52 protein-coding genes and 8 pseudogenes (2 of these 60 cut by a window edge) are annotated in these 55,814 nt (G+C 70.3%); 35 read left to right on the top strand and 25 right to left on the bottom strand.

The annotated features are described in order from the left end of the window. A pseudogene (locus ACZ5CZ_RS35280) lies at nt 1-59 on the bottom strand (CBS domain-containing protein) (it extends 624 nt beyond the left edge of the window). A 589-nt stretch (nt 60-648) separates the two neighbouring features. Here ACZ5CZ_RS35280 and ACZ5CZ_RS35275 point away from each other — a divergent pair. From ACZ5CZ_RS35275 to ACZ5CZ_RS35260, 4 genes are read left to right on the top strand one after another with little or no spacing between them, the layout of a single operon-like run. Beyond that, nucleotides 649-2,139 carry an APC family permease gene (locus ACZ5CZ_RS35275; protein WP_468948760.1) on the top strand — a complete coding sequence of 497 codons (1,491 nt, stop codon included), beginning with the start codon at nt 649-651 and terminating at the stop codon, nt 2,137-2,139. A gap of 28 nt (nt 2,140-2,167) precedes the next feature. Beyond that, the gene (locus ACZ5CZ_RS35270) at nt 2,168-3,382 is read left to right on the top strand and encodes an arginine deiminase (protein ID WP_385847727.1); all 1,215 of its coding nucleotides are present in this window, start codon (nt 2,168-2,170) and stop codon (nt 3,380-3,382) included. Between the two features lie 18 nt (nt 3,383-3,400). Then, nucleotides 3,401-4,402, top strand: coding sequence for an ornithine carbamoyltransferase (gene argF / locus ACZ5CZ_RS35265; RefSeq protein ID WP_385847728.1), 1,002 nt, complete (start codon nt 3,401-3,403; stop codon nt 4,400-4,402). Between the two features lie 3 nt (nt 4,403-4,405). Next, nucleotides 4,406-5,329: a carbamate kinase gene (locus tag ACZ5CZ_RS35260; protein ID WP_385847729.1), complete on the top strand. Its 924-nt coding sequence runs from the start codon at nt 4,406-4,408 to the stop codon at nt 5,327-5,329. On the opposite strand, the pseudogene ACZ5CZ_RS35255 reads toward ACZ5CZ_RS35260, so the two are convergent. Next, a pseudogene (locus tag ACZ5CZ_RS35255) lies at nt 5,316-6,216 on the bottom strand (SulP family inorganic anion transporter); the annotation flags it as partial. The gene ACZ5CZ_RS35260 and the pseudogene ACZ5CZ_RS35255 overlap by 14 nt on opposite strands. Nucleotides 6,217-6,850: 634 nt before the next feature. On the opposite strand from ACZ5CZ_RS35255, the gene ACZ5CZ_RS35250 reads away from it, so the two are divergent. From ACZ5CZ_RS35250 to ACZ5CZ_RS35240, 3 genes and pseudogenes are all read left to right on the top strand, one after another. Then, nucleotides 6,851-7,756, top strand: a complete 906-nt coding sequence (locus tag ACZ5CZ_RS35250) for a universal stress protein (RefSeq protein ID WP_468948757.1) — start codon at nt 6,851-6,853, stop codon at nt 7,754-7,756. 39 nt (nt 7,757-7,795) lie between these two features. Beyond that, nucleotides 7,796-8,817, top strand: a pseudogene (locus ACZ5CZ_RS35245) (zinc-dependent alcohol dehydrogenase). A 5-nt stretch (nt 8,818-8,822) separates the two neighbouring features. Continuing rightward, nucleotides 8,823-9,698 carry a universal stress protein gene (locus ACZ5CZ_RS35240; protein ID WP_385847731.1) on the top strand — a complete coding sequence of 292 codons (876 nt, stop codon included), beginning with the start codon at nt 8,823-8,825 and terminating at the stop codon, nt 9,696-9,698. Between the two features lie 17 nt (nt 9,699-9,715). On the opposite strand, the gene ppk2 is transcribed toward ACZ5CZ_RS35240, so the two are convergent. Then, complete coding sequence (gene ppk2, locus ACZ5CZ_RS35235) at nt 9,716-10,519, bottom strand: polyphosphate kinase 2 (protein ID WP_385847732.1); 804 nt, start codon at nt 10,517-10,519, stop codon at nt 9,716-9,718. A gap of 74 nt (nt 10,520-10,593) precedes the next feature. Between ppk2 and gap the strand changes: the two genes are divergently transcribed. Continuing rightward, nucleotides 10,594-11,604, top strand: coding sequence for a type I glyceraldehyde-3-phosphate dehydrogenase (gene gap / locus ACZ5CZ_RS35230; RefSeq protein ID WP_385847733.1), 1,011 nt, complete (start codon nt 10,594-10,596; stop codon nt 11,602-11,604). Between the two features lie 36 nt (nt 11,605-11,640). Here the strand turns inward: gap and ACZ5CZ_RS35225 are convergent, their stop codons facing one another. Beyond that, complete coding sequence (locus ACZ5CZ_RS35225; RefSeq protein WP_468948752.1) at nt 11,641-13,947, bottom strand: SpoIIE family protein phosphatase; 2,307 nt, start codon at nt 13,945-13,947, stop codon at nt 11,641-11,643. Nucleotides 13,948-14,256: 309 nt separating this feature from the next. On the opposite strand from ACZ5CZ_RS35225, the gene ACZ5CZ_RS35220 reads away from it, so the two are divergent. The 7 genes and pseudogenes from ACZ5CZ_RS35220 to ACZ5CZ_RS35190 all read left to right on the top strand — a co-directional run. Continuing rightward, nucleotides 14,257-16,950, top strand: coding sequence for a bifunctional acetate--CoA ligase family protein/GNAT family N-acetyltransferase (locus tag ACZ5CZ_RS35220; protein ID WP_385847735.1), 2,694 nt, complete (start codon nt 14,257-14,259; stop codon nt 16,948-16,950). Nucleotides 16,951-16,973: 23 nt separating this feature from the next. Beyond that, nucleotides 16,974-17,705 (top strand): annotated as a pseudogene (locus tag ACZ5CZ_RS35215) (CBS domain-containing protein). Between the two features lie 16 nt (nt 17,706-17,721). Then, the gene (locus ACZ5CZ_RS35210; RefSeq protein WP_385847736.1) at nt 17,722-18,219 is read left to right on the top strand and encodes a flavodoxin domain-containing protein; all 498 of its coding nucleotides are present in this window, start codon (nt 17,722-17,724) and stop codon (nt 18,217-18,219) included. A gap of 750 nt (nt 18,220-18,969) precedes the next feature. Further along, complete coding sequence (locus ACZ5CZ_RS35205; protein ID WP_468948747.1) at nt 18,970-19,872, top strand: universal stress protein; 903 nt, start codon at nt 18,970-18,972, stop codon at nt 19,870-19,872. A gap of 16 nt (nt 19,873-19,888) precedes the next feature. Then, a complete protein-coding gene (locus ACZ5CZ_RS35200) occupies nt 19,889-20,200 on the top strand; it encodes a PEP/pyruvate-binding domain-containing protein (protein WP_385847737.1) in 312 nt (103 codons plus the stop codon). A 189-nt stretch (nt 20,201-20,389) separates the two neighbouring features. Continuing rightward, entirely contained in the window at nt 20,390-21,802 is a 1,413-nt protein-coding gene (locus ACZ5CZ_RS35195; RefSeq protein WP_387056525.1) for a PEP-utilizing enzyme, read from the top strand. Beyond that, a pseudogene (locus tag ACZ5CZ_RS35190) lies at nt 21,760-22,251 on the top strand (ATP-binding protein); the annotation flags it as partial. The gene ACZ5CZ_RS35195 and the pseudogene ACZ5CZ_RS35190, both read left to right, overlap by 43 nt. A gap of 55 nt (nt 22,252-22,306) precedes the next feature. Here ACZ5CZ_RS35190 and ACZ5CZ_RS35185 read toward each other — a convergent pair. After that, nucleotides 22,307-22,876 (bottom strand): SMI1/KNR4 family protein, encoded by a 570-nt coding sequence (locus ACZ5CZ_RS35185; RefSeq protein WP_385847740.1) that lies wholly within the window; start codon nt 22,874-22,876, stop codon nt 22,307-22,309. A 201-nt stretch (nt 22,877-23,077) separates the two neighbouring features. Here ACZ5CZ_RS35185 and ACZ5CZ_RS35180 point away from each other — a divergent pair. Beyond that, a pseudogene (locus ACZ5CZ_RS35180) lies at nt 23,078-23,689 on the top strand (transposase); the annotation flags it as partial. A 49-nt stretch (nt 23,690-23,738) separates the two neighbouring features. Here ACZ5CZ_RS35180 and ACZ5CZ_RS35175 read toward each other — a convergent pair. After that, nucleotides 23,739-24,308, bottom strand: coding sequence for a histidine phosphatase family protein (locus ACZ5CZ_RS35175; RefSeq protein WP_385847741.1), 570 nt, complete (start codon nt 24,306-24,308; stop codon nt 23,739-23,741). Nucleotides 24,309-24,467: 159 nt separating this feature from the next. Then, on the bottom strand, nt 24,468-25,085 hold the full coding sequence (locus ACZ5CZ_RS35170) for a TetR/AcrR family transcriptional regulator C-terminal domain-containing protein (RefSeq protein WP_385847742.1): 618 nt from the start codon (nt 25,083-25,085) through the stop codon (nt 24,468-24,470). Between the two features lie 66 nt (nt 25,086-25,151). Here ACZ5CZ_RS35170 and ACZ5CZ_RS35165 point away from each other — a divergent pair, with 66 nt between their 5' ends. The 4 genes from ACZ5CZ_RS35165 to ku all read left to right on the top strand — a co-directional run bounded on the left by ACZ5CZ_RS35165 (nt 25,152) and on the right by ku (nt 30,280). Next, nucleotides 25,152-26,414, top strand: coding sequence for a beta-ketoacyl-[acyl-carrier-protein] synthase family protein (locus ACZ5CZ_RS35165; RefSeq protein ID WP_385847743.1), 1,263 nt, complete (start codon nt 25,152-25,154; stop codon nt 26,412-26,414). A gap of 144 nt (nt 26,415-26,558) precedes the next feature. After that, nucleotides 26,559-28,058 (top strand): aldo/keto reductase, encoded by a 1,500-nt coding sequence (locus ACZ5CZ_RS35160; RefSeq protein WP_387056527.1) that lies wholly within the window; start codon nt 26,559-26,561, stop codon nt 28,056-28,058. A 217-nt stretch (nt 28,059-28,275) separates the two neighbouring features. After that, entirely contained in the window at nt 28,276-28,836 is a 561-nt protein-coding gene (locus ACZ5CZ_RS35155; RefSeq protein ID WP_385847744.1) for a DUF6417 family protein, read from the top strand. 355 nt (nt 28,837-29,191) lie between these two features. Further along, entirely contained in the window at nt 29,192-30,280 is a 1,089-nt protein-coding gene (gene ku, locus ACZ5CZ_RS35150; RefSeq protein WP_385847745.1) for a non-homologous end joining protein Ku, read from the top strand. Nucleotides 30,281-30,320: 40 nt separating this feature from the next. On the opposite strand, the gene ACZ5CZ_RS35145 is transcribed toward ku, so the two are convergent. Then, nucleotides 30,321-30,530 carry a DUF6207 family protein gene (locus ACZ5CZ_RS35145; protein WP_385847747.1) on the bottom strand — a complete coding sequence of 70 codons (210 nt, stop codon included), beginning with the start codon at nt 30,528-30,530 and terminating at the stop codon, nt 30,321-30,323. A gap of 515 nt (nt 30,531-31,045) precedes the next feature. Between ACZ5CZ_RS35145 and ACZ5CZ_RS35140 the strand changes: the two genes are divergently transcribed. Continuing rightward, entirely contained in the window at nt 31,046-31,216 is a 171-nt protein-coding gene (locus tag ACZ5CZ_RS35140) for a DUF5670 family protein (RefSeq protein WP_365669126.1), read from the top strand. Between the two features lie 637 nt (nt 31,217-31,853). Next, nucleotides 31,854-32,369, top strand: coding sequence for a DUF4760 domain-containing protein (locus ACZ5CZ_RS35135; RefSeq protein WP_385847749.1), 516 nt, complete (start codon nt 31,854-31,856; stop codon nt 32,367-32,369). Between the two features lie 414 nt (nt 32,370-32,783). Here the strand turns inward: ACZ5CZ_RS35135 and ACZ5CZ_RS35130 are convergent, their stop codons facing one another. Further along, nucleotides 32,784-33,053, bottom strand: coding sequence for a hypothetical protein (locus tag ACZ5CZ_RS35130; protein ID WP_468948737.1), 270 nt, complete (start codon nt 33,051-33,053; stop codon nt 32,784-32,786). Next, the gene (istA, locus tag ACZ5CZ_RS35125) at nt 33,041-33,859 is read right to left on the bottom strand and encodes an IS21 family transposase (RefSeq protein ID WP_468948764.1); all 819 of its coding nucleotides are present in this window, start codon (nt 33,857-33,859) and stop codon (nt 33,041-33,043) included. The genes ACZ5CZ_RS35130 and istA overlap by 13 nt, the downstream gene beginning before the upstream one ends. Before the next feature lie 29 nt (nt 33,860-33,888). Here istA and ACZ5CZ_RS35120 point away from each other — a divergent pair, with 29 nt between their 5' ends. Further along, entirely contained in the window at nt 33,889-35,496 is a 1,608-nt protein-coding gene (locus tag ACZ5CZ_RS35120; protein ID WP_387056524.1) for an ISL3 family transposase, read from the top strand. Nucleotides 35,497-35,655: 159 nt separating this feature from the next. On the opposite strand, the gene ACZ5CZ_RS35115 is transcribed toward ACZ5CZ_RS35120, so the two are convergent. After that, nucleotides 35,656-36,090: a hypothetical protein gene (locus ACZ5CZ_RS35115; RefSeq protein ID WP_385847752.1), complete on the bottom strand. Its 435-nt coding sequence runs from the start codon at nt 36,088-36,090 to the stop codon at nt 35,656-35,658. A 56-nt stretch (nt 36,091-36,146) separates the two neighbouring features. Then, nucleotides 36,147-36,455, bottom strand: a complete 309-nt coding sequence (locus ACZ5CZ_RS35110) for a transposase (RefSeq protein ID WP_387056523.1) — start codon at nt 36,453-36,455, stop codon at nt 36,147-36,149. A gap of 263 nt (nt 36,456-36,718) precedes the next feature. Here ACZ5CZ_RS35110 and ACZ5CZ_RS35105 point away from each other — a divergent pair, with 263 nt between their 5' ends. Continuing rightward, on the top strand, nt 36,719-36,919 hold the full coding sequence (locus tag ACZ5CZ_RS35105; RefSeq protein WP_385847755.1) for a hypothetical protein: 201 nt from the start codon (nt 36,719-36,721) through the stop codon (nt 36,917-36,919). Nucleotides 36,920-37,225: 306 nt separating this feature from the next. Continuing rightward, nucleotides 37,226-37,519, top strand: coding sequence for a hypothetical protein (locus ACZ5CZ_RS35100; RefSeq protein ID WP_468948732.1), 294 nt, complete (start codon nt 37,226-37,228; stop codon nt 37,517-37,519). On the opposite strand, the gene ACZ5CZ_RS35095 is transcribed toward ACZ5CZ_RS35100, so the two are convergent. Continuing rightward, nucleotides 37,505-38,437: an EamA family transporter gene (locus tag ACZ5CZ_RS35095; RefSeq protein ID WP_385847758.1), complete on the bottom strand. Its 933-nt coding sequence runs from the start codon at nt 38,435-38,437 to the stop codon at nt 37,505-37,507. The genes ACZ5CZ_RS35100 and ACZ5CZ_RS35095 overlap by 15 nt on opposite strands. Beyond that, on the bottom strand, nt 38,434-39,756 hold the full coding sequence (locus ACZ5CZ_RS35090) for an MFS transporter (protein ID WP_385847759.1): 1,323 nt from the start codon (nt 39,754-39,756) through the stop codon (nt 38,434-38,436). Before ACZ5CZ_RS35090 ends, ACZ5CZ_RS35095 begins: the two co-directional genes overlap by 4 nt. 165 nt (nt 39,757-39,921) lie before the next feature. Here ACZ5CZ_RS35090 and ACZ5CZ_RS35085 point away from each other — a divergent pair, with 165 nt between their 5' ends. Next, nucleotides 39,922-40,431, top strand: coding sequence for a MarR family winged helix-turn-helix transcriptional regulator (locus ACZ5CZ_RS35085; protein WP_385847761.1), 510 nt, complete (start codon nt 39,922-39,924; stop codon nt 40,429-40,431). Here the strand turns inward: ACZ5CZ_RS35085 and ACZ5CZ_RS35080 are convergent. Next, nucleotides 40,428-41,531, bottom strand: a pseudogene (locus ACZ5CZ_RS35080) (FAD-dependent monooxygenase); the annotation flags it as partial. The gene ACZ5CZ_RS35085 and the pseudogene ACZ5CZ_RS35080 sit on opposite strands and share 4 nt — an antisense overlap. Before the next feature lie 729 nt (nt 41,532-42,260). On the opposite strand from ACZ5CZ_RS35080, the gene ACZ5CZ_RS35075 reads away from it, so the two are divergent. The 3 genes from ACZ5CZ_RS35075 to ACZ5CZ_RS35065 all read left to right on the top strand — a co-directional run bounded on the left by ACZ5CZ_RS35075 (nt 42,261) and on the right by ACZ5CZ_RS35065 (nt 44,193). Beyond that, nucleotides 42,261-42,680: a helix-turn-helix domain-containing protein gene (locus tag ACZ5CZ_RS35075; protein ID WP_468948727.1), complete on the top strand. Its 420-nt coding sequence runs from the start codon at nt 42,261-42,263 to the stop codon at nt 42,678-42,680. Between the two features lie 120 nt (nt 42,681-42,800). Then, nucleotides 42,801-43,172, top strand: coding sequence for a hypothetical protein (locus ACZ5CZ_RS35070; protein ID WP_385847762.1), 372 nt, complete (start codon nt 42,801-42,803; stop codon nt 43,170-43,172). 163 nt (nt 43,173-43,335) lie between these two features. After that, nucleotides 43,336-44,193 (top strand): hypothetical protein, encoded by an 858-nt coding sequence (locus ACZ5CZ_RS35065; protein WP_468948724.1) that lies wholly within the window; start codon nt 43,336-43,338, stop codon nt 44,191-44,193. A gap of 57 nt (nt 44,194-44,250) precedes the next feature. Here ACZ5CZ_RS35065 and ACZ5CZ_RS35060 read toward each other — a convergent pair whose 3' ends face one another. Continuing rightward, nucleotides 44,251-44,439, bottom strand: a complete 189-nt coding sequence (locus tag ACZ5CZ_RS35060; protein WP_385847765.1) for a hypothetical protein — start codon at nt 44,437-44,439, stop codon at nt 44,251-44,253. 88 nt (nt 44,440-44,527) lie between these two features. Beyond that, entirely contained in the window at nt 44,528-44,737 is a 210-nt protein-coding gene (locus ACZ5CZ_RS35055; protein WP_385847766.1) for a DUF6207 family protein, read from the bottom strand. A 222-nt stretch (nt 44,738-44,959) separates the two neighbouring features. On the opposite strand from ACZ5CZ_RS35055, the gene ACZ5CZ_RS35050 reads away from it, so the two are divergent. Continuing rightward, nucleotides 44,960-45,634 carry an HNH endonuclease family protein gene (locus tag ACZ5CZ_RS35050; protein ID WP_385847767.1) on the top strand — a complete coding sequence of 225 codons (675 nt, stop codon included), beginning with the start codon at nt 44,960-44,962 and terminating at the stop codon, nt 45,632-45,634. Between the two features lie 35 nt (nt 45,635-45,669). On the opposite strand, the pseudogene ACZ5CZ_RS35045 reads toward ACZ5CZ_RS35050, so the two are convergent. From ACZ5CZ_RS35045 to ACZ5CZ_RS35020, 6 genes and pseudogenes are all read right to left on the bottom strand, one after another. Beyond that, nucleotides 45,670-45,741 (bottom strand): annotated as a pseudogene (locus ACZ5CZ_RS35045) (DUF6233 domain-containing protein); the annotation flags it as partial. Nucleotides 45,742-46,056: 315 nt separating this feature from the next. Then, the gene (locus ACZ5CZ_RS35040; protein WP_385847768.1) at nt 46,057-46,224 is read right to left on the bottom strand and encodes a hypothetical protein; all 168 of its coding nucleotides are present in this window, start codon (nt 46,222-46,224) and stop codon (nt 46,057-46,059) included. A 148-nt stretch (nt 46,225-46,372) separates the two neighbouring features. Continuing rightward, a complete protein-coding gene (locus ACZ5CZ_RS35035) occupies nt 46,373-47,938 on the bottom strand; it encodes a caspase family protein (RefSeq protein ID WP_385847769.1) in 1,566 nt (521 codons plus the stop codon). Continuing rightward, nucleotides 47,931-48,338 (bottom strand): effector-associated constant component EACC1, encoded by a 408-nt coding sequence (locus ACZ5CZ_RS35030; protein WP_385847770.1) that lies wholly within the window; start codon nt 48,336-48,338, stop codon nt 47,931-47,933. The genes ACZ5CZ_RS35035 and ACZ5CZ_RS35030 overlap by 8 nt, the downstream gene beginning before the upstream one ends. A 70-nt stretch (nt 48,339-48,408) precedes the next feature. Further along, nucleotides 48,409-48,660, bottom strand: a complete 252-nt coding sequence (locus ACZ5CZ_RS35025; protein WP_385847772.1) for a hypothetical protein — start codon at nt 48,658-48,660, stop codon at nt 48,409-48,411. 622 nt (nt 48,661-49,282) lie between these two features. Further along, nucleotides 49,283-49,504, bottom strand: a complete 222-nt coding sequence (locus tag ACZ5CZ_RS35020) for a transposase (protein ID WP_385847773.1) — start codon at nt 49,502-49,504, stop codon at nt 49,283-49,285. A gap of 236 nt (nt 49,505-49,740) precedes the next feature. Between ACZ5CZ_RS35020 and ACZ5CZ_RS35015 the strand changes: the two genes are divergently transcribed. After that, complete coding sequence (locus tag ACZ5CZ_RS35015; protein ID WP_468948716.1) at nt 49,741-50,067, top strand: nucleoside triphosphate pyrophosphohydrolase; 327 nt, start codon at nt 49,741-49,743, stop codon at nt 50,065-50,067. A gap of 134 nt (nt 50,068-50,201) precedes the next feature. On the opposite strand, the gene ACZ5CZ_RS35010 is transcribed toward ACZ5CZ_RS35015, so the two are convergent. Beyond that, a complete protein-coding gene (locus tag ACZ5CZ_RS35010) occupies nt 50,202-51,539 on the bottom strand; it encodes a methyltransferase domain-containing protein (protein WP_468948713.1) in 1,338 nt (445 codons plus the stop codon). A 15-nt stretch (nt 51,540-51,554) separates the two neighbouring features. Beyond that, nucleotides 51,555-52,625 (bottom strand): LysR family transcriptional regulator, encoded by a 1,071-nt coding sequence (locus ACZ5CZ_RS35005; protein WP_468948710.1) that lies wholly within the window; start codon nt 52,623-52,625, stop codon nt 51,555-51,557. Between the two features lie 208 nt (nt 52,626-52,833). Here ACZ5CZ_RS35005 and ACZ5CZ_RS35000 point away from each other — a divergent pair, with 208 nt between their 5' ends. The 4 genes in view from ACZ5CZ_RS35000 to ACZ5CZ_RS34985 are tightly spaced (at most 23 nt apart) and all read left to right on the top strand, a layout consistent with a single transcriptional unit that may run on beyond the window. Next, entirely contained in the window at nt 52,834-53,391 is a 558-nt protein-coding gene (locus ACZ5CZ_RS35000; protein ID WP_385847776.1) for a dCTP deaminase, read from the top strand. Nucleotides 53,392-53,396: 5 nt separating this feature from the next. Then, nucleotides 53,397-54,017 carry a hypothetical protein gene (locus ACZ5CZ_RS34995; RefSeq protein ID WP_468948707.1) on the top strand — a complete coding sequence of 207 codons (621 nt, stop codon included), beginning with the start codon at nt 53,397-53,399 and terminating at the stop codon, nt 54,015-54,017. 23 nt (nt 54,018-54,040) lie between these two features. Further along, a complete protein-coding gene (locus ACZ5CZ_RS34990; RefSeq protein WP_468948704.1) occupies nt 54,041-54,985 on the top strand; it encodes a hypothetical protein in 945 nt (314 codons plus the stop codon). Next, nucleotides 54,982-55,814 carry the 5' portion of a cysteine desulfurase family protein gene (locus ACZ5CZ_RS34985; RefSeq protein ID WP_468948701.1) on the top strand. Its footprint extends 331 nt past the window's final position, so the window shows 833 of its 1,164 coding nt (coding positions 1-833); the start codon lies at nt 54,982-54,984; its stop codon lies beyond the right edge, outside the window. The genes ACZ5CZ_RS34990 and ACZ5CZ_RS34985 overlap by 4 nt, the downstream gene beginning before the upstream one ends.

Below are 55,814 nucleotides of genomic sequence, written 5' to 3'. Positions count from 1 at the left end.
CCGACGGCGGCGACCGTGTGGGACATGTCGTCACTGACGATGTGCGGGGTGCTGGACACTGGGACTCCTTCGTCAGGCCGGGCCGCTCATACGGCGCTTCCGGCGCCGTACGGTGCGTAGAGGTCCAGCACCGGCTCCGGGTAGTACAGGTCGCCGCTGTGGCGCCCAGGTGCCACACGTGCGGCGCGAACAGCTCGGACAGACCAGATGGCAGTGAAGACGGCCGCCGCCCCCGTGTCAGTGAGGGCGGCGGCCGTGGCGCGAGGACCGTGCCTCCCCAACACGAGACTCGCGCGGAAGCCCTCGCGGCTCATGGGGTGTGCGAGCCCCATCTCGAACGAGCCGTAAGGACATGGCACCGTCGGCCGGTTGGCATCGCATTGCGAGCCGGCCCTGGCTCCTGCCCTCGATTGTCGAGCTCGACATGGTGCTGACCACGGGGCTGGGCGGGCCATGCCGTGGACCGAACGGCCTATGTCCTGTGACCAGGAGCACCGGGATGCGGACGAGTTGGGCTGTCCAGGCCCACGGCAGCGGGACCATCGGGGTCGCGCAGGGGCCGTGTGGCCGCTGACCGTGTGCGGTTGAGGGACAGAAAGATCAGTCGCGGATCGACTCACCCACAGCGGTTCTTAAGGAGCCTCAGCCATGCCCAGAACCCCAGGAGGCGGAAAGGGGACAGCGCCCACAGCGGCGCTCGGCCTCCCCGCCGCCTCCGCTCTCGTCATCGGCAGCATCATCGGTACCGGAGTCTTCGCGCTGCCCTCCGCACTTGCCCCGTACGGTCCCATCTCCCTCGTCGCTTTCATCGCCGTCACCCTCGGCGCGCTCGCGCTGGCACTGACCTTCGGGGCGCTGTCCAAGCGCGTTCCGGCGAGCGGTGGTCCGTACGTCTACGCCCGCGAGGCCTTCGGCGAGTTCACCGGGTTCCTCAACGCCTGGTCGTACTGGATCACGGCCTGGGCCGGAAACGCGGCCATCGTCGTGGCATGGGTCGGCTACCTCGAGGTGTTCGTCAACACGGGCCATCGCAAGTGGATTTCGGTGCTTCTCGCGCTGGTCGGGCTGTGGATTCCCGCCGCGGTCAACCTCACCGGCATCCGGAACACGGGCGCCTTCCAGATGATCACGACCGTGCTGAAGTTCGTCCCGCTGATCTTCATGGCCACCGTCGGGCTGCTGTTCATCGACGCGCGCAACTTCGGCCCGTTCAACGCCAGCGGCCAGTCGGCGCTGGGCGCGATCTCGGCTGCCGGCGCCATCGCGCTGTTCAGCTACCTCGGCCTGGAAGCGGCCTCCGTCGTCGCCGGCCGGGTCCGCGACCCGGAGCGCAACGTCCCCCGCGCCACCGTCTACGGCACACTCATCTGCGCCGTCATCTACATCCTGGGCACCCTCGCCGTCTTCGGCACCGTCGCACACGGCAAGCTGGGCGCATCCACCGCTCCCTTCACCGACGCGGCGAACAACATCTTCGGCGGCAGCTGGGCCGGAGACATCGTCGCCGTCGCCGCGATCATCTCCGGCATCGGCGCCCTGAACGGCTGGACCACGCTGTGCGCGGAGATGCCGTACGCGGCCGCTCGCGACGGACTGTTCCCGCAGCCCTTCGCCCGGCTGCGCGGTGAGAGCGGCGTCCCGGCCTTCGGTATCGTCGCCTCGACGGTGCTGGCCTCACTGATCACCGTGTTCAGCTACACGCGCTTCGACGACGTCTTCACCAAGATCGTGCTGCTCAGCGTGCTGACGGCCGTGATCCCCTACCTGTTCTCCGCCGCCGCCCAGCTGTACTGGCTGCTGGTCCGCGGCCGGGACAGCCTCAGCCCCCGCAGGCTCGCCCGTGACATCACCGTCGCCGCGCTCGCCCTCGCGTTCTCGTACTGGTCGATCCAGGGAAGCGGCTACCAGACCGTGTACTACGGCCTGTTCGTTGTGCTGCTCGGTGTCCCCGTCTACGTCTGGCTGAAGCGGGGGCAGGACACCTTCGGCGAGGCCACGGTGCCGAGGACCGCGGCGACCGTGGACCGGTCGGAACGCGCACCCGAGACGCCCCCGCCGGCCCAGCGGCTCTCCCGAGGGCTCCGGACCAGCCGCGTCAGCGGTGCCCGGAAGCGCAACGACTTCCGCCACCACGACTGACCGCCCCCAGCACAGAGGAACCTCCCCGATGAACACCTTCCACGTCGACTCCGAGACCGGCCGTCTGCGCCAGGTGATCCTGCACCGCCCCGGCCTCGAACTCTCCCGCCTCACCCCGCGCAACGTCGACGCCCTGCTCTTCGACGACATCCTGTGGGCCAAGAAGGCCCGCGAGGAGCACGACGCCTTCGCCCAGGTTCTGCGCGACCACGGTGCCCGCGTCCACTACTTCGCCGACCTGCTCGCCCAGACCCTTGACGTCCCCGAGGCGCGTGACTGGCTCCTGGACCGGGTCGTCACTCCCGGCACGGTGGGCCCGGCCCTCATCGACCCGGTGCGCGAACTGTGCGCCGAACTCGACGGGGAGACGCTCGCCGGCTATCTGATCGGCGGGCTCCTCAAGAGCGATCTGCCGCTCGCCACCCCGCACAGCCTGGTGTGGAACACGCTCGGCCCCGACGACTTCGCCCTCGCCCCCCTGCCCAACCACCTCTTCCCGCGGGACAACTCCTGCTGGGTGTACGACCAGGTGTCGGTCAACCCGATGGCCAAGCCGGCCCGGCGACGCGAGAGCCTGCATGCCGAGGCCATCTACCGGTTCCACCCGATGTTCGCCGACGTCGCGCCCGCCCCCTTCCTCGACGGACCCGTCGGCACCCTCGAAGGCGGGGACGTGCACGTCCTCGGCAACGGCGCCGTCATGGTCGGGATGGGGGAGCGCACCACGGCTCAGGCCGTGGAGAACCTGGCCGCCCGGCTCTTCGCGACCGGCACGGCGAGCACGCTGATCGCCGTCCAACTGCCCGCGGCCCGCGCGTACATGCACCTGGACACCGTGCTGACCATGGTCGACCGCGACGCCTTCGTCATCTACCCCGGCCTCGCCGACTCCCTGCGCTCCTGGACGCTGCGGCCCAGCTCCGAGCGCGAGACCGGGTTCGACGTCACCGCGAACTCCGATCTCGCGACCGCGCTCGCCGAGGGCCTCGACCTGGACAAGGTGCGGATGCTCTCGGCTCCCCAGGACATCCGCAACGCCGAGCGTGAGCAGTGGGACGACGGTAGCAACTTCCTCGCCCTCGCACCCGGCGTCGTCGTCGGCTACGAGCGCAACGTCACCACCAACACCTACCTGCGCAAGCAGGGCATCGAGATCGTCACGATCGCAGGCGCCGAACTCGGCCGCGGCCGCGGCGGCCCCCGCTGCATGAGCTGCCCCATCGAGCGCGATCCGGTCGCCTGACCCGGTGAGGACACCCTCATGACCGTCGACCTGCGAGGCCGCTCCTACCTGAGCGAACTCGACTTCACCGCCACCGAGATCCACCACCTCCTCGATCTCGCCCACGACCTCAAGGCGGCCAAGCGCGCCGGCACCGAACAGCCACGGCTGACCGGCAAGCACATCGCCCTGATCTTCGAGAAGACCTCGACCCGCACCCGCTGCGCCTTCGAGGTCGCCGCCGCCGACCAGGGCTCCCGCACCACCTACCTCGGCCCCGGCGACACCCACGTCGGCCACAAGGAGTCGATCGCCGACACCGCCCGCGTCCTCGGCCGCATGTTCGACGGCATCGAGTACCGGGGCTCAGAGCAGTCGATCGTCGCCGAACTCGCCGCCCACGCCGGCGTCCCCGTGTACAACGGGCTGACCGACACGGCCCACCCCACCCAGAGCCTGTGCGACATGCTCACCATGCGGGAGCACAGCACCAAGCCGCTCACGGACGTCAGCTACTGCTACCTGGGCGACGCCCGCAACAACATGGGAAAATCGCTGCTGTCGATGGGCGCGCTGCTCGGCATGGACGTGCGCATCGCCGCGCCCCAGGCGCTGTGGCCGGAAGCCGCGCTGGTCGCCACGTGCCGTGAAGAGGCCCGCCGAAGCGGGGCGCGTATCACGCTGACCGAGGACGTCGAGACCGCCGTGCAGGGTGCCGACTTCCTGCACACGGACGTCTGGGTCTCCATGGGCGAACCGGCCGACACCTGGCGGGAACGGATCGAGCTGCTGCTCCCGTACCACGTCAACGACAAGACGCTCGCCCTCACCGGCAACCCGGACGTGAAGTTCATGCATTGCCTCCCCTCCCTGCACGACCACCGCACCCGGCTCGGTCAGGAGCTGTTCGAGGCCTACGGCCTGGTCGGGCTCGAGGTCACCGACGAGGTCTTCTCCTCACCCGCCTCGATCGTCTTCGACCAGGCGGAGAACCGCCTGCACACCATCAAGGCCGTACTCGTCGCCACTCTGGAGGACTGAACCATGCGTATCGTCGTCGCCCTCGGCGGCAACGCCCTGCTGCACCGCGGGGAACGGCCCGATGCCGCCGTCCAGCAAGCCAACGTCGACCGTGTCGCCTCCGCCTTGGCCCAACTCGCCCACGAGCACGAACTGGTCATCACCCACGGCAACGGCCCGCAGATCGGGCTGCTCGCCATGGAGAGCGAGGCCGACCCCGCACTCAGCGCCCCCTACCCGTTGGACCTGCTCGGTGCCCAGACCGAGGGCATGATCGGCTCCCTGCTCACCCGTGCCCTGCACGACGCTCTGCCCGCACACCGGATCGCCGCCCTCGTCACGCACACCCTCGTGCGGACCGACGATCCCGCCTTCGAACGGCCCACGAAGTTCGTCGGCCAGGTGTACTCCCGCCAGCTGGCCGAGAAGCTGGCCCGCAAGCGGGGCTGGCACATTGCCGGGGACACCACCGGCTGGCGGCGCGTCGTTCCCTCACCCGCACCCGAACGCATCCTGGAGACCGACACCATCCACGAGCTCCTGAACAGCGGGACCCTGGTGATCTGTGCCGGTGGGGGCGGGGTCCCCGTCACCGCCGACCGCGACACCGGCGCACTGTCCGGGGTGGAGGCCGTCATCGACAAGGACCTCACCGCAGCCCTGCTCGCCGAGGACCTCAAGGCCGACTTCCTGCTCATCCTCACCGACGTCCCCTACGTCTACGAGGGCTACGGCACCGGCGACCAGCATCCGCTGCTCGACGCCACCCCCCGGGACCTGCGGCGCGGTGGCTTCCCGGCCGGCTCGATGGGCCCCAAGACCGAGGCGGCTGCCCGGTTCGTCGAGCACACCGGCGGTCTGGCCGCGATCGGTGCCCTGGACGCGGCCTACGAGATCGTCCACGGCAGGTCGGGCACGCTGATCCGGCCGGACCTCACGGTCGGGTGACAGAAGGGGCGGCCGGTCCGCCTCCGTGTCGCGTGTCCAGGACCGGTTCCTGTCGCTCGCCATTCCACTCGCGGTAGGCGGCCACCGCGGTGGCAGCGTGGGGAAGATGAGATCCGTACCCACGGAGTCCGCCAGGCCGCACGCCTTCAAGTCGTCCAGCAGGTTCTGCTTGACCCGGGCCAGGGCGAACACAACGCCGCGGCGGCCGAGTTCACGGCGCAGCTCGTCGACCGCGTCGAGCGCCGTGATGTCGACCTCGGCGTTCGGCTCGGCGTTCAGCACGAACCAGCGGACGGGCACGCTCTGTTGGTCGACGGCGGCCAGGGCCCCGTGCCGGAAGTCCCCCGCACGGGCGAGGAACAGCGAGAGTCGTAGCGGTAGACCAGCAGGCCCGGGATCGTGCGGGCTTGCGGATCGTCATCGATGTCGTGCAGGCCCGCCAACCCGGGCACCAGCCCTTCGACCGCGTCGTGGGGTCGCGCCACCCGCGTCAGCGCTGCGGCCACCACCAGGCCGACCGCCACGATCACCCCGTACAGGATGTCCGGAGCGAGTACGCCGGCCATGCAGCCGAGGGCGAGCAGGAGTTCGCGGTGCGGTAGGAGGCCACTCGCGGAATCGGGTCGGGTCGATCATGCGGACGGCCGCGTACACGACGAGCCCCCCAGCACCGCCGAAGGGGTCCGGCTCAGCAGGGGGCTCACGAACAGCAGGACGGCGAGGACCGCCGCTCCGGACACCAGCGAACAGCCCTGGCTGCGGGCGCCCGTCCGGGTGGCGAGCGCGGTATGGCTGGCGCTGCTGCCGACCGGAAATCCGTGCAGGGCGCCCGCACCGAGGTCGGCCGCGTTCAGGGCCAGGAACTCCTGGTTGGCGTCCGGTCCGGGTTCGTGATTCGGCACGAGATACGCCGCCACCGTCACGCCGGGCAGCAGGTCGCCTCTCAGCCACGAGCGCCCGGTAACCGAGCCGGGCGTCGAGGCCGGGTACCAGCCGACGCCACCACGAAGACCGTCTGCCCGCGCCCCCAGCCATGTGCCGCCCTCCGTGCCTGGGCGGCATCCATGGCTGGGCGATCGTCCATGACACTCGCCCGGTGTTCGACCTGCCCGGTCCGCCACCTCCAGCCAACGGGCGGCGCATGCAGGGACCTTCAGCCCAATGGATGGAGACCTACGGCATCCGGCGTGACGTCAGGCATCGGACGAGAGTGAGAGACGTCAAGGAGAAGACGATTCACACACCCCCGAAGGGATCACCATCATGGCCGTGCACGAGCACCCTCACCGGGGCGCCACCTGGGGCCCGGGCCGGCTGTGGGCGCGGCTGCCGATCGTCCGCGACCACGCCTTGCTGCGCTGACCCGCACGCGGCGGGACGGATCTCGCTCCTGGCGCGTCCCGCCGACCCGGGTGCGGAGCCCGTGGTCCTCGCTGAAGGACCAGCGGCCCCTGCCCCGTCAATCCCCCGAACACGACGCTGGAATCGGGCTCCTCGGTCCCGATTCAGGAGGTGGAGAACATGCCCCGCACCATCATGGTGGGTCTCGACGGCTCGCCCGAGAGCCGCGCCGCCGCGGAATGGGCGGCCCGCGAGGCGAAACTGCGCGGACTGCCGGTGAAGCTCGTCCAGGTATGGGAGCCCGTCCCGCCGCCCATGGCCCAGGCCCCCCTCCTCGGTGCCGAGACGCACCAGCACTGGACCGGGAGAATCCCCCGCGAGTGCGCCGAGGGTCTGCGACTGCGCCACCCCGGAGTCGAGGTGAGTACCGAGCAGCTCACCGGACGCCCCGCCGAAGCCCTGGTCGACGCGGCGAAGGACGCCGACATGCTCGTCCTCGGCTCACGCCGCCTGGGCGGCGTCGGCGGCTTCCTGGTCGGCTCGGTCGGTCTCGCGGTCGTGGCGCACTCCGAGCGGCCCGTCGTCCTGGTCCACGCCGGCGAGCAGGCCGCGGACGAGCACGAGAGGGACCCCGCGGGCATCCCGTCCGCGGCCACGGCGTTCCGTCCCGTCGTCCTCGGGCTCGACGTCGCCGGCCCCGACGAGGCGCTGATCGGCTTCGCCTTCGATGCCGCGGCGCGACGCTCGGTGCCGCTGCGGGTCGTGCACGTCTGGAACCCGCCGCCCTACTACGCCTATGGCATGGCCCTGGAGCCCGCGGTCGAGCGGGAGATGGCGAAGGGCGACGCCACTATCCTGAGCGAGGTGCTGCGCCCCTGGCGGCAGAAGTACCCCGACGTCGAGGTCGTCGAGCAGTCGCAGTACGGCAGCCCCTCGCTCCTCCTGATCGACGCCTCCCACGACGCCTCCCTGGTCGTCGTCGGCCGCCGCATCCGCCACTCCTCCGTAGGCGCCCACATCGGCACCGTCACCCACGCCGTCCTGCACCACTCCACCGCCCCCGTCGCCGTCGTCGCCCACGACTGAGAGACCACCCATGCACCCCGCCAGAGGAGTGAACAGATCATGAAGGCAGCGGTCGTACGAGCCTTCGGTGAGCCCCTGGTCATCGAGGAACGACCCGACCCCGAACCCGGCCCCGGTCAGGTCCGCATCCGCGTGGAGGCCTCCGGGCTGTGCCACACCGACATCCACGCGGCCCACGGCGACTGGCCCGTCAAGCCCACCCCACCCTTCGTCCCCGGCCACGAAGGCGTCGGCCTCGTTGAGAAGCTCGGCGAGGGTGTCACCCACCTGTCCGTCGGGCAACGGGTCGCCGTGCCGTGGCTCGGCAGGGCGTGCGGGCGGTGCGAGCACTGCCTGTCCGGCTGGGAGACGTTGTGCGAGCAGCAGATCAACACCGGGTACGGCTGTGACGGCGGTTACGCCGAGAAGACGCTGGCCTGGGCCGACTTCGCCCAGCCCGTGCCCGACGGCGTCACCCCGTTCGACGCCGCCCCACTGACCTGCGCCGGCGTCACCACGTACAAGGCCCTCAAGGTCGCCGACGTCCGCCCACCCAACTCGTCGCGATCTCCGGCGTCGGCGGCCTCGGCCACCTCGCCCTGCAGTACGCCAAGATCGCCGGAGCCACCGTCGCGGCCATCGACGTCACCGACGACAAGCTCGAACTGGCCGCGCAACTGGGCGCCGACCTCGTCATCGACGCCCGCAAGCAGGACGTCGGCAAGGAACTGAAGAAGCACGGCGGCGCCCACGCCGCGATCGCCCTTGCGGTGAACCCGGCCGCGTTCGAGGCGGTCAACTCCGGTCTGCGGCGAGGCGGAAAGCTCGTCATGGTGGCCCTGCCCGCACACGGCACGATTCAAGTTCCGATCTTCGACACCGTCCTCAACGGCACCTCGGTGATCGGCTCGATCGTGGGCACGCGGCAGGACCTCGCCGAGGTCTTCCAGCTCCACGCCGCCGACCGGACCGAGGTCATCTACGAGACCCGCCCGCTGGCCTCCGTCAACGAGTCCATCGACGCCGTGCTGCGCGGTGACATCAAGGCTCGGATCGTCTTCGACCTGGACGCTGGAAGGTGAGCACGATGGAACTGCCCCTGGTCGTCGGCGTCGACGGCTCCGAGCCGAGCCTGCGCGCCGTCGACTGGGCGGCCGACGAAGCCGTCCTGCGCGATCTGCCGCTGCGGCTGGTGTACGCCTCGCTCTGGGAACGCTACGAAGGCACCTCACTTGCGGACGGTCTCGGCCAGCCCCCCGAACAGGTGATGGCCGAGGACATCGTCGAGACCGCCGCACGCCGAGTCCGTACCCGCCGACCCGACGTGAAGGTCACCCTCGACGTGCTGCCCGAGGAACCCGAGTACGCGCTGGTACGGGAAAGCCGCACCGCCGCTGCCATGGTTCTGGGCTCACGGGGCCGCAGCAGCCTGGCCGAGGCGCTCCTCGGCTCCGTCAGCGTGACGGTGGCCGGCCACGCGCACTGCCCCGTGATCGTGCTGCGCGGCAGCCACGACAACCGGGCCGTACCCGGCAGACACGGCCGCATCGTCGTGGGCGTGGGCGAGGAGCCGGTGGACGCGGCTGCGATGCACTTCGCCGCCGAGGAGGCACGGCGCCGAGGCGTGCCGCTGGAGGCCGTCCGGGCCTGGCGCTGCCCCGCACACGAGACGGCCGACCACCCCCTGCCGACGGGTGAACCGGCCCGACTGCACGAGGAACGAGCCGCAGCGATGCTGGAAGTGGCGCTGCGGGACGTCCCGGCTGATGTGGAGGTGCGTCGGCGTACCGTCGAGGGGCACGCCCGCCAGGTGCTGCTCGGTGCCTCGGCCGACGCCGACCTGCTCGTGGTCGGGGCCCGGCGCCGCGAGGGCCACCATGGCCTCCAGCAACTCGGCCGTGTCGCCCACGCGGTGCTGCACCGTGCCGTCTGCCCCGTCGCCGTCGTCCCCCAGCGGGGATGAGCGAGGTGACCGGCTGTTCAGAGGCGCGCCGCGTGATCGGGCACGTAGGTCCGCAGATCACGCGGCGGGTGCTCGTAGCCGGTCGACGGCGGCCGACGCGGAAGCTCCAGCACCGGCGGCGACACCTCTTGATACGGGATCGAGCCCAGCAGGTGGGCGATCATGTTCAGCCGGGCCCGGCGCTTGTCGTCGCTCTCGACGGTGTACCAGGGCGCCTCGGTGATGTCGGTGTGGACCAGCATCTCGTCCTTGGCCCGTGAGTAGGCCTCCCAGCGGGTGATCGACTCCAGGTCCATCGGCGACAGCTTCCAACGGCGCAGCGGATCCTCCAGGCGCCGCCGGAACCGCTCCTGCTGCTCGGTGTCGCTCACCGAGAACCAGTACTTGCGCAGCAGGATCCCGTCCTCCACCAGCATCCGCTCGAAGATCGGGCACTGCCGCAGGAAGAGCTGGTACTCCTCCTTCGTACAGAAGCCCATCACCTGCTCGACCCCGGCCCGGTTGTACCAGGACCGGTCGAACATCACGATCTCCCCGGCCGTCGGCAGGTGCTCCACATACCGCTGGAAGTACCACTGCGTGCGCTCACGCTCGGTCGGCTTCGGCAGCGCCGCGATCCGCGCCACCCGAGGGTTCAGGTGTTCGGCGACCCGCTTGATCGTGCCGCCCTTGCCGGCCGCGTCCCGCCCCTCGAAGATCACGACCAGCCGAGCACCCTCCGCCCGCACCCACTCCTGCAGCTTCACCAACTCGGTCTGCAGACGCAGAAGTTCCTTCTCATACATCTCGCGCGGCAGCTTCGCCGCCTTCTTAACGGCCATGCCGCCTCCACCCGACGACTCGCTGAGTCACTTCCGACCACGGTAGGCCCCCGACTGTAGAGGAGCTCCTCACCATGACCGTACGTGTCGGCATCAACGGCTTCGGCCGCATCGGCCGCACCTATCTCCGCGCGGCCCTGGACCGCGCGGAGGCGGGCACCCAGGACGTCCACGTCGTCGCGATCAACGACATCGCCCCGCCCGGCACCCTCGCGCACCTCCTGGAGTACGACTCGACGTTCGGGCACATCGGACGCGATGTCCTCCACGACGACAGCTCGATCACCGTCGACGGCCGGCGTATCGCCGTCACCGCCGAGCGCGACCCGGCGGCCCTGCACTGGTCCGACTACGGAGCCGACATCGTCATCGAGTCCACCGGCCGCTTCCGCGACCGCGACGCCGCGGCCCTGCACCTGAAGGCCGGCGCCCACACCGTCCTCCTGTCGGCGCCAGGCAAGGGCGTGGACGCCACCCTCGTGATGGGCGTCAACGACGACACCTACGACCGGCACCGTGACCGGATCATCTCGGCCGCCTCCTGCACCACCAACTGCCTCGCGCCGATGGCCAAGGTGCTCGACGAGAACTTCGGCATCGACCGCGGCCTGCTGACCACCGTCCACGGCTACACCAACGACCAGTCCCTGCTCGACGGCCCGCACAAGGACCTGCGCCGAGCCCGCTCGGCGGCACTGAGCATCATCCCGACCAGCACCGGTGCCGCTCGCGCCGTCGGCCTCGTACTGCCGGAGCTGGCCGGTGCGCTGGACGGGATCGCCGTCCGGGTGCCCGTGGAGGACGGCTCGCTCACCGACCTCACGGTGGTGCTGAACCGCGAGGCCACGGCCGACGAGATCAACGCGGCCTTCGCCGCGGCGGCGGAGGGCCCGCTGAACGGCATCCTGCGCGTCTCGACGGCGCCCATCGTGTCCCGCGACGTCATCGGCGACCCCGCCTCCTGCATCTTCGATGCCGCGCTCACCCAGGCGGGCGGCCCCCTCACGAAGGTCTTCGGCTGGTACGACAACGAATGGGGCTACACCAACCGGCTGCTGGACCTGACGCAGCTGGTCTCCGAGTGACGGCAAACGGAGCCCGCACACACAGATACGGCGGCTCTACAGCTTGAGGCTGAACCAGGTCGTCTTCCCGTGGTCCATCGGCCGTACGCCCCAGTCGTCGGCGAGGGCACGAACGAGCAGCAGGCCGCGCCCGGACTCCTCGTCCTCCGCCGCGAGGCGCGGTTGCGGCAGGTGGGGGCTGCGGTCGCTGATCTCCACGGTGAGATCGGTGTCCGTGCGGCACACGTGCACCCCGATGGGGCCCTGGGCGTGCTGCACGGCGTTGGTGAGGACTTCCGAAAGCAGCAGCAGCGCGTCATCCGCCGTGTCCGCGCAGTCCCATGTGCTCAGTGCCTTGCCGAGGAACTCGCGGCCCGCCGGCACGGACTCGGGCGCGGCGGGCAGGTCGGTGGTGGCCGTGGCCAGTGGAGCTGCGGGCAGCTGGGTCAGCAGCAGCGTGACGTCGTCGTGGCCGTCCGCGTCGGGCAGCAGCGTGGACAGGACGTGGTCGGCGGCGGTCTCCAGGTCGGGCACCGTGGTCGGCAGCTCGTCCAGGGTGGCGACGAGCTGGGTGAGCTTGTCCTCGATGTCCGTGCCGGGGGTCTCTATCAGGCCGTCGGTGTAGAGCACGAGGGTGGCGCCGGGCTCGATGGTGCGGCAGCACTGTTCGTAGATCACGCCACCGACGCCGAGGGGTGCGTTCACGGGTGCCGGGAGTGGCCGGGTGCGTGCACCGGGGGCGGAGACGAGAACCGGCAAGTGGCCCGCGGAACACACGGTCACCTCCCCGGCGTCGGCGGCGATGACCAGATAACAGCAGGTGACCAGCTGGTCGGGGACATCGAGATCGGCGACGACGGTGTCCATCGCCTGCATCAGTTGCCGTGGCTGGAGCCCGGTCTTGGCCAACGCGTGTGCCGCAGAGCGAAGCTGTCCCATGACGGCCGCGGCCTCGAGGCCCCGGCCCATCACATCGCCGATCAGCACGCCCACTCGGCCGGCGCCCAGTGGGATCAGGTCGAACCAGTCACCGCCGACACCGGCTCCCTGGGTCGCGGGGCGATAGCGGCTGGCGGTGGCGAGGCCGGGGATGGCGGGCGGCGTGCCCATCAGGCTGCGCTGCAGGGTCAGGGCGATGTGCCGCTGCTGCTCGTACAGTTCCGTCAACTCGGCCTCGGCGCGCTTGCGGTCGCTGATGTCCCGCACGATCGCGCACGCCCCGACGACCGCGCCGTCCGCGGCCCGGGTCGGCCACAGGGTGACGTCGACGTCCAGCAGCTTCCCGGAGCGGGTGAGCCTCAACGTCTCGAAGTGTTCGACCTTCTCGCCCCGGCGCAGCCGCTCCAGGAGCGCGGTGATCTCGTGGTTCCTCGCGGAGGGCGCCAGCATGGACACGTGCCGGCCCAGGACCTCGTCCGCCGTGAACCCGTACAGCCGCTGCGCGGCGGCGTTCCAGTAGGTGATGTGGCCGTCCAGGGTCTTCGCGAGGATGGCGTCCTGCGATGACTCGACCAGCGCGGCGAGCTCGTTGATGCGCTCCTCGGCGGCTTTGCGTTCGCTGACGTCGCGTACGGCGGCGGAGACGAGGAGGCCGTCGGTGGTCTCCAGGGGGCTGAGGCTGATTTCGACGGGGAACTCGGTGCCGTCCTTGCGGAGTCCGTAGAGGTCGAGTCCGGCGCCCATGGGGCGGACCTGCTGGTTGTGGGCGTAGCCGTTGCGGTGGGCGGTGTGGTGGGTGCGGAAGCGTTGGGGGACGAGGAGTTCGACGGGGTGGCCGAGGAGTTCTTCGCGCTGGTAGCCGAAGAGGGCTTCGGTCTGGGCGTTGACGAGGCGGATGGTGCCGGTGTCGTCGACGATGACCATGGCGTCCGGCGCCGCTTCCAGCAGCCCCCTGAACCTCTCCTCGGCGGCTTTGCGTTCGCTGACGTCGCGTACGGCGGCGGAGACGAGGAGGCCGTCGGTGGTCTCCAGGGGGCTGAGGCTGATTTCGACGGGGAACTCGGTGCCGTCCTTGCGGAGTCCGTAGAGGTCGAGTCCGGCGCCCATGGGGCGGACCTGCTGGTTGTGGGCGTAGCCGTTGCGGTGGGCGGTGTGGTGGGTGCGGAAGCGTTGGGGGACGAGGAGTTCGACGGGGTGGCCGAGGAGTTCTTCGCGCTGGTAGCCGAAGAGGGCTTCGGTCTGGGCGTTGACGAGGCGGATGGTGCCGGTGTCGTCGACGATGACCATGGCGTCCGGCGCCGCTTCCAGCAGCCCCCTGAACCTCTCCTCGGCGGCGCCCGGAACGCCACCGGGGGCCCGGGCGCCGCACCGGCACGTGCCGGGTTCCCTCGCGCAGGCGGGATCAGATGGTGCTGTTTCGATCAAGTCGTTCATTCTCGTCCTCGGCCCCCCAGGCTCACGTTGAGACAGGTCATCCCAACGCAAACCGCGCAGTTCTGCCATGACAAGTCATGTAGTGGCCTCCCGTGCCCGAAGTTGTACGCACACATGACCGTGGTGACCGTTCCTTGGCGGCGTTCGTCCGGTCACATCCCTGCCAAACCGGTGATCCACGGACACGCACCCCGGGGAAGAAGGGCCGACCGGCCCTCGAAGGACCTCCGCACAGCCCATGGGATCCCGTCGTGGTCCGTCTGATGCTCGAACCACCGAGAGCCTTGGAGGAGATCCCCGATGTCGGACGCCGTGCTCAACCGCCCCCCGGTTCACGCCCTGCTCATGGATGGCAGCACCGTGTGCATCCGGCCTGTGACCCCGGCCGACCACGACCAGGTGCAGGGGCTCTACGAGGCGATGTCCCCGGAGAACCTCCGCCTCCGGTTCTTCTCGATGAGCCCCCGGTCCGCCGCTCTGGCCGCCGACCGGGCCTGCGCCCCGGCGCACCCCGGCCACCGGGCCCTGCTGGCCGAGACGCACGGTCGAGTGATCGGACTCGCCGCGTACGACACGGCGGGCGGGAAGGACGAAGCCGAGATCTCCATCGCCGTCTGCGACGGTCTGCACCATCGCGGAGTGGGCACCCTGCTCGTCGAGCACCTGGTCTCCGCCGCCCGGGCCGACGGCATCACCACCTTCACCGCCGACGCGCTCAGCGAGAACCGCGAGATACTCCGGCTCTTCGCTGACCTCGGCCTGCGCACCGCCCGCCACTTCGAGGGGCCCGAGGTGCGCTGCACCATCCGGCTCGACGCGGACGACGCCTATCTGTCGGCTGTGGAGGCCCGGGGGCGGGCCGCCGACGTGGCCAGCCTCGAGCCGCTGCTGTGCCCGAACGTGGTCGCTGTTGTCGGCGCCGGACGCAAACCCGGCTCGGTCGGCCGGGGGATCCTGCACCACCTGAAGGAGGGCGGTTACACCCGCCGCCTGTTCGCCGTGAACCCGAGTGCCAACCACATCCTCGGCGTGCCGTCGTACCCGTCCGTGAGCGCGCTGCCGAAGACCCCCGACCTGGTGGTCGTGGCCGTCCCGGCCACAGTGGTCCCGGTCACGGCCGAGGAGTGCGGCAAGGCCGGCGTCCGGGCGCTGCTCGTCGTCACCGCCGGTCTCGACGCCGGCCAGGCGCAGGCGCTGCTGGCCACCTGCCGCACCCACGGCATGCGCCTGGTGGGACCCAACTGCCTCGGCATCTCCAACACCGACCCCGACCTGCGGCTGGACGCCACCTTCGCCGCCGACCACCCCCGCCCCGGTACCGCTGGCGTGGCCGTGCAGTCCGGCGGGGTCGGCATCGCCCTGCTCGACGGGCTGTCCCGGCTCGGCATCGGCGTCTCGTCCTTCGCCTCGCTCGGTGACAAGTACGACGTCAGCGGCAACGACATGCTCCAGTGGTGGGAGAGCGACGGCCGTACCGAACTCGCCCTGCTGCACCTGGAGTCCTTCGGCAGCCCCCGCGCGTTCTCCCGCACGGCTCGCCGCGTTACCCGCCGTATGCCGGTACTGACCGTCGACGCGGGCCGTACCGAGGCGGGTCGCCGGGCCGCCGCCTCCCACACCGCGGCCGCCGCCACCCGCACCATGACCCGGCAGGCACTGTTCACGCAGGCCGGCATCACCGCCACCCGCTCGGTCGGTGAACTCCTGGAAACCGCTGCCCTGATGCACTCCCAGCCGCTCCCCGCGGGAACCCGGGTCGCGATCGTCACCAACGCGGGCGGTGCGGGCGTCCTCGCTGCCGACGCCTGCACAGAGGCGGGACTGGCCCTGCCGCCGCTGGCCGCTGACGTCGTCGACGACCTGCTCGCCGTGCTCCCGCAGGGTGCGGCGGCCGGCAACCCCGTGGACGCCACCGCGGTGGTCACGGAGGAGCAGCTCGCGGACTGCCTGGACCGGCTGGCGCTCCACCCGGGCATCGACGCCGTACTGGTGGCCCTCGTACCCACGGCGGTCGCCGCCGCGACCGGTGACGACCTCGTCCGGGCACTCACCGACGCCCCCGCGCACCGGGCCAAGCCGGTCGTCGCCGTATGCCTCGAACAGGGCCTGCCGGTCCAGCTGCTGCCCGCCGCCGACGCGGGCACCATCCCCTCGTACGCCGAACCTCAGGCGGCGGCACGTGCGCTGGCGCACGCCGCACGCCGCGCGGCCTGGCTCGCCCGGCCCGTGGGCACGGTCCCGGAACTCGACGGCATCGACACCACCCGTGCCCGGGAGATCACTGACACCTTCCTGGCCGCGCATCCGGACGGGGGCTGGCTCGACCCGCGCATCTGTGCCGACATGCTGGCCTGCTACGGCATCCCGCAGATCCCGTGGGCGTGGGCGGAGACCGAGGACGATGCCGTCCTCGCGGCCCGGCGGCTGCGCGGTCCGGACGGCCGGGTGGTGATGAAGGCCCACTGGCCGGGACTGGTCCACAAGAGCGAGCAGCGGGCCGTGCGTCTCGACCTCCAGGGCGATGCCCAAGTCCGGGCCGCCTTCCGGGACTTCGAGACCCGGTTCGCGGGGCTGCTCACCGGTGTGGTCGTACAGCCGCTCGCCGCGCGCGGCACCGAACTGTTCGCGGGCGTCGTCCAGGACGAGGTCTTCGGCCCGCTCGTGCTGTTCGGGCTCGGGGGTACCGCGACCGAGGTCCTCGGCGACCACGCCGCCCGACTCGCCCCGCTCACCGACCACGATGTGCACGACCTGATCACCGCGCCGCGCTGCGCGCCGCTGCTGTTCGGAGCGCGCGGCAGCGGGCCGGCCGACCTCGAAGGGCTGGAGCAGCTGCTCCTGCGCCTGTCCCGGATGGCGGCCGACCGGCCGCAGCTCGCCGAGGTCGACTTCAACCCCGTGCTGGCGACCACGGCCGATATCTCCGTGCTCGACGCGCGGGTGCGGCTGGTGCCGCGTGGGCCGCAGGACCCTTATCTGCGCCGACTCCGTTGAGTCTCCACCGAGGAGGACCAGTGATGAAGCACAACAAGGTCGGCTCCGTGATGGCCACGGACGTCGTCCGCGCCTCGTACGGCACCCCCTTCAAGGAAGTGGCGCGACTGCTCGCCCACCACAGGATCAGCTGACTGGCCGTCGTGGGCGAGGACGAGAATGTCATCGGCGTCATCTCCGAGACTGACTTGATGGCCCGTCAGGCCGGAATACCCGATCCGTACGAGCCGAAGCGCCGCTTCCGGGCGATGGCGTTGACACGCGGCGGAAGGCGAAGGGCCGCGAAGGCGGCGGCCCGCACCGCCGGCCAGCTGATGACCGAACCGCCCGTCACCGTGCGCGCCGAGGACACCATCGTCGAGGCCGCGCGGACCATGGCCCAGCGGCGGGTGGAGAGGCTGCCGGTCGTGGACGAGGAGGACCGGCTCGTCGGCATCGTCACCCGCCGGGACCTGCTCCGGGTCTTCCTGCGGCCGGACTCGGAGATCCGCGACGAGGTGGTCGAGGAAGTCCTTGTCCGCGCGCTGTGGCTGCCGCCGCAGAGCGTCGACGTCTCCGTGGTGGAGGGTGTGGTCACGCTCGCCGGCCACATGGAGCGCAAGAGTGAGACACAGATCGCCGTCTCCATGGCCAAGCAGATCGACGGCGTCGTCGCGGTGGTCGACAACCTCACCTACCGCCTGGACGACAGCCACGCCCAGCCTGTCCAACAGGCCCTGCACGGCGTTGCCGATGACTGGCTGCGCAAACTGTGAGGGGAGGCGGACCGCCATGACCGGCAGGGTCCTGGTCGCGTACGGGACGACGAACGGATCGACCGCGCAGATCGCCGAGGCGGTCGCCCAGGTGCTGGGCAAGGAGGGGCTGACGGTGGAGGCACGGCCAGCACCATCGGTGGCGAACATCGAGATGTACGACGCTGTGGTGGTCGGGGGCGCACTGTACGCCGGCCGCTGGCACAAGGACGCGCGCCGCTTCGTCCGCCGCCACCACCGCGCCCTGGCCGAACGCCCCCTGTGGTTCTTCAGCAGCGGGCCGCTGGACACTTCGGCCGCGGAGCGGAACATCCCGCCCGTGCCCGGCGTACGGCGCGCCATGGACCGGCTCGGCGTCAGGGAGCACGTCACCTTCGGCGGCTGCCTGAAGCAGGGCACGCGGGGCAGAGTCGCACGGATGATCCTCCGCAACGGCAAGGGCGGTGACTTCCGCGACTTCCCCGCGATCGAGGCCTGGGCGGAGCGGCTCGCAGAGGAAGTGACGGCTGCTTAGGCCGTCACTTCCTCGCCTCGGCCCGCCCACGTTTCACGGCACGATGGCGACCGGACATCGGGCTTCGCGCGACAAGGCCTGCACGAAGCCCGGGTCCCCCGCAGCGCGTCGGCCAGCAGTTGCACTTCATGGTCTTCCCCGGTGGCACGGTCCTTCTCGGGAACACCGAAGGGCAACCCGGCGGCACAGGAGGAAAGGTTTCAGGCATGTACGGCGTGCAGCGTGCAGCCGTACACCCCGGGCCTGGGCGGCGTCGAAAGCGAAGCCGATGGCCCGCTCCGCCGGGTGACCGGCGTCGATCCCGAGGGTGACCTGTGTGTCCGGGTGCGCCGCAGCTGTGACGGGGACGAGGGCGGCCGGGCCCGTTGCCAGGCCGGTGGGGTCGTCCCCCGCCGCGGACAGGTCGAGCACGAGCATCGCCGTGGTACTCAGATCGGTCGGCGGTGAGCCGTACCGCACCTCGAGCGGCAGGTCGTGCAGAGACGCCTCGCGCGCCGCCAGTCCACGGCCGTATGACCACGGCCTGACCCGTTGGCGCAGGCAATGACGACGTGGCCCACGGCGACCGCCTCTCTGGCACCCGGGTGACCCGCTCTCACGCCTCCTACCGTGCCGATCGCCCCAGGACCGGCGCAGGGGCCGAACGGACCTGCGTAAGCCCTTGCGGCCCATATCCGACCGGGTCTCCCCAGCAAGACGCTGGCAGTACCAAGCAGGCCAAGTGCAGGCCAAGTGCAGGAGGTGCGCACCATGCTGTCGCCCGTCATCGCCGGAGTGGACGGATCGACCGAGAGCCTCGCGGCCGCCGAGTGGGCCGCCCGCGAGGCCGTGCGTCGTGACCGACCGCTGCGACTGGTGCACGCCTGGAGCTGGCACCCGCGAGGACACGACGGCGCGCCGGCCAACGCCGCGCAGCGACATCTGGCGCGCCGGGTCCTGCGGCAGGCGGCGGAGCGCGTCCGCAGCGCCGTACCCGGCGTGCGCCTCACCGACGAGCAGGTCGAGGGCCCGGCGACCGCTGCCTTGCTGAAGGCCGCCGAACAGGCCGAGTTGCTGGTCCTGGGCTCGCGCGGCCTGAGCGGCTTCACCGGTCTCCTCGTCGGTTCCGTCGCCCAAGGGGTGGTCGCGAAGGCCACCCGTCCGGTGGTCCTCGTACGGGCAGGGGAGGAGGCCGAGGACGAGCACGTCCCGGCGGACGACGGCAGCCCGTCCACCCGGACCGGATACCTCGACGTGGTGCTCGGCATCGACCTAGCCGATGCCTGCGACGAGGTGATCGAGTTCGCGTTCGAGGAAGCCCAGTTGCGGCAGGCCCGCCTGCGGGTCGTGTACGCCTGGCAGCCGCCATCTGCCATCAGCCTCGGCCCCGGAGACATCGCTCTGGTCAACGATCCCGAGCGGGCCGAGGAGTGGCAGGGATTCCTGTCCGCTGTCCTGAAGGTGTGGCGGGACAAGTACCCCGAGACCGAGGTCCTGGAGACCGTTGTGGAGGGCAAGGCCTCCACCGCGCTGGTCCGGGCCGCCTCCGCGGCGGGCCTCCTTGTCGTCGGCTGCCGCCTGGCCGAGCGGCCTACGGTTCCGCGTATCGGCCCCGTCACCCATGCCGCCGTCCACCACGTCGGCTGCCCGCTGGCCGTCGTGCCCCACGAGTGAGAGACCGGAGAGCGCGATGAGCACACCGACGACGTACGTGTACGCGTTCGCCGAAGGCAGCCGGGAGTTGGCCGGCCTGCTCGGCGGCAAGGGCGCCGGCCTGGCCGAGATGACCCGGCTCGGACTGCCCGTGCCGCCGGGCTTCACCGTCACCACCGAAGCCTGCAAGGTCTACCTCGCCACGGGGCAGGAGCCACCCGAACTCGGTATCGAGGAGGCCCGCGCCCTGGCCGACCTGGAACGGACCATGGGACGCACCCTCGGTGCGCCCGACGAGCCGCTCCTGGACTCCGTACGCTCCGGCGCCCGCTCTCGATGCCCGGCATGATGGAGACCATCCTCGACATCGGCCTCAACGACGAGTCCGTCGCCGGTCTCGCGAAGGCCTCCGGACAGGAGCGGTTCGCCTGGGACTCCTACCGGCGCCTCGTGCAGATGTTCGGCCGCACGGTGATGGGCGTCGACGGCGACCTGTTCGAGCAGGCCATCGCCGCGCACAAGGCTCAGCGCGGGATGCGTGACGACCACGACCTCGACGCCGGGGAACTCGCGCTCCTCACCGCGGAGTTCAAGGCGATCATCCGCCGGGAAACGGGTGAGGACTTCCCTCAGGATCCCGTCGAGCAGCTCCAGCGTGCCATCCGTGCGGTCTTCGACTCCTGGAACGGCGAACGCGCCCCGTGTCTACCGCCGCCGCGAACACATCCCCGAGGACCTCGGCACCGCCGTCCACGTCCAGGCGATGGTGTTCGGCAACCTCGGTCCCGACTCCGGCACCGGCGTCGCCTTTACCCGCGACCCCGCCACCGGCGCCCGCGGCATGTACGGCGACTACCTGCCCGACGCCCAGGGCGAGGACGTCGTCTCCGGAGTCCGCGACGCAGTACCCCTGAGCAGGCTGAAGACCCTCGATCCCCGCTCCTACGTCGAACTCGGCGACCACCTGCGCACGCTGGAGAACCACTACCGCGACCTGTGCGACGTCGAGTTCACCGTCGAGCGCGGCCGACTGTGGATCCTCCAGACGCGGGTCGGCAAGCGGACCGCCGAGGCCGCCTTCCGTATCGCCCACGACCTGTGCGAGGAGAAGACGATCACGGCCGACGAGGCACTGGCCCGCGTGGACGGAGCCGAGCTGACCCGGCTGATGTTCCCACGCTTCGACACCACCCCCGCCGACGTGCCTCTCGCACAGGGCGTACCGGGCGCAGCGGTCGGGGTCGTCGTCTTCGACTCCGCCGAAGCCCAGCGCCGAGCCGCCGGCGGGCAGGACACCATCCTCGTGCGCCGTGAGACCACCCCCGACGACCTGCCCGGAATGATCGCCGCTCAGGCCGTCCTCACCAGCCGCGGCGGCAAGACCAGCCACGCCGCCGTCGTCGCCCGCGGCATGGGCAAGGTGTGCGTGTGCGGGGCCGAGTCGCTGACCGTCGACCCGGTCGGCCGCCGCCTCACCACGGACACAGGGGCCGTCGTACGCGAGGGTGACACCGTGTCCGTCGACGGAACGGCGGGCACCGTGCACCTCGGTGCGCTGCCGCTCACCGCCTCCAACGTCGGCCGCGCGCTGGAGACCGAGGAGAGCACCGGCCCGTTGACCGAGGCGGTCCTGGCGGCACTCGCCCACGCGGACTCCGTCCGCCGCCTTCGGGTACGGGCCAACGCCGACACGCCCGAGGACGCCGCACGCGCCCGCAGGCTCGGCGCCCAGGGCATCGGCCTGTGCCGCACCGAGCACATGTTCCTCGGCGACCGCAGGACGCTGGTCGAGGCGGTGATCATCGCCCGCGACGACACGGCCCGCGAGGAGGCTCTCGCGGCGCTGCTGCCGCTGCAGCGCGAGGACTTCGTCGGCATGCTCAAAGCCATGGACGGGCTGCCGGTGGCGACCTGGCCGCCCTGCGCTGGCTCCACGCCGGCGAGTCGGTGATCTTGTTCGGGCCGGTCGGCGTGGGCAAGACACACGTCGCTCAGGCCCTGGGGCATCTCGCCGTCCGCCAGTGCGCGAACGTCCGCTTCGCGAAGACCAGCCGGATCCTGGCCGAGCTCGCCGGCGGCCACGCGGACCGCACCTGGGACAAGCGGATGCGGGAGCTGATCCGCCCCGACGTGCTGATCCTGGACGACTTCGCGATGCGCCAGCTGACCGCGGCCCAGGCCGACGACCTCTACGAGCTGGTCTCCGAGCGCCAGGGACGCTCGCTGATCATCACCAGCAACCGGGCCCCCAGCGACTGGTATCCCCTCTTCCCCAACCCCGTCGTCGCCGAATCACTGCTCGACAGGCTGATCAACACCAGCCACCAAGTCATCATGAACGGACCCAGCTACCGGCCGAACAAGCGACCCAAGACCACCGGCGAGAAGCCCTGGAGCTGAGTCGCTGCCGCGGATCACGGCCCGTCTTCCCATGCCGGCCCGATGACGCCCGGCCTCATCCCCAGCCGGGCGGAAGCAGGTCCCAGGAGTCTCGACCGAGCCATTCACCGAAGGTCACAGGTCTGGCACCGCCAGCATGATCGAGGGACAGCGGGATGATCAGGTCGCAGGTCGCCCGTCCGTCCCACCACACCGTGCCGGCGAGCGGGCCTGTGATCACCAGGAGAGTGGCGAATCCGCAACCGTGCTCCTTCGCCACAACAGACCCCGCCGTCTTCCGCTCGTCGAAGTCCCAATACTCGATGTTCCAAGCATTCATGGACTCCGAGAAAGCGTCCTCATCCGGATAGTCCTCCGCCCGGGGCTGGCGCCGGAAGAACTCGTCGTCGGCATCCTCGTAGGAGTCCGGGTGGGGGAAGGGCAGCGGCAGCAGGTCGCGTCGCTTCTTGCTGTTCCCCGCCCACCACCAGCCGTTCTCCGTCTTCTCAAGCTGGGCGACCGCCCCGCCCGCACTCACCTGCCGCAAGTAGCGGCGATACTCGCTGGGGAAGGCGACTCCGAGTTCGGCCTCGGCTTCGATCACTTCGGCCTCGGACAACGGGGGTGGCACGGCGGGACGATTCATGGAGCCCGAGGCTAGACGATGACCCTTCGTGCCGCAGCTGACTTCCTCTGCGTCTCAAGCACTGCAAAGGCATCTCGCACGCCCTTGCGATCGGCGCCCGTCCCGCGGGCTCACCCTGGGCAGTCGACCGCCGAGCCGATGCCCAGAGGGTGGGGAATTACGCCGACAGGACCCCTGGGGAATATCGCCGTCGTTCACAACGCGGCCAAGAAGGCCCGCGTCGAACACCTCTACGCGATTGCCGACGGCGAGGCCATACCCGAGGAGGGCGAGCTCGAAGTCGTCTTGTGTATGGACGAGTTCGGGCCGTTCGACCTGTTGCCCCACCCGGCCGGCAGTGGGGCCGAGCGCTCCGGCGAACACAAGGGCTCCGACCGCGAACCCCGCCGCAGGCGGCGGACGACCTACAACCGCTACGGCGGAGTACGGCACCTGTTCGCCGCCCTGGACCTGGCCAAGGGCAAGCTCTACGGCCACATCAAGCCGGTCAAGAAGCGCACCCAGTTCCTGGAGCTCTGCCGCTACGTGCGAACCCTCTACCCTTCCGAGGTCCGTATCGCGATCGTCTGTGACAACTTCTCCCAGCGGGTCGGCACCTGGGCCGCGGCGAACAACGTCGAGATCGCCTACACCCCTACAAACAGCTCCTGGCTCGACCGCATAGAAGCCCAGTTCACCGCCCTGCGCTACTTCACCCTCGAGGGCACCAGCCACAAGGAGCAGGGCAGCACGATCCGCCGCTACATCATGTGGCGAAATCGCCACGCCGACGACCGGCGCCTACACTCCGTCGTCGCCAGGGCCAACGTCGCCTACCCGCACGGCAGTAGCCACACCTTGGACGGGATATGGACAGCCTTCATTACGGCACGTTCCACCCGAGCACGACTGGCAGCTTGTGCTCATAACCCAGCGTGTTGATCGTCCCCGGATGCGGGTGCCCGAACTGCCGCGCGGCCGAAGCGTCGAGCCCGAGCCAGCGCGCGGTGAGTATGCGTGACAGGTGGCCGTGCGCAACGACGGCCACGTCGCCCTTGTCCAGCAGCGGCCGGACCCGGCCGAGGAAGGCGTCGACCCGCACCGTCACGTGCCCGAGGTCCTCGCCGGCGTCGACGCCGTCGCGCCACAGCTCCCAGCCGGGCTTGAGTTCCTGGATTTGCTCGGCGGTCAGCCCCTCGTAGCGGCCGTAGTCCCACTCGATCAGGTCGGTGTCGGGCTCCGCGCCGCTCAGCCCCGCCAGTTCGGCGGTCCGCACGGCGCGAGTCAGCGGGCTGCTGTAGACGGCGACGAACTCCCGTTCGGCCAGTCGAGGTGCGAGCGCACGTGCCGCATCCTCCCCCGCCTTGGTCAGCGGTAGGTCAGTGCGGCCAGCATGCTGTCCGGTCCGGCTCCATGTGGTCTCGCCGTGCCTGATCAACACCAATTCGCCCATGGCTGAGGACCATATCTCACATCGAACACAGGGCGAACGTTGTCTGATACGGCACTAGCCGCAGCAGTGGAGTTCGTCGGCGACGGCAGACACACCGACCGCGACAAGGCCACCGTCGCGTGGGAACCGCGCACGTCGTCGCCGCCCTGTTCGACTGAGCTAACCGAGATCGGCTTCGTTATGGATGGTCAACGCTCCGGCGAGGTCGAGGTCGGCGTTGGTGCCGTGTGCCCCGGCGCGGACGAGCAGCACTGCGCCGAGCGCGGTGCTCCAGAACGTCCTGGTCTCCACGCTGAGCGGTCGACGGGTCCTCCAACCGCGACTGTCGATGAGCTGGCTCACGAAGCGCTCCGATTGCCGGAACAGCAACTGAAGGTGCTGGTCGACCACCGGGGCGAGTTCGGGCTTGGAGACCCCGGCGGCGAGGGCTCGCGCGACTGACGGGAGCGAGGGCATGGCCAGTACGGCGCGGGCGATGTTGCGCCGAAATGTCGCCGCATCGGGGGCTTGGCGACCGATGCGCTCGATCCGTCGGGCGTCGTGCAGCAAGCCGAGAAAGGCGGCGTGCACGAGCAGCGAGTCCTTGGAGCCGAAGTAGTAGGTGACCTGATTGGGGAAGACGCCCGCCGCGTTCGCGATCTCCGCGACGCTCACCTCAGCGCCGGGCCGCTCCATGCAGAGCCGGGCAGTTGCCTCAATCAGCCGGCGCCTCGTCGCGCGACCGCGGTCACGCGACCGAGTCGACGTTGATCGAGCTTCGGTTCGCTTCTTCTCCACACCCGAATTGTATGTGATACAACGATGCCTGCTTGCTTGTATCGCATACAAGAAAGGTTGAAGGGTATGCACCGGACTGAAGTCGTCGTGACCGGACTCGGCGCGATCACACCACTCGGGGCAGACGTGGAATCCACCTGGAAAGCCCTGCTTGCCGGCGAGTCCGGCATCCGCGGCGGCGTCCTACCCGGTCACGAGGACACTGGTCTTCCCGACACCGTCGCGGGGACGATGGCGATCGATCCCGCCGAGTCGCTACTGCCGGTGCAGGTCAGGCGGCTCGACCGCTCGCAGCAGGCAGCCCTCACCGCGGCGGCGGAAGCCTGGGCCGATGCAGGTGCCCCGCGGGTCGACCCGGACCGGCTCGCATCATCGGTCGGCACGGGTATCGGGGGCGTGCGGACGCTGCTGAAGGAAGACGACGTGCTGGAGGTGGCCGGGACGCGGCGCGTCTCGCCACGCACGGTCCCGATGCTCATGCCGAATGCGGCGGCGGCGCTGATCAGCATCGAATACGGCGCACGGGCCGGGGTCTACACGCCCGTCTCGGCATGCTCCTCCGGTGCCGAGGCAATCGCTCTGGGAGCCAGGCTCATCCGCGCCGGCGAGGCGGACGTGGTCATCGCGGGCGGGACCGAGGCCGCGATCACCCCGATCACCGTCGCCGGCTTCGCCCAGGCACAAGCACTGTCGCGGCACACCGCTGAACCTGCCTCAGCGTCCCGGCCGTTCGCCGCGGACCGCAGCGGATTCGTCCTCAGTGAAGGCGCCGCTGTCGTGGTGCTCGAAAGCGCCGAGCATGCCAGCGCCCGAGGCGCGCGCGTCCACGCGGTCCTCGCGGGCGCCGGTATCGCCGCAGACGCTCACCACATCACGGCGCCCGCTGCCGACGGCTCCGGTCAGATCTCGGCCATGCGGAAGGCCCTTGCGCAAGCCGGTTTGGCTCCTGAGCAGATCAGCCACATCAACGCCCACGCCACCGGAACTCCGGTCGGCGACGTCGCCGAGGCCCACGCGATCAGGCAGGTCTTCGGCCGCGCCACCGTGACGGCCCCCAAGGCGGCGCTTGGTCATCTCTTTGGCGCGGCGGGGGCGATCGAGGCGCTCATCGCCGTTCTCAGCGTGGAGCACGGCGTCATCCCCCCGACTCGCAACCTCACCGCGGCCGGCGTCGGGCCCGACATCGATCTCGATGTCGCCGCAGAGCGACGAGACGTCCCCCAGGAGGCCGTGCTCAGCAACTCCTTCGGCTTCGGTGGGCAGAATGTCTCCCTCATCGTCACCGCCGCACGGCACCACGCGTCCCGTACGGACTCGACCACACCATGACCCACGCGAACGCACCAGTGTCCGTGGAGGGTCGCCGCCGATTGATCGAGCGTTGCAAGACTCGTCTGGCCGCCCACCCGACGCTGCGGGTCTCCACGAAGGCCGGCTACTTCACCGCAGCCATCGGTTCCGATGCAGTGAACGCTGACGTCCTCACCGAGGACCAGGCCCCGGCCGGGCACAGCCTCGCCCCGGACAACGTGCTGGCAGATCGCCCGCAACCGCGAGCAACTCGGGCGCGACCGGCTGGACCTGGTCCTGCTCCACAACCCCGAGCGCGCCCACCCCGGTGACCGGAGCGCCCTGCACCACACAGTCCGTGACGCCTTCGCCGTCCTGGAGGAAGCCGCGGCGGCAGGGCGCGTGACCGGGTATGGGGTCGCTACGTGGGCGGGCCTGGAGGAAGAGGCGTTCACAGTGGGGGAGCTGCTCGCCCTGGCTGCCGAAGCCGCTGGCGGGACGGAGTACCACCTGGCCGCGGTCCAGCTGCCGGTCAGCCTGGTGATGATGACGCCCATCGTCCAGGCCCTTCACGGCCAGGGCCCCCCGGCCGCCGTCGGCGCGGGGCTGCGGGTGATGGCATCAGCACCGCTGCACGGCGGCGAGCTGCCCGGCATAGTCGACCAGGAGCTCGCCGACCTCATCCGGCCGGGCCTGACCCCCGCACAGGCGTGCCTCCTCACCGTGGCGTCATGCCCAGGAGTGACGGACGTCCTCATCGCCGCCTCCAGTGCGCCACACTGGAGCGAGGCGGCCGACGCCGTCGCCCAACCCACCCTGACCGCCGCCCAGTGCGGGAGATCACTGGTGTACTCGCCACCCACTGACCCGGACACCGAGCGCCGCCTGCGCGTCCACCACGCCCGCGCCGCGACGGCCCTGGACGTCCGAGTGGAGCCGGGCAGGGAGTTCTGGGGGTGGGCTGGGCGCACCCTGGGTGCCCCGGCCCGCACCGCCGACGGCCAACCGGCGTGGCTGCGGCTGGTATCCGCACCGAAGGACAAGGCGTCAGGGAAGCTGTGGGACGGAGCCCTCGACGCCCAGCACGCCTTCGGCGACCTCGACGGGCACCGGCCCGCCCTCCTGGCCGTCCACGACGCCGTCGACGACGGCACCGCCTACCGGGCGGAGCTGTCGGTGCGCGTCGACCAGCCGGTCCTGTCCGAGGATCCGGTCCTTCGGCACGGCATCCAGCTGCCGGACTCCTGGTGGCAGCAGCTCGCCGGGGTGCTTCAGAAGGTGGCGGCCGCTGGCACCGACCGCGTCGCTGTACGACAGCAGTACATGGACCGGGTCATCGCCCAGTTCGTCGGCATCCCGGCCCCGGTCGTGACCTGCTGGACCACCGCCCACGCCGACGTGCACTGGGCGAACCTCACCGCATCGCCCCTTCAGCTTTTGGACTGGGAGGGCTGGGGCCGAGCACCTGAGGGGCACGACGCCGCCACCCTCTACGCCTACACCCTGCTCCAGCCGGACACCGCCGCCCGCGTCCGTGCCACCTTCCCCATCCTGGGCAGCCCGGCCGGCCTGGCCGCCGAAGCCACCGTATGCGCCCAGCTGCTCCAGACCGTGGCCCGCGGCGACAACGTCGTCCTCGAGGACCAGCTCCGGAACTGGGCGGAGGAACTCCGCCGGCGCTGACGGCAAGGGGGCCGGGCGGAGCTTGTTTCCCAGGTGCGGAGCAGGCAGTGCTCGCGGATGTGTTCAGCGGCGTTCCGGTTGCCGTTGCACCGACCCGCCGTTCCGGCGGATTCCTCGCACGTGCCGGTGATCTTTCGGCTGTTCTGGGGCGTTGGCCGCAGCCCGGCTCCTAACGTTCTTCCACCGGTGTCGGGCTGCGTCGAAGGGTGGTGTGGGCGTGCGGGGGAGGAAGGCCTGGCTGGAGGCGCTGCGGGTTCTGCGTGACGGGGAGGCGGAGTGGGGGTGGGTGCTGTCTGGTCAGCTGCGTCCCCAGTATCAGCGGGCGGTGGAGGCGGCGGCCGGGCAGGGGTTGGCGGAGCTGGCGGATGTGTTGGTGCGGGCGGAGCTGTCCGCCTATGCGGGCCGGCCCATCTTGTGGGCGGCGAGGCTCGCCTCGTACGGCCATGACGTTGTGACGTACGCCGATGCCAGTCCTGTCCCGGTTCGGCGGCAGTGCCCGGCAGAGGGGGAGCGTTTGGTCGAGCTGCGGCCGGCGGAGATGGATGCCCTGCGCGTGTACCTGAGCAGCGGGGCGCGGTTGCGGGTGCCGCCGGCGGCTGGGTTGGCGGAGCGGGTGCGGACCGCGTGCTTTGACCGGGTGGGCAAACGGTGGGCGCTGTGCCTGGACGAGGCGCAGGTCGAGTCGGTGGCCTATGCCTTCTACCTACGTTCGATGTGCGGTTCCACGGCGGAGGCCAACCGGTTCGCTAGGCAGTACGGCGTCGTCTTTTCACCCTGATCGCCTGACCGGTCGGCGGGTAGTTGCGGCTGCCCCGGCTGTGCCCCGGAACGTCCGAGGATCCGGCAACCCCTGCCTCCTGCCGTTCCCGGCGCACGCTGCGGTGGCCGGGGGAGGGGCCCGAAGGCCGGGCACGGTTCGGGCCCCTCGACTGCGCACACGTCCGCAGGGAGGACGGCGTCCGGTACGCGTGCCGTGCCCAACGGCTGGCCGTGCAGAAAGGTCACGCCATCCCCGGCGCGCCGGCCGGCGGCAGCCAATCAGGTGGCTGGGGTGTGGCTGGGCGCGCGTGGGGCGGGCGGCGGTGCGAGCGTGGAAGCAGCAGGTGCTGGGTGACATGGGATGGAGCATGGTGATGGCTCGGGCGATCTGGACGGGTGTGATTACCTTCGGGCTCGTCACCGTCCCCGTCGGTCTGTACACGGCGACCGAGGATCACACGGTCCACTTCCACCAGCTGCAGCGGGGCACCTCGGACCGGATCCGCAACAAGCGGGTCAACGAGCGCACCGGCGACGAGGTCGAGACCAGCGACATTGTCAAGGGCTTCGAGCTCGACGAGGGCCAGTATGTCGTGGTCGAGCCGGACGAGCTGGACGAGATCGCGCCGGGCCGCTCCAAGACCATCGACATCACCGACTTCGTCGACCTTGAGCGGATCGAGCCGGTCTACTTCGACCGCACCTACTACATCGCTCCCCGCGGCAAGGAGTACACAGGGGTCTACGAGCTGCTGCGTGCCGCCCTCGCGGAGGCGGACAAGGTGGGGATCGCCACCTTCGTGATGCGTAACAAGCAGTACCTGACCGCGCTGCGGGCGGAGGACAAGGTGCTGGTGTTGCAGACGCTGCACTGGGCGGATGAGGTCCGTGACCCGGCCCAGGAGCTTCCCGAGCTGCCTTCGGGCCGGGCGGGGCGCGGCAAGCAGCTGGACATGGCGCTGCAACTGGGCGACGCGCTCAGCTCCGACTGGGACACCTCCCGCTACCGTGACACCTACCAGGAGAAGGTCCGCGAGCTGGTCACGGCCAAGGCCGAGGGGCAGGAGATCGCAGCGGCCGAGGAGCCGCCGGAGGCGACCAACGTGATCGACCTGATGAAGGTCCTCCAGGGCAGTCTGCAGGCAGCCCGCTCCGGCTGCGGCGGCCAGGAGCCGGCCGCCCAGCGCAAGGGGAAGACAGTGCCGCGGAAGGCGGCCGCCCGGTCGGCGGCGGGCAAGGCGGCCAAGGCACCGGTGCGCAACGCGCCGCCGAAGAAGGCCGGGGCCGCGCGGTCCCGCACCCACGGTGCTGGCGGCAAGAGAGAGCTGCAGAAGCTGAGCAAGACGGATCTGTACCAGCGGGCGACCGAGCAGGAGCTTCCCGGACGGTCGAAGATGAGCCGCGAGGAACTCATCGACGCCCTCGCCCGCAGCGGCCGCCGCCGCAAGAAGACCGCCGCCTGATCGGCCGTGCCTGCACGGGGACCGCACGTCCTCGGCCGTGCTATGGGCTGAGCTCCTGGCGCACGTCCAGGTAGCAGCGCAGCCGGACGCCGGGCTCCCCGGGAGCCCGGGTCGTGGTGTCCGCGATCGCGGTCGCCCATCTCCTGGCGAGTAGTTCCTGGACCGCGAACGCGGTCCGGTCGTCACAGGCCGCGACCTCGACGACGGCCACGCCCGGCTCCGCCACATGTACTTCGCTGATCGGCTTCATGCCAGGCACCACACGCCCGCACCGCATGCAGTTCTCCCCTCCTGGCGTATTCACCCGACCGAGTAGGGCGGCCCGTGGCGACGACGGAGACGGTGCCGCACCCGCAGAGCTCCGAAGGCGGTGCCCCATGAGCGCACCCACACCCGCCGGTCCCGCACCCGAAGGAAGCGCGGCCTGCAGCCGCCTGCCTTCTGCCGGCCTTCCCTGGCCTTGCTGGCCTGCGCCGACCGCGGCTACGCCCGCTTCCTCGCCCAGCCTGCTCCGGCGACCACAACCAGGACGACGCGGCGGGGCGCCGGTGAGCGACACCGTGCTCCACGACCCTCACGGACTGCTCGCCCCCGAATTCCCGCTGGAGCCGGGCCCCCGTGGCTGCGACGAGTGAGGTGCCAGAGAGAGGGAAATCGTCCACGGCATACGGCGCACATATGCCCCTCACTCCTTGGAAGTAACTCATATTTTGTGTGCTTGTAGGACTGAAGTAAGGGCATCCGGTGGCCAGGAGGTTGATAACGATGGTTCCCCTGCTTCTGGTTCTTCTGCTGGCCCTGATCCTCTTCGGCGCGGGCTTCGCCCTGAAGGCGCTGTGGTGGATCGCAGTGATCGTGCTCGTCGTGTGGTTGCTCGGCTTCGTCGTCCGGACGGCGGACGGCGCGGGCCGCAAGGGCCGCTGGTATCGCTGGTAGACGGAAGGCACCCGGCGCACGAAGCGCCCCAGCGCAAGAAATGAGTGGGCCCGGCCGTGACGGCCGGGCCCACTGGCGTGTGCGGCGGCCGGGAGGGATCGGGCTTATCGGACGCACCGCAGGGTACGTGAGTCATGCACCGGCCCCGCAGACTCGGCAGTGGAACCCTGCTCCTCCTGTCTGCGCGGCCGGTGCTCGTCCACCTGCTGGCGTGGGACTGCCAGGGCGCCCCGCCCGGCCGCCGCACGCCGTACGCCGCCAGGATCCGGGGTGCGGCAAGCGTTGCGCCTACTGTTGCAGGGACGGGCGGGATGGGCGGCGCGGCCGGGGATCAGGGCGCGCTCAGCCGGTTGCGCGTCGGCGAGGTCGCCGCGCCCGTGGCCGGTGCGGGTGCCGGCGGGCAGAGCAGCAGACGGCCTGCGGGGTCATCGCGGCCCAGCAGCACCGTCAGGGGCGCCGCAACGGGCTGGCGACGTCGCCGATGATGCCCGCGGTGGTGCTCTGGTGTCGGGCTGTTGAGTGGTTGATGCGTGAGGGGCAGTGCCGCGGCTATGCCTCATCGGTGAGTGTGGGGGGTGGGGCGTAGGGGGAAGGGAGCAGGGGCCGAGTGAGCTGACTGTCTATGCCGGGGGGCGTCATGGAGATCGCGGCGTTGGTGGTGTCGGTGGTGGCGTTGATGGTTTCAGGCGCTGTGTCCTTGCGGCAGTTGCGGCTGACGGAGCATGCCAACACGCTGCCGGTTTTGGTGGACCTCTTTCGGGAACATCGCAGCGTGCGATTGGCGCAGGCACGGCAGTTCGTCCACCAGGAACTGCCTGCTTGTGACCTGTCCGCTGGGCTGGCCGGTCTTCCGGAGGACGGGCGAGACCTGGTCCGCGAACTTGCTTGGTACTACGACAACTTGGGGGCCTTGGTCGCACACGGCGTGGTGGACATCGAGCCCGTGTCCGGATACCTGGGCGGGTCGGTGATCGCGGTGTGGGAACGCGTGGAGCCGCTGGTGGCGGTGGAACGGGCCAAGAGGGCGCAGAATGCCCTGCCGGACCCGAACAGGTGGCAGGAGTACTTTGAGAACCTCTACCACTTGGTCCGGGACATGCCTGCGGAGCGAGTCCGCGCGCAGACGCACCGGTGGCGGCTACCCCGTTCCTGACTCCGACGCGTCGGCCGCAATGGCGTCGGTCCGGAGACAGATCGGCCGTCGAGGGTGTTGCTCGCGCGTGACGGCTGCGCGGGCTGCCGGAGCTGGAGGACGGCCACAACCAGAAACCGGGGAAGCTCCGCGGCCTCCCATCAAGGGTCTGCCCACTGGGCGGCCCCGACCTTCCACCCGCAGACAAGGCGGGCTCGCGCGTGGGCTGCACCGGGCGCGAAGGCCAGGAGGGAGAGGAGGGTCGTGGGCGGGCCCACCACGTCTTGCCGGGTCTCGTTGCCCGGTGAGGTGGGCCGTCCGGCGTCCCGCGACGGGGCTGCACGCCCGCGGGGCCTCCTCCTGCGTCAGCAGGAGGAGGCCCCGCGGTAGGGGTGGGGGGAAAGGAGATGGAGAAACAGGGCCCAGGCTGTCCGGTCAGCCGGCTGCCGAGGACGGGGCGCCGGGGACCGGACGGCGAACCAGGGCGGCGCACCGCATGCCGAGCGCGTTCAGGAAAGCGGTCGGCAGGAACACCAGGTCGCAGACCACCATTGCGAGGGGCAGGAACGGGATTGCGAGTAGGGTGGCGATGCCCAGGTGCTCCGCGACCAGCACGCCCACGAGGACGTTCTTGACCCGACGGTTGAGCACGGTGAAGGGGAATGCGACCTGCGTGATCACGGTTCTGTAGGTCAGCAACAGCACCAGCAGGACGTGAGCGGCCAGGAAGCCCGACAGCCACGGCCACGGCGTGAAGTAGTCAAGGTGCAGGGCGTAGTACAGGGCGCTGGCAGCGGACGCAGGGCCATGTGGTCGCGCACGGCCCGGCGTCCGATGACCTCACCGTGGGTGCCGTGGACCTTCCGCCGGAGCGCTACCCAGGCGGCGAAGGCGGCGTTGAGTTCCTCGATGGAGGAGAAGGCCCGCCCGGCCAGGACGTGGTCGCGGACGATGTTCATCTGCCGCTCGACCCGGCCCTTGCCCTGAGGCCGGTAGGCGGCCAGCACGTCGATGTCGAAGTCGTAATGCCCGGGGAAGGCGACTGCCTCCGGGTGCAGCGGAACCGCCTCACCCGGGGCGACGTGCCGGCGCACGACCGTCTTGGTGCGGTCATAGACGATGCTCATCGGCACCCCGCCGAAGTGCGCGAACGCGGCCCGGTGGCAGTCGGAGAACGTCGCCAGATCCTGACGTGTGGTGAAGCAGCAGAACGGGTCGCGCGAGTACGACAGCGTCATGTGGAAGGAATAGACCTCCGGGATGCCGACATGGGCGAGGATCTTGCCCGCTTCTCCCCAGTCGACCTGGGCCTGAGCACCGGGGACGACCTCGAACCGCCGGTGCAGGCCCGCCAGCTCACCCGGGCCGATGCCCAGTTCCTCCGCGATCCGGGGCCGGGCTTCCTGCAGATAGAGCTTCACCCGCTGGTAATTGATCGCGACCCCGTACTCCTGGACCAGGGGCTCGTGGATCACCCTGCCCGGTGCACTTTCATCGGCTCTGGCGCTGATCTTGTGACGGGTCGCCTGGTTGATCGTTTGTGCGGGTGTGTAGTTCAGATGGGTTACATCAGGTCCTGCCGCATCTGTCGGCCGTCGTGGTTGAGTCGGTGCAGCGGTCAGTGGAAGGCGTCGTGTTACGTACGCGCTCGCGTACGTCGTCGGCGCGGTGCCCGCACTGCGAGGAGCATTCGAGACGGGTGCTCGGACGGTACGAACGGCGCCTGATGGACGCTCCGTTGGGCGGTGTTCCGGTGGTGATCGTGCTGCTCATATGGCGTTTCAAGTGCCTGGCTGCCGACTGCCCGGCGGTGACGTTCGCGGAGCAGATACCGGGGCTGACTGGCCCGCACGCCCGGTACACCCCGGTGCTGCGGGGCCAGTTGTGTCGCATGGCCGAAGTCCTGGTCGGCAGGCCCGGAGCCAGACTGGCCGGACGACTCGGCATGATGGTGGCCAAGGACACCCTCCTGCGGCTCCTTCGGGCCGCGCCACTCCAGGAACCGGGCCCCGTGCGTGTCCTGGGAATCGATGAATTCGCCTTGCTCAAGGGGCATACCTACGCCACGATTCTGGTGGACCTTGAAGTCCGCCGACCGATCGACGTCCTACCCGGTCGGGAAGCCGAGCCGGTGGCTCGCTGGCTCGCGGGACATCCCGAGGTGGAGATCGTGTGCCGGGACCGCGCCACGGCCTACGCGGAGGCCGCCAAGCAGGCCGCCCCGCAGGCGGTCCAGGTTGCTGACGTGTGGCACCTGTGGAACAACCTGGCGAAGGCCGTCGAGAGGACGGTCGCCGCCCACTACAACTGTCTCCGCTCCGCTCGTAAAGGCGCCGCTGCCTCCAATGAGCCGGAACCACCGCCGATGCCGGACGGCCTCCTCGACGTCCACGGCCGGCCCCGTCGCATCGTCGCGACCATCCGCGAGCGGCACCGCGCCGTCAAGGAACTTCACGCAGCAGGCCGCTCCCTGCGCGGTATCAGTCGCGACCTGGACCTCGACTACTACTCAGTCCGCCGCTATGCACGGGCGGAGAATGTCGACGAGCTGCTGGTCAAGGTCACCCAGCGCTGGTCCAAACTGGACGACTACAAGCCCTACATCTACCGGCGCTTTACCGAGGGCTGCCACAACGCCCGACAGCTTTTCCGTGAAGTCCGCGACCAGGGCTACCCCGGCGAACGGACGATGGTCAGCCGCTACGTCCGCCTGCTGCGGGAGGGCATGGTGACCACACCTCCACCGCCGGCACTGCCCAAGCCCCGTCGGGCCCTGCGCGGGATCATGACCCACCCCGAGCGCCTGCGCCCCGACGAAGCCGTCGGCATCAAGGAGATCCGTGCGGCGTGCCCCGAACTCGATGCCGCCATCGAGCACGTCCGCGGCTTCGCCGGCCTCATGCACGAGCATCGCGGAGTAGACCTTCCCGTCTGGATCGCGCGCATCGATCAGGATGCCCTGCCGCACCTGAGCCAGTTCGCCAACGGACTCCTGCACGACCTCGACGCGGTGACTGCGGGCCTCTCGACGACCTGGAGTTCTGGCCAGGTGGAGGGCCAGGTCACAAGAGTCAAGCTCCTCAAGCGCGCCGGGTACGGCCGAGCCAAACTCGATCTCCTCCGCACTCGCATCCTCCTGCGAACTTGAACCGCCGCCGTCACAAGATCAGCGCCAGAGCCTACTCCGGCTCTGGCTCAATTTCCGTGATCGCGTGGCTGTGAGTGACACCGGCTTGGTAGGCAGCGAGGGCTTTTCCGTATGCGCGTGCTGTCCGGATGTCGACCGAGAGCTGCTGACGAACGAGTCTCAGTCAGCGAGGTCTCTCGCTTCGTAGCTGGCCAGCCCCAGGGCAAGCAGGGGCGGCACCAGTGCGTTCAGATACCAGGCCATGTCCGTGAGGGCTGGTGCTCCGGAGAGGCTCCGCCGGTCGATCGTCGGGATGAAGGAACAGCGCGATCGGCCAGCATGAAAAAGCAGTTGGCCACCGGTTTCCGCAGATGAGTGATAGATGCAGACACCGACGTGGTGGTCGATGTTGGCCGGTGAATCGACCAGGGTCAGGACCTCAGCTGCCTGGTCCGTTGAAGTCGACTGCCAGTCGAACAGGTCGTCGTTGTTTACCACGTAGGAGATACCAAGCGGTTCCTGCAGCGACCACCCCTCACCGGCCAGAGATCGCACCACGGCGCCCACGGTGACGGCACGTGCGAACACGAGATCGATGTCGGCGGTCCTGGACATTCGCGGCTCCTGTGGTGCGGTTGATCGATGCCGGAAGCGTTTCACGTGTTGCATCGTCATGGAGCGAGGAGCACTCGTTTCCTCAGGAGTGCGAAGCCGGCTCGGCCGAACATCTGGCGTTTGAGCATCTTGATGCGGTTGACGTGCCCTTCCACGACGCCCGAGCTCCAGGGCAGCGTGAGCCCGGCGATGACCGCGGCCCGGTCGTGATCGATGCCGGCGGCGAGGGTATGGAGACCGGGTAGGTCGTCCTGGCGGATTGCGTGGAGCCACTGGGGCAGCCGTTGGCCCTGTCGCTCGGTGAGGATCTGGGCGAAGGAGCGGACATGTCCGGCGAGGGCTTCCAATTCGGGACAGTGAGCCATGACGGCCTTGAGCCGGAGCCGATCGACCTCGGAGAGGGAGTCGGGGTGGCGCAGGATCCAGCCGGCGACGGTGCGGGGCGAGGGCGGGGTCCGCCCGGATCGGCCGAAAGACGTTTGGTGCGGAAGTAGGCGCGAACTCGCTGGTAGCTGCCCTTGTAGCCGAGTGGCACGATCTCCTCCCATGCCCTCCAGGCGTTGGTGCAGCCCTGGTTCCAGCGGTCGTCCAGGTAGGGTCTGTACTCGTCGAGGACGGAGGGGCGGCCATGCCACTGGCTGTGGAAGAGGCCTTTCGGGGTGGTGGCGTCGGCGAGAAGCTTGACCGTGCGGTAGGTCATCCCGAGCTGGCGTTGGACCGCGCGGCGGCTGTGGCCGGCCGCCAGCAGAGCGTGGACGGCGGCATGGTTGGACCGGGTTGGACGCTCATCGGCCGCCTGAAGATGGCTCCTGCACGCATCCGCGTCTGAGAATGCAGAACTGGCGCGGGGCCCAGGGGGGAACCGCATGAGCTGCGAAGGATCCCGACTTCGATGTTGGCCTCCCGCATACCCAGAGATGGGTCCCTGCCGTTCGTTCTACGGCCGGCCGCGAGTCTCCTCGCCGTCGCCCTGGCTGCCGGCTCGCTCATCGGCACGGCACCCGCCCAGGCGGCATCCGGCCCTTCGGCCTCCTCGCCCGGGGCTGCTTCGTCAAGCAGTGATCCTCAATCCACCACTGGCCGTCTCAATCCCACCGAGGCCGCCTCCGCGCAGGCAAAGGCCACCGGAAAGCCGGTGACCATCGATCAGTTCACCGACACCGGCACTGTGGTGGTAGCCAACCCGGACGGCACCTTCACCCGCTCCGACTCCTCGATGCCGCAGCGCGTCCAGGAAGCGGGCAAGTGGGTCCCGGTCAACACGACCCTCGTCCGCAAAGCCGACGGGACCTGGACACCACAGGCCGCCGTGACAGCCGTAGCGTTCTCCGGCGGCGGCTCCGCGGTGGTGATGGTGTCGGGCGGGGGCCGGCGGGTCGGTGCGTCTCGGCGTGACCCTCGCGAAGGGGGGGCTTCAGCGTTGCAGTGACGCACCTGTCGGGTTCGTCGATTCTTCTCGACTGTTGATTTCGGCAGAGCTGAATGGTCGTGGGTGAGTGGACTTTGTGGCCTGTCCCGCCACCGTTGCCGCGAATGCCAGTGTCATGCCTGCGAGTTGGACTGGGGTGAGTGCCTGGCCGAGGGTCGTCCAGCCGGCTATGGCCGCGGTGAGTGGGGAGAGTGGGCCGAGGAAGGTGACTTGGGTGGCGGTGAGGCGGCCGATGCCGCGGAACCAGAGCCAGTAGGCGACGGCGGTGTTGGCGAGGGCGAGGTAGAGGTAGCCGCCGAGGGCGCGGGCGTCCAGGGCGGGCGGGGCGCCCTCGGCGAGGAGGGCGAGCGGGGCGATGAGCAGCCCGCCGGCCGTCAACTGCCACCCGGTGAGGGCGAGCGGGCCCACCCCGTCGGGGCGCCGCCACTTCTTGGTCAGGACCGTGCCGGTGGACATCGATGCGGATGAGGCGAGGGCGGCCAGCACGCCTACCGCGTCGAGTGCTCCGGCCGCCTTCAGTACGACGAGACTGACGCCGAACGCCGCCACGACTGCGGCGGCCAGCGCCCGTCCAGTCGGCCGCTGCCCCAGCAGCAGCGCGGACAGCCCGACCACGAACAGCGGCCCGACCGAGCCGACGACGGCCGCCATGCCGCCGGGCAGCCGGTAGGCGGACAGGAACAGCAGGGGGAAGAAGGCACCGATGTTCAGCGCACCGAGCACGGCCGTCTTCCACCACCAGGCACCGCGCGGCAGCACCCGGGTGAGGGCCAGCAGGAGCAGGCCGGCGGGCAGGGCTCGCGCCAGGGCGGTGAACAGGGGACGGTCGGCCGGGAGGAACTGGGTGGTGACGGCGTAGGTGGTGCCCCAGGAGACGGGGGCGAGGGCGGTGAGCAGGACGGTCGCGGTCCGTTTCATGACCGGGTTCCTTCAAGGTGGCGCAAGGTGAGGGCCGGGACTTCTTCGCAGTCACGGGAAGCGAGCGGGGAGGTTGTGCGTACGACGGTCTCCACGACCGGCCGTACCGCGTTGGCCGGCAGCCGGCGTTCCGTGCGGATCAGCAGGGCGGCCGCCAGCGCCGAGGTGAGGATCAGGACCGCCCAGGGCGCCCGGCCGTCCACCGCGAGCAATGCCGTGAACAGTGACGGCGCCGCTGCCTTCGCCAGCGACCAGGACATCTGGTACGCCGCCAGGTAGCGGCCGCGCACGGCCTCGGGTGCCGCCGACACGGCGAGGACCTCGGCGGCGGGACTGTGGATCAGCTCACCGAGCGTGTAGACGACGACCACGGCGACCAAGGCCCCGCCCAGCACCGGCCCGGACTGTGGCCGCAGGGTGCCCAGCGCGATCAGCCCGAGGAAGGCCACCGCGAACAGGCTGCCGCCCAGCGCCGCCGCCCGGGTTCGCCGTGCACCGGCCCTGCGCACCCGCCCGCCGACGTACACCCCGGCCGCCGCGCACAGCACCGTGTTGATCGTGAACGCGGCACCGGTGAGCGCCGCGGGCCCGTGCAGCCACTGAACGAGGAACAGCGGGAAGAGCACGGACAGGGCCGAATAGCTCAGCGCGTTCAGGAAGTTGGCGCCGGTGACGGCCAGGAAGGGCCGGTCGGCGAGCACGAGCCGGTATCCGGCCCCGGCCCGCCGGACGGCCCTGCCGTCGGCGGAGGGCAACGGCCGCAGCGGCTTCAGCAGCAGCGCGGCGAGGGCGAAGGACAGGGCGTTGCCCCAGGCCGCACAGGTGTAGCCGGCGGGTCCGGCGAAGGCGATGACCAGGGTGGCGAGCAGGGCACCGGCGCCGTAGCCGCCGTTCTGCAGCGCCCGGGTGGCGGCCTGCAGCCGGTCCCGCGCGGCACCCCGCGCCACCTCGCCGAGCAGCGAGGACTGTACGGCGGGGAAGGCGCGGTCGGCTGCGGCGGTGACCAGCGCGACCGCGGCGAAGGCGGCGAGGGAGCCGGCGAAGGGGTAGACGGCGAAGCCGGCGGCGCGCACCCCGTACAGGGCGAGCTGCACGGGCCGCGCGCCGAACCGGTCGACGGCCGCTCCTGCCAGCGGCAGGGCGGCGAGGCCGACGAGCCCGGTCACGGTCAGCACCAGCCCGACGGTGGTGAAGGAGAGGCCGGTGACGTAGTGGAAGAAGACCAGCGTGAAGGGCACGTACATGCCCGTGCCGACGCCGTTGACGGCGGCGGCGACGGGCAGGGCCCACTGGCCGGGTATGCGGTCCGGTTTCTCCACGGTCGACCTCTCGGAATCAGAATCGGAATCGGCATCGGATGCGGCTCGGCGGCGGGCGCAGAGGGGCCTGCGTCACTTGCCTTGGCAGTGATTAGCTTAGCGCTAAGCAACTTTCCGTCAAGCTACTTTCTTGCGAGTGACTCTGTGCTCGCGGATACTCGGGGCATGAGTGCACAGCGCAAGGACGCCGTCGACGCGATCATCGAGCAGTGGGCCGGGGTGCGACCGGACCTCGACACCAGGGCGATGGAGGTCTTCGGGCGGATCTACCGCCTCTCCCGCACCATGGGCGACCGCATGGAGAAGGCGTACGCCCCGCACGGCATCTCACGCGGAGAGTTCGACGTGCTGGCGACCCTGCGCCGCTCCGGGGAGCCGTACACCCTCTCGCCGCGCCAGCTCTCGGCGACCCTGATGCTCACCACGGGCGGCATGACCGGCCGCCTCGACAAACTGGAACGCGCCGGCCTGCTGCGCCGCTCCCCCGACCCGCACGACCGCCGGGCCCTCCAGGTGACGCTCACCGAGAAGGGGCTGACGGTCATCGACGAGGCGGTCGGCGCGGGCCTCGCCGTCCAGAGGGAGGCCCTGTCCACCATGAACGACGAACAGGCCGGCCAACTGGCCGACCTGCTCCGGGATTTGCTGGCGGGGACCCTGGAGGCCGGGCACTAGCCCACGTAACGGGCCACCGCTTCCCCGATGCGCCCCGCGTCCGCCGCATCCGCCGCCCAGGCCGCATACCCGTCAGGGCGGACCAGGACGGTGGTGCGCCGATCGCTCGCCCCACGCTCGACGGCCAGCCGGTCCTTGCGGGCGCCCCGGCCCTTGCAGGCCTCGGGGGTGATCAGCACGAACCTGCCGCCGTGCAGGGCCTCGTAGAGGCGGCCGCCCTTGAGGGCGACGTCCGGGACACGGGTGCCGGTGAGGCGGTGGGCGCCGCGGGGTGCGGCGTAGCGGTAGCCGATGCCGGTGATCTGGCCGACCGCCCTGCGCCGGGCCGGGCCCACGGTGTCCAGGAAGGCGGTGAGCGCGGCACGCAGCGCCAGTTCCCACGGCCGCTTGGCCATCGCCAGGCGGACGATGCCGCCGCTGCTGCGCAGCACGGCCTCACCGACACGGTGGCGCTCGGCCTGGTAGCTGTCGAGGAGGGCCGCGTCCGAGTGGCCCTGGACGACGGCGGCCAGCTTCCAGCTCAGGTTGGCCGCGTCCTGCAGACCGGTATTCATGCCCTGACCGCCGGCCGGGGTGTGGACGTGCGCGGCGTCCCGGCGAGGAAGACGCGTCCCGCCCGGTAGGCGGGGGCCTGTCGTTCGTCGCTGTGGAAGCGGGACATCCAGCGGGCGTCGTGCATGCCGTAGTCGCGGCCGAGGGCGAGCCGGGTGACCTCCCTGACCTCGTCGAGGTCGAGGGGCCCGCTGTCGGGGACGTCATGGGCGCGGTTCCAGGCGGTCACGCGGTGGCAGCCGTCGCCGAAGGGCGCGAGGAAGGCGAAGGCGTCACCGACCGCGTTGACGGTCAGCAGGTTCTCGGGCTCCTCGGCGAGGCGTACGTCCGCGAGGACGACGGAGCGGATGGCGCAGCGGCCGGGGAAGAGCAGCCCGATCGCGTCGCGGACGGCGCTGCGCATGCCATCGGCGGCGACGACGTACGGCCCGCAGACTGTCTGCGGCCCCGCCGGGCCCGCAGACTTCGACCGTCAAGCCGTCCGCCTCCTGCGCGAGCCCGCTCAGCTCGGTCTCGTGCCGGAAGTCCACGCCGGCGTCGACGGCGCGCTCCCCGCGCACTTGCGCATCTGCCACTGCCACGAACGCGGCTGCCGCCGGCACCCCCGACACCGCGGCTGCACCGGCCCCATCCGCCTCCTCCTCGCATGCGAATGCGGCGGACGCCTCTGGCGACTCACCGACGCCTGCAGCAGCTGCGCCGCAGCAACAGCCCAAGCCGCCGTCGTACCCGACACGACCCTCACCCCCTCCACCCCCGAAATGCCCTCCGCCGTCTCCCACCGACGCTCCACAAGGCAGCCCAAAGGCCCCGGCCAACAGACCCGGGTACGCGACATGCTCAGCTACGGCCGGGCGGGCCGGTACAGATACCCGCCCAGCACCCCCGAAGAGGTCCCCCTTGTCCACCCGTTCCCGCCTCCAGATGGCTGACAGCACCCCCCGGCCGGCCCGCTCGGCACCTTCGGCCGATCCCGCCCGCGCCAGCCGTTGCACCGAGGCCCTGCGCGACATTGCCGAGGACTGCACCGTCGTCTCCGAGGCCCTGCTCCTGAGCGCCTACACGCCGGCCACCCCCAACACCGACCTGCTCCAGCACCTCGTCAGCCTCCGCGACCTGATCGTCCGGGGGGGATCGGAGTCGTCGTCGTCCGCCAGCGCGGCCAGGGACAGCCGCTCGCCGACCTCGCGCCCATCGCCCGGCGCACCGAGGACCGGCTGCGCAAGAAATACGACCCGCCTTCCGTCGACCGCGCACTCACCATCCGCCGACGCCCCATGCAGGCCGCGCCCGCCCACAACACGGCCGCCGGCGGCACTCCCACCCTGCGCCGTCCCGGCCAGCGCCTGGCCTGCGCCCTGACCCTGATGCGCAACGCCTCCGGCCGCTGGCAGCGTGAGCTCGCCGAACAGATGGGAGTCCACGAGTCCTACGTCTCCCGCATGCTCTCCGGCCAGCGCGATGTCTCCTGGAGGCACGTCAGGATCATCTGCGACGAGTGCGGAGTCGATCCCGACCTGATGAAACCGCTGTGGGAAGCAGCCGCCAGCGTCCAGCCCTCCAACGCCCAAGACCCCGTCGAGTACCTGCGACCTACCTCCAAGGCCAGCACTACGCGCTCGGCTCACCCGAACCCCGGATCATCCTCGCCGCCGCCCAGCACACCATCAGCGCCGACGACCTCACCCGCGCAGTGAACGGCCCCGGCGTCCCTGACTGGCCGGTGATCGACCGCCTCACCGTCATCCCGGCCTTCCCTCACCGGCCCCCTGGTGGTCGCCCCCGGCGGACGCGTTGCCCTCGGACACGGGGTGTGGGTGGCCCTGTCCCCGGACCGGTACTGCCTGGACCACGGCCCCGGCTCCGAACGTGAGTGCCACTCCGTCACCGGCCGGCACCAGCGCTGGGGAACGCTGTCCCTGGACTTCTCAGTCGACCGCTCGTACGAGTTCCTCATGCCCGTCCGCGTCGGCCCCGGCAGGCCCACACGCATCGTCGTCCGCCGGAGCGGAAGCCCGCCCGCGGAGGAGGCACGGGTGGTGACACTGCCGGGAACCCCGGGCTTCGTCATCGCCTACGCCTGGCGCCGCCCGCCACCGGAGCCGGGCGACGGGCCGACGACGATGACGGCGTACGACGCGCGCGGCCACGTGGTGGCGACAGCGCGGTCAGCCCTGCTGGGCGGGTGAGCACCGTGTCGCCCACCGCTTCGCGCACGGACATCCGTTAGGCTCACTTCGCCCCGTATAACCCTTGATGGGCTGAAACCCTTGACCGGCGGAGGGCAGGACGGCGGGAACCAACCGCGAGCGCCTCATCAGAACGCTGACCTTCTGGCTACGGCCTTCGTTCGTGCTGCGCGTCATCAACCGGTTCCAGAAGATCGCGGGCTTCGACCGCTCGATGGCATTGGCCTCCGGCGCGCTGACCGCGCTGATCCCGCTCGCGGTGCTGAGTGGTTCCGTCTTCGGCGGAGAGTCCGCGGACCGGATCATCAACCGCTACGGGCTCACCGGTGGCGGTGCCGAGGCCGTCCGGGCGGTGTTCTCCACCGAATCCACGAGTGCGGGCGCCGGTGTCTTCGGCACGCTGTTCCTGGCGATCTCGGTACTGAGCTTCTCCCGGACCGTGCAGCGGCTCTTCGAGCAGACCTGGGAACTCAAGCCGCTCGGCGTCCGCAACACGCGCAACGGCCTGTGGTGGATCGGCGCGCTCAGCTTCTACACCGCGGTGATCGGATGGCTCTATGTGGCTCTCGGCGGCGGGCGCCTGGGGCTGGCGGCTGCGGTCTGCGAGATCCCGGTGACCACGGCCTTCCTCACCCTGAGCGGCCGGCTCCTTTCCGCGAAGCGGCTCACCTGGGCGGCCCTGCTCCCGTTCGCGGTCTCGGCAGCCGTACTGACGGCGTCCTATTCGGTGGTCGCGACCATCTATCTGCCGCGCCTGTTCGATTCCTACGCCTCGCGCTACGGCGCTGCCGGAGCGGTCTTCGGGATGGCCTCGGTCCTCTTCGGCGCCATGCTCGTCCTCGTCGTATCGGCGGCCCTGGGGCGGGAGGTACGCGACGAACTGCTCCGGATCCAGCAGGGCCTGCGCCCGTCCCAGGACGAAGTCCGCCGCCAGTGGGACAGCATCGTCGAGCAGACGCGGTCGCGTTGGCGCACCGTGCGCAAACAGCCCTCTCACGAGCAGCCCGAGAACTCCTTCTGACGATCCCGCCGTTCCGGCTCTGGCGCTCTCGCGAAGGGCCGGTGCCCGCCGGCATGCTCAGGCGGACGCGGAGGCGTTCCCTTCCAGCGCCGCCTCGGAGATCTCCTCCAAGGACCGGGATCGGGTCTCCACTCCCCAAAGGGCGATCGCCGCGGTGGCCAGCGCGAGTGGTACGGCGCCGAGCAGGGCGGTGGTGCGAAGAGACGGCGGAGCCACGGCTGCCACCACCACCGCGATCATCAGCACGCCGCCGGCCAACCCCTTCCGCCCGCCGTTCCCGGCGCACACCGCGGTGGCCGTGAGAGAGCCGAAAGCCGGGGCACGGTCCAGACCGCTACGTGTCGGGCTCCTGGCGCAGGTCCAGGAAGCAGCGCAGCCGCACGCCCGGCTGGCCGGGCTCCCGGGTCGTGCGGTCCGCGACCGCCACCGCGCACCGCCCGGCGAGCAGTTCCTGGACCGCGAAGACGGTCTCGTCATCGGCGGCCGCGACCTCCACCACAGCCAGCCCCGGCTCCGCCACGTGCACTTCGCTGATCGGTCTCATGCCCGGCACGACGCACCAGTGCATGGGAAGGTTCCGCCACCCCTGCGCCCTTCACCCGACCGAGTAAGCCCACACCCCGCGGAAGGGAGCCGGCTGTGATCGTTTCTGCGGTGAATCCTGGTCCGCCAGTCGGGTGACGCCGGGGCCGCAGCTTTCCGTGCAGGCAGGGGTGGCCGGTACTTCTCGTGATCAACGAGTGTCGTGATCACGAGAGGAACTCGCGTGCGTGCAGACAAGGTGAAAGCGGTCCTGGTAGCTGCTGTGGCCACGGCGTTGCTCAGTGCGGTGATGCCGGCATCCGCGGCGGTGTCGGGTGGCCGCCTCCATGCGGAAGGTCTTCCTCTTCGGGACGCGGTGGCGGCCCTGCCCGTGGCGGACGAGCACCGCCAGGGCTACGACCGTCTCCGTGAGTTCGGCACCTGGATCGACGCCGACAAGGACGGCTGCAACACCCGCAAGGAAGTCCTCATCGAGGAGGCCGTCGAAGCGCCGGTCGTCGGCCCGGGCTGCTCCCTGACCGGCGGCCGCTGGTACTCCTACTACGACGACGCCTACGAAACCGGTGGTCTGGACATCGACCACCTGGTTCCGCTGGCGGAGGCATGGGACTCCGGTGCCTACGCCTGGACCAAGGCCGAGCGAGTCGCCTACGCCAACGACCTGGCGGACCCGGTGCACCTGGTCGCGGTCACCGCCAAGTACAACCGGCAGAAAGCCGACAAGGACGTGGCCGACTGGCTGCCTCCCTATGAGCCGGCGCGCTGCCGCTACATCACGGAGTGGACGCACATCAAGATGCGCTACCACCTGTCCGTCGACGCCCGGGAGAAGGCGGTCCTGACCGACTACGCCGACGCCTGCCCCAACGTCCCGGTCAGCACCGACCCGCCGCGCTGACCCCCCTGCCCGCGCACCGCTCTGACCGAGCGAGGCTATTCGAGGAGGCCGAGCGCGGTGTCCGGCCGGCAGTGCGGACAGGCCGGAACCTGGCCCCGGAGCGCGTCGAGTGCCTACTGCCGGGTGGCGGCACGGCACCGGCCGCTCTGGGCCGCCCCGCCGCCACCCGCTGACCGGCCTGCTGCGCCGCGAGCCCGCAGTTCGCGGCGCGGGCCAAGACCGAGAAGGCGCTCTCACCGCCCCGCAGGCGATGCTTGACGCGCATCCCGTCCGAGACGACGCCCACCGCGGACAGGGCGATGCCCGCCGTGTGGCAGTCCCGGGCAACCGCGGTACCGTCCACCCCGAGCTCAGCGATTCACGCCTGCATCTCCTGTGGCCACAGCCCCAACCGGGGCCAGGCCCGCGCCCTGGTCCTCAGCTCAGAGGTAGCACAGGTGCCGGGCCTGGCGGCTGAGCAGGGTGAAGGAGTGGGACTCCAGCGAGAGTCCATCTCCGCGGCGGCCGGACCGGTCCGTGCGCCGCCGGGCAGCGGCGGCGCGGGCGATGCGCCGGCGGACCGCAGCGAGGTCGACCGCCGCCCCGGCCAAGTCGAAGACGATGCCCGGCACAACACGGGCCGCGCCCCCCACCTCACCGCCGAGAACCGAAAGCCATCGGCACGAACAACACGGTCCAGTACAGTCGACAGTCCCCCCAACCTGCCGACTGCATGGTGTGGGCCACCGGCGCGCGAGGTCACCAGAGGTCGAAGCCACCGTCCTGCCTGTACTCCTCCTTCCAGCGGAACGGACCGAACTTCTTGTACCTGACTCGTCTGACGTAGCCAGGGCCCCTCTCCTCGATGACCTCCTCGTCGGGCATACGCTCACGGACCACGGCCATGGCGACGGACCCCCCGACGGTCTCAAACAGCACGATCAGCGTGCTGCCCCAGCCGGACGGGATGCCCACGGGGAATCCCGCCAGATGCGAGATCCATCCTCCGAGACGGAGAGTGGCAGGAGCCAGCCAGATCAGCTCGGCGGCGATGGCGAAGAACGGAAGTGCCAGAGCACAGGCGAACAGGAGGCTCCAGAGGACCTTTCGCTTGGTCCGTTCCTCTCCGGACAGCTCCTCCATGATCAGTCCACGCACGGCCCTTTCCCCCAAAACAATGACCTTGGCCGTCGCGGCAGCCACGACAAGGAAGGACATGTTGAGGACAGCAACGCAGATCGCCAGCGCTGGGAACTTCCTACCGTCGTTGGGCAGAGTGAAGCCGGCGACCCAGAACGAGGCCACCCAGATGCCGATCGCCCCTCCGAGAAGCCCGAACAGCAGGCTCAGCATCCGCACCAGTGCCCGGGCGGTCCGAGCCCGGGGACCGGCGTTCCGGGCCGCTTGAATTGTCGCCGTCTGAAGCTGCTCGCTCAGCTCAGCTGCTTTGCCCTCCGCCTGCTGCACTAGGAGCCCGGCCTCGGAAAGCGCCAACGCTTGCATGGGGAACGGTTCTGTGCCGCCGCCGAGTGGGCCGCGCAGGGCCTGGTGGGCCAACGCGACGGCATGCGGGTTACGGGCCAGCACGAGGCTCCCCCCCTCGGCCGAGGTGACGCTCAGCGTTGGAGTCTGGTCCGGCATCTGTTTGGGTACCCAGTGGCTGATGAACTGGTACAGCTCGTCGGCACTGATGAAGCCGTCCCCGTTGAGGTCGGCCTCGCCGGTCTGCAGACCGCGCACGACTGCGGAGGTGAACACCGATGCCTTGCCTTCTTCTCTGCTGGCAAGGTCGTCCTCGAGTGCGCTCTCGTAGCTGTACTGGAGGGCGGTGGAGGAGGTGATGACGATCCGGCCGCTGCCCTCGAAGGTCCCTGTGAGTTCGACCTCCTCCTGTTCACCGCGAGGACGCATTCCCCTGTTGAACGCTCCGCTGTAACAGCAGTCAAGCAGCAGGATGATGCGGCGACTGCGGCTCTCTTCCATACGGGCGGCGATGAAGTCCGCTTCGACCGAGGTGGCGGCCAGCGCGTCGAGATTGCTGTCCTTGGTAATGAAGTGCAGTTGATTGCGGCGGTTCTTGCGCCCGTGGCAGGACAGGTGCAACAACAAGGTGTCGTCGCTGGTGGCGGAGCTGAAAAACTGCTCGATCGCGATCTTCCATTCCAGCGTCGATGCGCCGGACAGTACGCTCACCTCGAAGTCGCCGATCGCCGGGTCGCCGAGGACCTCGCGCAGTCGCTCGGCGTCATAGGCCGCGCCGGGCAGAGCCGCAAACCGGGAGTCGTCATATGTCTCGGCGGCCAGCACCAGGGCCCGCTTAGCCATCGGAGTCCTCCTCGCGGCCGGTGGAGGCGAGGTGTGCCAGGAAGGCTTCGACGATCCGACGGCGCTCGGCGGGCGACCCAGCTTGCAGGTCCAGCTCGCTGTCGCCGATCCGGATGGTGACCGAGCCCGAGGTACGACGGGCCAGCCAGTCCTGGACTAGCAGGATCAGCGCCCGGACGGCGGGTGCTCCAACCAGGCCCAGGGCCAGGGAACTGTAGACGGTAACGTCACCGGCCCGGGTGCCAGGGGGCGCCGGCGGGGCCGGAGCATGTTCCATGTGGAGCGGTGGGAGCTGGTCGAGTTCCTCGATCAACGACTCCATCTCGCGTTCGGTCGTCTCCGCGCCGTCCGGATCGCTGAAGACCAGGCCGATCTCTACTAATTCTCGTGCTCGATTCATTCCGCCCCCCTGGGTGTGGCACATCAAGGTGCAAACAGGGTGTCACAAGGGACTTGCTCACGAGGGGAGTTCATCGGATGGCACTTTCGACAAGCTCCTGTCCGCGGCCCAGCGTCAGGCGGAGGTGGACTGGCTGGTCGCGCTGGACGCCACGATCGTGCAGGCTCGTCAGCACACCGCCGCCAAAGGGGGCTTGATCGTCGGCTCCTGTCTCCGCCACATGGGTCGCCACTTCGAGCGCGCCCTGGGCAACCACGTTGAGGTCTGCGACCAAGCCAGCCACGACGGGAACGGGGGCCTGTGATCCCACTTCAAGCGTCACTGGGAACACCTCTGCCACAGCCAACGAGCCTCGCACGCCCGAGCTACGGCAGCCACGCTGATGACCGCGAACACGCATCCCGTCACCCAAGGAGGTGCAGGTCGGCCGTTCTCCAGAAGCAAGGCACGCCGGGGCTGCTACGTTCAGCGCGCCCTTAACGCTTATGGGGTGGGCCGTGCGCAGGCCCGCGTTGTCGGCTTCGCTGACCCGCTGGGAGAAGGTGCTCCGCGCCAGCGCATTCAGATCCTCTAGATGCTCATGGAGTTGCCGTGCCCGCACATCACGCCCGCAAGGGACCCATCCGCCGCCGCCGGGCGATCACGGGCGAGTCGTACGCCGACGCCGGGAAGGCCCTGCACCGCGAGCGCCGTGTTCGGCGCTGAGTTTGTCGCGGCGGGTCTTCTGGTTCATGACCCACACGCCGAGCTTGGTCTCGGTGCCGTCGGGCAAGGTCTCCACCGCCTTCCACGGGACGGGGCCGGTCGGCACCCTCTCGCTCGACCCACTGTGTGAGGGCTGTCAGGCCTCGCTGGAAGGCCTGCTGTGCCTTGCTCGGGCCCTTCGTCGCGCGCGGCTGCCGGGGCAGCAGACGCCTCCTCGGCGGGCTTGATGCCCAGTGTGGTCAGTCGTTCCTGCTGTTCGGCAGGAGCCGCGCCCAGATGGCCGGCTGTTTCTGCTGCTGGAGCCATTTGTAGCGGATGGCGTCGACGATGCTGCGGCGGGGCCACTTCTCCGGGGCCCCACCCTTCGGGGCCTGGCAGGCGGGGGTGGGCAGGAACCGTTCCAGGAGGGCCCATTCGGGGGCGCTGGTGTCGGAGGGGTAGCGGTAGCGGCGCAGCGGCACGACCGGGGGCGGGCCGGGACCTGAAGAGACGCCAACTGCCGGGCGACCGCGACCCGCCGCCCGATTCCTCCGCGGGGACGACGGTGACGAGCCGCCGCGGCGGCACGGGGCCGCTTCCGAACGGGTGGGATTGGCGGTTCGCATGGCGAGTGGAGAGGCGACTTCCCTAAGCTGCGGCGGCATGAAGGGGCGGCGTCCGGCGACCGCCTCACGAAGACAGGTGCGGGAGAGCACGGGTGGAGCCCTACAGCAGGCACGGCAAGTTGGTGCGGGACCGGATTCCGAAGATCATCCGGGAGGACGGTGCCGAGCCGGTCACCTACACCGCGGGCCCGGAGGAATACCGCAGCCGGCTGCGGGAAAAGCTCGGCGAGGAAGTCGCCGAGTTCCTTGAGGCGGACGAGGACTCGGCGCCTGAGGAACTCGCAGACGTGCTGGAGGTCGTGCGCGCGCTCGCCGCGGACCTGGGGGTCGACGCGGATCAGCTGGAGAAGATCCGTGAGGCCAAGGCCGGTGAGCGGGGCGGCTTCGCCGACCGGATCGTCTGGACGGGCAACCGCTGACCGCAGGCCGTTCTCGGCGACGAGTCGGTACGCGACTTCGTGCACAACTCCGTATGCGGTTGGGGACATTGGTTGGTACGCGGCTTCGTGCACCAGGACGCGGGCGGCTGGGGACGCCTGGTGGTCCGCGACTTTCACGTTCGGAGCTTGGCCAGGACGGCATGACAGGCCCCGGGCAGCGGCAGCACGGGGGCACCGGCGGCGGGGGCGAGGCCGGCCCGGCGGGCGAGGGCGGTGATCTCGCCCGGGTCGATGCCGCGCTGGAAGGTCCCCTTGCTCTGGCTGGACCAGAAGCCGTCGTGGTGAGCGGTCCAGCCGCCGTCCGCGGCGGCCTTGGCGATCTCCTCTGGCGAGCGGGTGACCACGACGAGGTGGCCGCCGGGGCGGGCGAAGGACGCCGCGTCTTTGAGGGCCTGGATCCGCTGCCAGGGGTCGGGCAGCACGTTGAGGACGAACATCGAGGTGACCAGGTCGAAGCCGGTCCGCTCGGGGCGGGGCCAGCCGAAGTCGTCGTGAGGGTCGAACCCTTCGGCATCCAGACCCGCCGAGCGGTAATGGGCGACATCGGCGCCGCGTCCGCAGCCGTGGTCCAGGACGCTCCGGACGCCGAGGAGGCCCGTCAGGTGCTCGGTCACGGCCCGGGAGGCCGGAGAGGGGGCCTGGCGGCTCATCGCGGTCTTATGGGGCTGATACTCCCTGGGGGCCGGGGCGGCGGAGGTCTGGCCGGTGAGCTCGCTCAGCGCGAAGAGCACGTTGTCCGGCTCGGCCGCCTGGCCGGTGACGGGCAGGTCGATCAGCAGCGCGGAGTGGTCGGTGAACGCCTTCGGGCCACTTCGCACCGTCGCGTCCGGGGTGACGGTGGTCGTCGCGGTCAGGTGGTCGCTGAGCAGGGCGAGGTCGCAGCGGAAGCGGCTGGGCTTGCCGGAGAAGATGCGCTCGAGGGTGAAGGCGGGCGCCGTCTCGGCGGTGGTGTCGACCAGACCCGCCCCCTGCATCAGCTGCCTGAGCGCCTGCCGTTCGGTATCGGTGGTGAAGGTGCTGGTCTCCTCGCCGAACAGGCCGTCCTCTGGGCGGGGAGCGAGGTTGAAGTCCCCGCAGATAAGCAACGGGCGGCCGTCCTCGGCGGCGGCCATCGCGGCGAGTTCGGCCAGCTGCGCGGCCCGGGCGGCGCCGGCATAGGCGTCGAGATGCACCTGAAGGACGACAAGCCACTCCAGCTCGATCCGCTGAACCCACGGCCTGGGTGAGCACACGGCGGGCGCGGCGAGGTCTTCACTGGTCCAGGCGGCCAGGCGTCCGTCGCCGCTGGCGAAGGTGAAGCCGCCGAGTGCGGGCGGCGTCCGGTCAGCGGGCTTGAACGGCTCCTGGGCGAGCACGGCCTTGACGCCGTGCTCACGCAGCCAGGCGGCGAAGTTCGAGCGGGCGCCGGCGGCGCCGAGACGCTTGTTGAGGTTGACCGAGGCCAGCAGCACGAGAGGTCCTTAAGGTCACAGGGGCAGGGGCCTGCCGGAGGCGGCCTCGTCACGGAAGGCGTCCCACAGGATGTTCAGCGGGTGGGAGGCGTCATACGTCTCGCGTTCCCCTTTTCGGGCGAAGACACCGGAGATCAGCTGGAGCATGGGGTCGAAGTCGTCGGCGAAGTCGATGAGCCGGAAGTCATCGCTGGTGGGCAGGCGCCCGTCGACGGCGGCCTCGCCGATCGAGCGGGCACACAGCATGCACCCATAGGTCATGCGGGACCGCAGCAGGGCGAGTCCGTAATAGATGTCGTCGATCTCGGCGGCGATCTGCAACTGCGAGCGGAAGTCCGGCCCATACCAGCGCTCGACGAAGTCGGTTATCACCCCGCGGGAGGGGATGACCAGCGGCAGCGTCCGCAGCCGGTCGACGCCGACGGTCCTGGCGGCGAGCTCGCGCACCGGCAGGTTCGTCAGCAGGGCCAGGCCCTCGCGATGCCATTCGAGGAAGTCGTACTCGGGGGCGACCCGCTCGGCGGCGGCCTCGGCCGCAAGCCCGCCGCACAACAGGTCGACCTGGTTGGAGTCCAGTCGTTTCCAGAAGTCGCGGGTCCGCACATGCACGACCTTCAGCTCGACCTCTCGCTCCAGCAGCTGCGGGGCGACACGCTCCCACACCCGGCCCAGGAAGCCGAGGGTGAACTCGGTCGTCCCCACGGCCAGCGTCGAGCCGAGCCGGCGGCGGGAGTCGGCGATGCCCTGCAGCCAGTCGGCGAAGGTGGCCCGGGCCCGCTCGACGACCTCCAGCCCCGTCGGGGTGAACAGGAAGTCCCGGCCCCGTCCCTGCTTGACCACCAGCAACTCACCCGTGAGGGCCTGGAAGTTGCGGTTGAGGATGTCGAGCTGTTTCTGCACGCTGGACTGCTCACGCCCGAGGACCTTCGCCGCGGCCAGCGCGGTTCCCGCCTCACGGACGACGATCAGCGTCCTCATCTGGTCCCAGGTCAGATCCAGCAAGTGAGGGGAACAGGCCAGCAGATCGCCACGGAACCCCTCCGGGCCCGGCACCTTCAACGGCCCGGACGGCAACGACGGCACCATCACGCCCCCTCCCTGACGTGACCTCAACCAGCTTGCACTGTCCGCACGGCCAGCAGGACTGAACTTCTCCGCATTTCACCCCGAGAAAACCTTTAAATGTCCTATCGGACATATGGATATCGCGGACTATCCCGGGGAACATTTCAGCAGCCGCCTTCGATCCGAAAGGCGACGCCCACAGCACTGCCTACATCCCCGGGGGTGAGCCATGCTCTCAGCCGAGTCGATCACCTGGCTGATCAGTCAGGGCGCCATGGAATGGCCCGGAAAACTCCGCGGCGACGGTCTGCTGCTGACGCTCGGCTCGCCGCTGCAGCCGCTCACGGCACCCGGCACACTGGTGGTCGACCTCGCCGACCAGTCCAGCATCGACGACCTCTACGGCGAGCCGGTCACTGAGTGGAAGACCCACGAGCTGATGCCCGGCGAGATGCTGCTGGGGGCGGTGGACGAGCCGCTGCGGCTCGGGGCCGGGCTGATCGGCATGATCGGCGGGTTGAGTCACCTGGCCCGCGTCGGCCTGGCCATCCACGTCACCAGCCCGTTCGTCCTGCCCGGCTGGAACGGGCACCTGACGCTGGAGCTCGTGAACACCGGCCCCGCCGTCCTGCGGCTGCACCACGGCATGCCGCTGGCCCGCCTGCTCGTTTTCGCCCTGAACGGGCCCCGCAGCGGCGACGTCGCGTCCCACCCCTTCTACGGCCGCGAGGCCGACCTGAAAAGCCGATACGCCGACGAGTTCCCTGTCGGCCCGATCCGGAGGTGACCCTGATGGACTGCCAGTTCTGCACCGAGTTCACCGCACGCGAGAGCACGACCCGGATCATCACCGAGACCGCCAGCGGCTGGGTGCTGCTGCCCACCATCGGCGCCCTGGCCCCGGGCTACTGCCTGTTCATGCCGCTGGAGCACCTGGACGCCGCCGCCGACGTCACCGAGGCCGGCCTGGACCGGGTCGCGGCGGAGACGGAACAGATGCGCACCCTGATCCAGGCCCGCTACGGCCCGGTGATCCTGGCCGAGCACGGCCCGCGCGACTGCGAACTGGGCGCCTCCTGCTGCAGCCACTGCCACCTGCACCTGATCCCCGTCCCCGACCCAGACCGGGTCACCGCCGCCTATCAGAAGACCGGCGGCACCGGCCTGCGGCTCACCTCCATGGCGGCCCTCCCGGCCGCCGCGGACGGCTCCTACCTCTACCTCTCCCCGCGGCCCGGCGAGCACTACTACTGGCCCTCGGCCGGCTTCGCCCGCCAGTTCGTCCGCCGCGTCTGCGCCGACGAGCTCGGCATCGGCGACTTCTTCGACTGGCGCGACCACCCCTTCACCGAGAACCGAGAGCGCACGTTCGCCGAACTCTCCGCCGACCTGCACCTCGCGGACGCCGCCTGACGAAGGGAAGGGGAAACGGCGCGATGGCGATACCCCTGCCCCGCCCGTTACACACACTCACCGCCGACGAACTGACCGCCGCGGCCAATGACCGGCGCTGGCCGAAGTGGCAGACCATGGCCCTGCTGCACTCGCTGCAGCTGCCCGTTCTCAACGCCTGCCTCATCGAGCCGGGCCACAGCGCGGCCGCCCTCCGCACCTCCGCCCACGTCCTGGCCGCCGCCACCGGCACCGAGAAACTGATGATCCGCTCCGACGGCGGAGTGGAGAAGAAGCAGTACTACCGCGGCGGCAACACCTTCCCCGTCGAGGAGATCCCGTCCCGCGCAGCCGGGCTCCTGGCCCACGGACGGGCCGTGATCCTCGCCGAGCCCACCAACCGCTTCACCAACCGCCTCACCGTCCTGATCCGCATGGACCGGCCCGGCCCCAGGCGGCCGGGCTCGCTCACCCTGGAGGCCCTCGGGCCCGGCTACGACGTCGCGGACCTGACCCGCGGACAGATCCCGCCGCAGGTCACCGCCCACCTCGACGACATCGACTGGGACCACTACCAGCCGCCCCGCTGGAACGAATGGAACATCACCGGCGACCGCTGCCCCGGCGGCGAGGACGCCCGACGGCACCGCCGGCTTGAGCGGCTGGCCACCCAGACCCTCACCGACGGCGGCCACCTGGACGGCACCGCCGGCGCCGAGCACGCCGAGGCATGGCTGCGTGAGCGCGGATTCCTGCACCTGTTCTCCCCGCAGCCGACCCGCGAGGCCCTGGCCAAACGCGCCCGCCGGCTGTTCGAGGACGCCTTCTTCCTCGCCGCGGCCCAGCCGAACCGGAACTGGCACTGCCTGGCCACCGCGTTCTCCGTCTTCGACGAACCCCGCACCATCTACTGGGACCTGGTCGACGGCGAACGCAAGTACGCCGCGACGGCACCGGCCGCCGCCCGACACGAGGAGCGGGCCGCATGAACACCCCACCGATCTACATCGACCACCAGGCCACCACCCCGCTCGACGAGCGCGTCCTGGAGGCGATGCTGCCGTTCTTCACCAGCGAGTACGGCAACCCCTCCAGCCCGCACACCTGCGGACGCACCGCCGCGAGGGCGATCCGCACCGCCCGCCAGCAGGTCGCCGACCTGGTCGGCGCCAAGAACGAGCTGGAGATCGTCTTCACCTCCGGCGCCACCGAGGCCAACCACCTCGCGATCGTCGGAGCCGCCCTGGCCGCCCGCACACACGGCGGGCACATCGTCACCACCGCGATCGAGCACAAGGCCGTCCTCGCCGCCTGCCAGCGCCTGGTCGACCACCACGGCTACACCCTCACCCGCGTCGGCGTCGACCGGCACGGCCGCGTCCACCCCGCCGACATCGCCGCCGTCCTCACCCCGCACACCGTGCTGGTCTCGGTAATACACGCCAACAACGAGATCGGCACCCTGCAACGGCTCGCGGCCATCTCCGAGATCACCACCCCGCGCGGCATCGTCCTGCACACCGACGCCGCCCAGAGCGCCGGCTGCGGACTCCTCGACGTCGCCGAAATCGGCGTCGACCTCGCCTCCCTGTCCGCTCACAAACTCCACGGCCCCAAGGGCATCGGCGCCCTCTATATCCGCGGCGGCACCCGCATCACCGCCCAGCAGACCGGCGGCGGACAAGAACGCGGCCTGCGGGCCGGCACCCCCAACGTCCCCGCGATCGTCGGCTTCGGCGCCGCCGCCCACCTCATCACCACCGACGCCGTCCCGCCCCCGACCCGCACCCGGGCCCTGCGCGACCGCCTCCAAGACCG

The sequence above is a fragment of the Streptomyces sp. NPDC031418 genome, from assembly GCF_055581605.1.
This window is presented reverse-complemented; position numbering and strand designations above follow the sequence as displayed.

Coding starts and splice junctions, on each gene's coding strand:
- ACZ5CZ_RS35085 (WP_385847761.1), top strand. CDS start 39,922: ATGAGTGCACAGCGCAAGGACGCCGTCGACGCGATCATCGAGCAGTGG.
- ACZ5CZ_RS35005 (WP_468948710.1), bottom strand. CDS start 52,625: ATGGTGCCGTCGTTGCCGTCCGGGCCGTTGAAGGTGCCGGGCCCGGAG.
- ACZ5CZ_RS34995 (WP_468948707.1), top strand. CDS start 53,397: ATGGACTGCCAGTTCTGCACCGAGTTCACCGCACGCGAGAGCACGACC.
- ACZ5CZ_RS35200 (WP_385847737.1), top strand. CDS start 19,889: ATGAGCACACCGACGACGTACGTGTACGCGTTCGCCGAAGGCAGCCGG.
- ACZ5CZ_RS35220 (WP_385847735.1), top strand. CDS start 14,257: ATGTCGGACGCCGTGCTCAACCGCCCCCCGGTTCACGCCCTGCTCATG.
- ACZ5CZ_RS35135 (WP_385847749.1), top strand. CDS start 31,854: ATGGAGATCGCGGCGTTGGTGGTGTCGGTGGTGGCGTTGATGGTTTCA.
- ACZ5CZ_RS35205 (WP_468948747.1), top strand. CDS start 18,970: ATGCTGTCGCCCGTCATCGCCGGAGTGGACGGATCGACCGAGAGCCTC.
- ACZ5CZ_RS35035 (WP_385847769.1), bottom strand. CDS start 47,938: ATGGCTAAGCGGGCCCTGGTGCTGGCCGCCGAGACATATGACGACTCC.
- ACZ5CZ_RS35165 (WP_385847743.1), top strand. CDS start 25,152: ATGCACCGGACTGAAGTCGTCGTGACCGGACTCGGCGCGATCACACCA.
- ACZ5CZ_RS35270 (WP_385847727.1), top strand. CDS start 2,168: ATGAACACCTTCCACGTCGACTCCGAGACCGGCCGTCTGCGCCAGGTG.
- ACZ5CZ_RS35240 (WP_385847731.1), top strand. CDS start 8,823: ATGGAACTGCCCCTGGTCGTCGGCGTCGACGGCTCCGAGCCGAGCCTG.
- ACZ5CZ_RS35275 (WP_468948760.1), top strand. CDS start 649: ATGCCCAGAACCCCAGGAGGCGGAAAGGGGACAGCGCCCACAGCGGCG.
- ACZ5CZ_RS35110 (WP_387056523.1), bottom strand. CDS start 36,455: ATGGCTCACTGTCCCGAATTGGAAGCCCTCGCCGGACATGTCCGCTCC.
- ppk2 (WP_385847732.1), bottom strand. CDS start 10,519: ATGGCCGTTAAGAAGGCGGCGAAGCTGCCGCGCGAGATGTATGAGAAG.
- ACZ5CZ_RS35140 (WP_365669126.1), top strand. CDS start 31,046: ATGGTTCCCCTGCTTCTGGTTCTTCTGCTGGCCCTGATCCTCTTCGGC.
- ACZ5CZ_RS35260 (WP_385847729.1), top strand. CDS start 4,406: ATGCGTATCGTCGTCGCCCTCGGCGGCAACGCCCTGCTGCACCGCGGG.
- ACZ5CZ_RS35030 (WP_385847770.1), bottom strand. CDS start 48,338: ATGAATCGAGCACGAGAATTAGTAGAGATCGGCCTGGTCTTCAGCGAT.
- ACZ5CZ_RS35185 (WP_385847740.1), bottom strand. CDS start 22,876: ATGAATCGTCCCGCCGTGCCACCCCCGTTGTCCGAGGCCGAAGTGATC.
- ACZ5CZ_RS35000 (WP_385847776.1), top strand. CDS start 52,834: ATGCTCTCAGCCGAGTCGATCACCTGGCTGATCAGTCAGGGCGCCATG.
- ku (WP_385847745.1), top strand. CDS start 29,192: ATGGCTCGGGCGATCTGGACGGGTGTGATTACCTTCGGGCTCGTCACC.
- argF (WP_385847728.1), top strand. CDS start 3,401: ATGACCGTCGACCTGCGAGGCCGCTCCTACCTGAGCGAACTCGACTTC.
- ACZ5CZ_RS35145 (WP_385847747.1), bottom strand. CDS start 30,530: ATGAAGCCGATCAGCGAAGTACATGTGGCGGAGCCGGGCGTGGCCGTC.
- ACZ5CZ_RS35095 (WP_385847758.1), bottom strand. CDS start 38,437: ATGAAACGGACCGCGACCGTCCTGCTCACCGCCCTCGCCCCCGTCTCC.
- ACZ5CZ_RS35175 (WP_385847741.1), bottom strand. CDS start 24,308: ATGGGCGAATTGGTGTTGATCAGGCACGGCGAGACCACATGGAGCCGG.
- gap (WP_385847733.1), top strand. CDS start 10,594: ATGACCGTACGTGTCGGCATCAACGGCTTCGGCCGCATCGGCCGCACC.
- ACZ5CZ_RS34990 (WP_468948704.1), top strand. CDS start 54,041: ATGGCGATACCCCTGCCCCGCCCGTTACACACACTCACCGCCGACGAA.
- ACZ5CZ_RS35105 (WP_385847755.1), top strand. CDS start 36,719: ATGCCACTGGCTGTGGAAGAGGCCTTTCGGGGTGGTGGCGTCGGCGAG.
- ACZ5CZ_RS35210 (WP_385847736.1), top strand. CDS start 17,722: ATGACCGGCAGGGTCCTGGTCGCGTACGGGACGACGAACGGATCGACC.
- ACZ5CZ_RS35115 (WP_385847752.1), bottom strand. CDS start 36,090: ATGTCCAGGACCGCCGACATCGATCTCGTGTTCGCACGTGCCGTCACC.
- ACZ5CZ_RS35075 (WP_468948727.1), top strand. CDS start 42,261: ATGCAGGCCGCGCCCGCCCACAACACGGCCGCCGGCGGCACTCCCACC.
- ACZ5CZ_RS35055 (WP_385847766.1), bottom strand. CDS start 44,737: ATGAGACCGATCAGCGAAGTGCACGTGGCGGAGCCGGGGCTGGCTGTG.
- ACZ5CZ_RS35250 (WP_468948757.1), top strand. CDS start 6,851: ATGCCCCGCACCATCATGGTGGGTCTCGACGGCTCGCCCGAGAGCCGC.